Source organism: Streptomyces ruber, from assembly GCF_014648075.1.
GTDB classification, from domain to species: domain Bacteria; phylum Actinomycetota; class Actinomycetes; order Streptomycetales; family Streptomycetaceae; genus Streptomyces; species Streptomyces ruber.
Genome location: NZ_BMQK01000004.1, coordinates 526,617 through 582,536, shown reverse-complemented (window position 1 = coordinate 582,536; position 55,920 = coordinate 526,617). Strand labels below are relative to the sequence as shown.

The 55,920-nt window shown below is 72.1% G+C and carries 53 protein-coding genes (2 of these 53 running past the window's edge); 30 read left to right on the top strand and 23 right to left on the bottom strand.

What is annotated here, in order from left to right:
- Nucleotides 1–367, bottom strand: partial view of an NAD(P)-dependent oxidoreductase gene (locus tag IEZ04_RS13910; protein WP_189217103.1) — the start only. The gene continues 527 nt to the left of window position 1, outside the view; only the first 367 of its 894 coding nucleotides appear in the window; it begins with the start codon at nt 365–367; the stop codon falls past the left edge of the window.
- 361 nt (nt 368–728) lie between these two features.
- Here IEZ04_RS13910 and IEZ04_RS13905 point away from each other — a divergent pair, with 361 nt between their 5' ends.
- The 4 genes from IEZ04_RS13905 (at nt 729) to IEZ04_RS13890 (ending at nt 4,034) form a co-directional block, all read left to right on the top strand.
- Nucleotides 729–1,265 (top strand): hypothetical protein, encoded by a 537-nt coding sequence (locus IEZ04_RS13905; protein ID WP_189217102.1) that lies wholly within the window; start codon nt 729–731, stop codon nt 1,263–1,265.
- Nucleotides 1,266–1,313: 48 nt separating this feature from the next.
- Nucleotides 1,314–2,156, top strand: coding sequence for a DUF4097 family beta strand repeat-containing protein (locus IEZ04_RS13900; protein WP_189217101.1), 843 nt, complete (start codon nt 1,314–1,316; stop codon nt 2,154–2,156).
- 64 nt (nt 2,157–2,220) lie between these two features.
- Nucleotides 2,221–3,219, top strand: a complete 999-nt coding sequence (locus tag IEZ04_RS13895; RefSeq protein WP_189217100.1) for an ATP-binding cassette domain-containing protein — start codon at nt 2,221–2,223, stop codon at nt 3,217–3,219.
- The gene (locus IEZ04_RS13890) at nt 3,216–4,034 is read left to right on the top strand and encodes an ABC transporter permease (RefSeq protein ID WP_189217099.1); all 819 of its coding nucleotides are present in this window, start codon (nt 3,216–3,218) and stop codon (nt 4,032–4,034) included. Before IEZ04_RS13895 ends, IEZ04_RS13890 begins: the two co-directional genes overlap by 4 nt.
- 28 nt (nt 4,035–4,062) lie before the next feature.
- Here the strand turns inward: IEZ04_RS13890 and IEZ04_RS13885 are convergent, their stop codons facing one another.
- Complete coding sequence (locus IEZ04_RS13885; protein WP_189217098.1) at nt 4,063–5,121, bottom strand: LLM class flavin-dependent oxidoreductase; 1,059 nt, start codon at nt 5,119–5,121, stop codon at nt 4,063–4,065.
- A 93-nt stretch (nt 5,122–5,214) separates the two neighbouring features.
- Nucleotides 5,215–5,808, bottom strand: a complete 594-nt coding sequence (locus tag IEZ04_RS13880; protein WP_189217097.1) for an NADPH-dependent FMN reductase — start codon at nt 5,806–5,808, stop codon at nt 5,215–5,217.
- Between the two features lie 300 nt (nt 5,809–6,108).
- Here IEZ04_RS13880 and IEZ04_RS13875 point away from each other — a divergent pair, with 300 nt between their 5' ends.
- Both IEZ04_RS13875 and IEZ04_RS13870 read left to right on the top strand, forming a co-directional pair.
- A complete protein-coding gene (locus IEZ04_RS13875; RefSeq protein ID WP_189217096.1) occupies nt 6,109–6,672 on the top strand; it encodes a hypothetical protein in 564 nt (187 codons plus the stop codon).
- A gap of 125 nt (nt 6,673–6,797) precedes the next feature.
- Nucleotides 6,798–7,442: a class F sortase gene (locus IEZ04_RS13870; RefSeq protein ID WP_189217095.1), complete on the top strand. Its 645-nt coding sequence runs from the start codon at nt 6,798–6,800 to the stop codon at nt 7,440–7,442.
- 16 nt (nt 7,443–7,458) lie between these two features.
- Here IEZ04_RS13870 and IEZ04_RS13865 read toward each other — a convergent pair whose 3' ends face one another.
- On the bottom strand, nt 7,459–8,244 hold the full coding sequence (locus tag IEZ04_RS13865; protein ID WP_189217094.1) for a sulfite exporter TauE/SafE family protein: 786 nt from the start codon (nt 8,242–8,244) through the stop codon (nt 7,459–7,461).
- 143 nt (nt 8,245–8,387) lie between these two features.
- Here IEZ04_RS13865 and IEZ04_RS13860 point away from each other — a divergent pair, with 143 nt between their 5' ends.
- From IEZ04_RS13860 to IEZ04_RS13840, 5 genes are all read left to right on the top strand, one after another.
- Nucleotides 8,388–9,665, top strand: a complete 1,278-nt coding sequence (locus IEZ04_RS13860; protein WP_189217093.1) for an NAD(P)/FAD-dependent oxidoreductase — start codon at nt 8,388–8,390, stop codon at nt 9,663–9,665.
- Nucleotides 9,665–12,289 carry a nitrite reductase large subunit NirB gene (gene nirB, locus IEZ04_RS13855; protein ID WP_189217092.1) on the top strand — a complete coding sequence of 875 codons (2,625 nt, stop codon included), beginning with the start codon at nt 9,665–9,667 and terminating at the stop codon, nt 12,287–12,289. Before IEZ04_RS13860 ends, nirB begins: the two co-directional genes overlap by 1 nt.
- Nucleotides 12,286–12,636 (top strand): nitrite reductase small subunit NirD, encoded by a 351-nt coding sequence (gene nirD / locus IEZ04_RS13850; RefSeq protein WP_189217091.1) that lies wholly within the window; start codon nt 12,286–12,288, stop codon nt 12,634–12,636. Before nirB ends, nirD begins: the two co-directional genes overlap by 4 nt.
- 47 nt (nt 12,637–12,683) lie before the next feature.
- Entirely contained in the window at nt 12,684–13,268 is a 585-nt protein-coding gene (locus IEZ04_RS13845) for a TetR/AcrR family transcriptional regulator (RefSeq protein WP_189217090.1), read from the top strand.
- Nucleotides 13,269–13,369: 101 nt separating this feature from the next.
- The gene (locus IEZ04_RS13840) at nt 13,370–14,137 is read left to right on the top strand and encodes an SDR family NAD(P)-dependent oxidoreductase (protein WP_189217089.1); all 768 of its coding nucleotides are present in this window, start codon (nt 13,370–13,372) and stop codon (nt 14,135–14,137) included.
- A 10-nt stretch (nt 14,138–14,147) separates the two neighbouring features.
- On the opposite strand, the gene IEZ04_RS13835 is transcribed toward IEZ04_RS13840, so the two are convergent.
- Entirely contained in the window at nt 14,148–15,098 is a 951-nt protein-coding gene (locus IEZ04_RS13835) for an oxidoreductase (RefSeq protein ID WP_189217088.1), read from the bottom strand.
- A 183-nt stretch (nt 15,099–15,281) separates the two neighbouring features.
- On the opposite strand from IEZ04_RS13835, the gene IEZ04_RS13830 reads away from it, so the two are divergent.
- Nucleotides 15,282–15,797, top strand: coding sequence for an excalibur calcium-binding domain-containing protein (locus IEZ04_RS13830; protein ID WP_189217087.1), 516 nt, complete (start codon nt 15,282–15,284; stop codon nt 15,795–15,797).
- A 177-nt stretch (nt 15,798–15,974) separates the two neighbouring features.
- On the opposite strand, the gene ppdK is transcribed toward IEZ04_RS13830, so the two are convergent.
- Both ppdK and IEZ04_RS13820 read right to left on the bottom strand, forming a co-directional pair.
- Entirely contained in the window at nt 15,975–18,722 is a 2,748-nt protein-coding gene (gene ppdK / locus IEZ04_RS13825) for a pyruvate, phosphate dikinase (RefSeq protein ID WP_373296299.1), read from the bottom strand.
- 410 nt (nt 18,723–19,132) lie between these two features.
- Nucleotides 19,133–20,353: an ROK family protein gene (locus IEZ04_RS13820; protein ID WP_189217085.1), complete on the bottom strand. Its 1,221-nt coding sequence runs from the start codon at nt 20,351–20,353 to the stop codon at nt 19,133–19,135.
- A 119-nt stretch (nt 20,354–20,472) separates the two neighbouring features.
- Here IEZ04_RS13820 and IEZ04_RS13815 point away from each other — a divergent pair, with 119 nt between their 5' ends.
- On the top strand, nt 20,473–21,987 hold the full coding sequence (locus IEZ04_RS13815) for an MGH1-like glycoside hydrolase domain-containing protein (RefSeq protein WP_229821023.1): 1,515 nt from the start codon (nt 20,473–20,475) through the stop codon (nt 21,985–21,987).
- Entirely contained in the window at nt 21,984–23,924 is a 1,941-nt protein-coding gene (locus IEZ04_RS13810) for an amylo-alpha-1,6-glucosidase (protein ID WP_189217084.1), read from the top strand. Before IEZ04_RS13815 ends, IEZ04_RS13810 begins: the two co-directional genes overlap by 4 nt.
- Nucleotides 23,925–24,317: 393 nt before the next feature.
- Here IEZ04_RS13810 and dusB read toward each other — a convergent pair whose 3' ends face one another.
- Nucleotides 24,318–25,460, bottom strand: a complete 1,143-nt coding sequence (gene dusB / locus IEZ04_RS13805; RefSeq protein WP_189217083.1) for a tRNA dihydrouridine synthase DusB — start codon at nt 25,458–25,460, stop codon at nt 24,318–24,320.
- An 80-nt stretch (nt 25,461–25,540) separates the two neighbouring features.
- Here dusB and IEZ04_RS13800 point away from each other — a divergent pair, with 80 nt between their 5' ends.
- The 3 genes from IEZ04_RS13800 (at nt 25,541) to IEZ04_RS13790 (ending at nt 28,614) form a co-directional block, all read left to right on the top strand.
- Nucleotides 25,541–27,004 carry an MFS transporter gene (locus IEZ04_RS13800; protein ID WP_189217082.1) on the top strand — a complete coding sequence of 488 codons (1,464 nt, stop codon included), beginning with the start codon at nt 25,541–25,543 and terminating at the stop codon, nt 27,002–27,004.
- A gap of 193 nt (nt 27,005–27,197) precedes the next feature.
- Complete coding sequence (locus IEZ04_RS13795; RefSeq protein ID WP_229821035.1) at nt 27,198–28,316, top strand: MalY/PatB family protein; 1,119 nt, start codon at nt 27,198–27,200, stop codon at nt 28,314–28,316.
- 85 nt (nt 28,317–28,401) lie between these two features.
- Nucleotides 28,402–28,614 carry a hypothetical protein gene (locus tag IEZ04_RS13790; protein WP_189217080.1) on the top strand — a complete coding sequence of 71 codons (213 nt, stop codon included), beginning with the start codon at nt 28,402–28,404 and terminating at the stop codon, nt 28,612–28,614.
- Nucleotides 28,615–28,783: 169 nt separating this feature from the next.
- On the opposite strand, the gene IEZ04_RS13785 is transcribed toward IEZ04_RS13790, so the two are convergent.
- Nucleotides 28,784–29,017 carry a hypothetical protein gene (locus IEZ04_RS13785; protein WP_189217079.1) on the bottom strand — a complete coding sequence of 78 codons (234 nt, stop codon included), beginning with the start codon at nt 29,015–29,017 and terminating at the stop codon, nt 28,784–28,786.
- 317 nt (nt 29,018–29,334) lie between these two features.
- On the opposite strand from IEZ04_RS13785, the gene IEZ04_RS13780 reads away from it, so the two are divergent.
- On the top strand, nt 29,335–30,246 hold the full coding sequence (locus tag IEZ04_RS13780; protein ID WP_189217078.1) for a glycoside hydrolase family 16 protein: 912 nt from the start codon (nt 29,335–29,337) through the stop codon (nt 30,244–30,246).
- Between the two features lie 258 nt (nt 30,247–30,504).
- Here IEZ04_RS13780 and IEZ04_RS13775 read toward each other — a convergent pair whose 3' ends face one another.
- The gene (locus tag IEZ04_RS13775) at nt 30,505–30,705 is read right to left on the bottom strand and encodes a hypothetical protein (protein WP_189217077.1); all 201 of its coding nucleotides are present in this window, start codon (nt 30,703–30,705) and stop codon (nt 30,505–30,507) included.
- Nucleotides 30,702–30,869, bottom strand: coding sequence for a hypothetical protein (locus IEZ04_RS13770; RefSeq protein WP_189217076.1), 168 nt, complete (start codon nt 30,867–30,869; stop codon nt 30,702–30,704). The genes IEZ04_RS13775 and IEZ04_RS13770 overlap by 4 nt, the downstream gene beginning before the upstream one ends.
- 387 nt (nt 30,870–31,256) lie before the next feature.
- Between IEZ04_RS13770 and IEZ04_RS13765 the strand changes: the two genes are divergently transcribed.
- A complete protein-coding gene (locus IEZ04_RS13765) occupies nt 31,257–31,919 on the top strand; it encodes an XRE family transcriptional regulator (protein WP_308429801.1) in 663 nt (220 codons plus the stop codon).
- A gap of 154 nt (nt 31,920–32,073) precedes the next feature.
- Here the strand turns inward: IEZ04_RS13765 and IEZ04_RS13760 are convergent, their stop codons facing one another.
- Nucleotides 32,074–32,661 carry a TetR/AcrR family transcriptional regulator gene (locus IEZ04_RS13760; RefSeq protein ID WP_189217074.1) on the bottom strand — a complete coding sequence of 196 codons (588 nt, stop codon included), beginning with the start codon at nt 32,659–32,661 and terminating at the stop codon, nt 32,074–32,076.
- A 38-nt stretch (nt 32,662–32,699) separates the two neighbouring features.
- Nucleotides 32,700–33,704 (bottom strand): aldo/keto reductase, encoded by a 1,005-nt coding sequence (locus IEZ04_RS13755; RefSeq protein WP_189217073.1) that lies wholly within the window; start codon nt 33,702–33,704, stop codon nt 32,700–32,702.
- 193 nt (nt 33,705–33,897) lie between these two features.
- On the opposite strand from IEZ04_RS13755, the gene IEZ04_RS13750 reads away from it, so the two are divergent.
- On the top strand, nt 33,898–34,806 hold the full coding sequence (locus IEZ04_RS13750) for an alpha/beta fold hydrolase (protein WP_189217072.1): 909 nt from the start codon (nt 33,898–33,900) through the stop codon (nt 34,804–34,806).
- Between the two features lie 60 nt (nt 34,807–34,866).
- Here the strand turns inward: IEZ04_RS13750 and IEZ04_RS13745 are convergent, their stop codons facing one another.
- Nucleotides 34,867–36,249, bottom strand: coding sequence for a glycine--tRNA ligase (locus tag IEZ04_RS13745; protein WP_189217071.1), 1,383 nt, complete (start codon nt 36,247–36,249; stop codon nt 34,867–34,869).
- 184 nt (nt 36,250–36,433) lie between these two features.
- On the opposite strand from IEZ04_RS13745, the gene IEZ04_RS13740 reads away from it, so the two are divergent.
- The 4 genes from IEZ04_RS13740 (at nt 36,434) to IEZ04_RS13725 (ending at nt 39,699) form a co-directional block, all read left to right on the top strand.
- Nucleotides 36,434–37,483: a zinc ABC transporter substrate-binding protein gene (locus IEZ04_RS13740; RefSeq protein ID WP_189217070.1), complete on the top strand. Its 1,050-nt coding sequence runs from the start codon at nt 36,434–36,436 to the stop codon at nt 37,481–37,483.
- A gap of 19 nt (nt 37,484–37,502) precedes the next feature.
- Nucleotides 37,503–38,270: a metal ABC transporter ATP-binding protein gene (locus IEZ04_RS13735; protein ID WP_189217069.1), complete on the top strand. Its 768-nt coding sequence runs from the start codon at nt 37,503–37,505 to the stop codon at nt 38,268–38,270.
- 13 nt (nt 38,271–38,283) lie between these two features.
- Nucleotides 38,284–39,216, top strand: a complete 933-nt coding sequence (locus tag IEZ04_RS13730; protein WP_189217068.1) for a metal ABC transporter permease — start codon at nt 38,284–38,286, stop codon at nt 39,214–39,216.
- A 66-nt stretch (nt 39,217–39,282) separates the two neighbouring features.
- Entirely contained in the window at nt 39,283–39,699 is a 417-nt protein-coding gene (locus IEZ04_RS13725) for a Fur family transcriptional regulator (RefSeq protein ID WP_189217067.1), read from the top strand.
- Between the two features lie 28 nt (nt 39,700–39,727).
- Here IEZ04_RS13725 and IEZ04_RS13720 read toward each other — a convergent pair whose 3' ends face one another.
- The 6 genes from IEZ04_RS13720 to IEZ04_RS13695 all read right to left on the bottom strand — a co-directional run bounded on the left by IEZ04_RS13720 (nt 39,728) and on the right by IEZ04_RS13695 (nt 44,367).
- Nucleotides 39,728–40,528: a glycosyltransferase family 2 protein gene (locus IEZ04_RS13720; protein WP_268245667.1), complete on the bottom strand. Its 801-nt coding sequence runs from the start codon at nt 40,526–40,528 to the stop codon at nt 39,728–39,730.
- A gap of 109 nt (nt 40,529–40,637) precedes the next feature.
- On the bottom strand, nt 40,638–41,477 hold the full coding sequence (locus IEZ04_RS13715; protein ID WP_189217065.1) for an isoprenyl transferase: 840 nt from the start codon (nt 41,475–41,477) through the stop codon (nt 40,638–40,640).
- Between the two features lie 66 nt (nt 41,478–41,543).
- Nucleotides 41,544–42,290, bottom strand: a complete 747-nt coding sequence (gene recO / locus IEZ04_RS13710) for a DNA repair protein RecO (protein WP_189217064.1) — start codon at nt 42,288–42,290, stop codon at nt 41,544–41,546.
- A 47-nt stretch (nt 42,291–42,337) separates the two neighbouring features.
- Nucleotides 42,338–42,577 carry a hypothetical protein gene (locus tag IEZ04_RS13705; RefSeq protein ID WP_189217063.1) on the bottom strand — a complete coding sequence of 80 codons (240 nt, stop codon included), beginning with the start codon at nt 42,575–42,577 and terminating at the stop codon, nt 42,338–42,340.
- Nucleotides 42,578–43,091: 514 nt separating this feature from the next.
- Nucleotides 43,092–43,523, bottom strand: a complete 432-nt coding sequence (locus IEZ04_RS13700; protein ID WP_189217062.1) for a protein-tyrosine phosphatase family protein — start codon at nt 43,521–43,523, stop codon at nt 43,092–43,094.
- Between the two features lie 109 nt (nt 43,524–43,632).
- Entirely contained in the window at nt 43,633–44,367 is a 735-nt protein-coding gene (locus IEZ04_RS13695; protein ID WP_189217061.1) for a FadR/GntR family transcriptional regulator, read from the bottom strand.
- A gap of 173 nt (nt 44,368–44,540) precedes the next feature.
- On the opposite strand from IEZ04_RS13695, the gene IEZ04_RS13690 reads away from it, so the two are divergent.
- From IEZ04_RS13690 to IEZ04_RS13670, 5 genes are read left to right on the top strand one after another with little or no spacing between them, the layout of a single operon-like run.
- Nucleotides 44,541–46,172, top strand: coding sequence for an ABC transporter substrate-binding protein (locus IEZ04_RS13690; RefSeq protein ID WP_189217060.1), 1,632 nt, complete (start codon nt 44,541–44,543; stop codon nt 46,170–46,172).
- Between the two features lie 4 nt (nt 46,173–46,176).
- Entirely contained in the window at nt 46,177–47,136 is a 960-nt protein-coding gene (locus IEZ04_RS13685) for an ABC transporter permease (RefSeq protein ID WP_189217059.1), read from the top strand.
- A complete protein-coding gene (locus IEZ04_RS13680; protein WP_189217058.1) occupies nt 47,136–49,151 on the top strand; it encodes a dipeptide/oligopeptide/nickel ABC transporter permease/ATP-binding protein in 2,016 nt (671 codons plus the stop codon). Before IEZ04_RS13685 ends, IEZ04_RS13680 begins: the two co-directional genes overlap by 1 nt.
- On the top strand, nt 49,148–50,194 hold the full coding sequence (locus tag IEZ04_RS13675) for an oligopeptide/dipeptide ABC transporter ATP-binding protein (protein ID WP_189217057.1): 1,047 nt from the start codon (nt 49,148–49,150) through the stop codon (nt 50,192–50,194). Before IEZ04_RS13680 ends, IEZ04_RS13675 begins: the two co-directional genes overlap by 4 nt.
- A 16-nt stretch (nt 50,195–50,210) precedes the next feature.
- The gene (locus IEZ04_RS13670; RefSeq protein WP_189217056.1) at nt 50,211–51,149 is read left to right on the top strand and encodes a dihydrodipicolinate synthase family protein; all 939 of its coding nucleotides are present in this window, start codon (nt 50,211–50,213) and stop codon (nt 51,147–51,149) included.
- 19 nt (nt 51,150–51,168) lie between these two features.
- On the opposite strand, the gene IEZ04_RS13665 is transcribed toward IEZ04_RS13670, so the two are convergent.
- The 3 genes from IEZ04_RS13665 to leuA all read right to left on the bottom strand — a co-directional run bounded on the left by IEZ04_RS13665 (nt 51,169) and on the right by leuA (nt 55,170).
- Nucleotides 51,169–52,374, bottom strand: coding sequence for a sialidase family protein (locus tag IEZ04_RS13665; RefSeq protein ID WP_189217055.1), 1,206 nt, complete (start codon nt 52,372–52,374; stop codon nt 51,169–51,171).
- Nucleotides 52,375–52,502: 128 nt separating this feature from the next.
- Complete coding sequence (locus IEZ04_RS13660; protein ID WP_373296298.1) at nt 52,503–53,255, bottom strand: TerB family tellurite resistance protein; 753 nt, start codon at nt 53,253–53,255, stop codon at nt 52,503–52,505.
- 184 nt (nt 53,256–53,439) lie between these two features.
- Nucleotides 53,440–55,170, bottom strand: coding sequence for a 2-isopropylmalate synthase (gene leuA / locus IEZ04_RS13655; RefSeq protein ID WP_189217053.1), 1,731 nt, complete (start codon nt 55,168–55,170; stop codon nt 53,440–53,442).
- Between the two features lie 355 nt (nt 55,171–55,525).
- Here leuA and IEZ04_RS13650 point away from each other — a divergent pair, with 355 nt between their 5' ends.
- Nucleotides 55,526–55,920, top strand: partial view of a M4 family metallopeptidase gene (locus tag IEZ04_RS13650; RefSeq protein WP_189217052.1) — the beginning only. Its footprint extends 703 nt past the window's final position; only the first 395 of its 1,098 coding nucleotides appear in the window; it begins with the start codon at nt 55,526–55,528; its stop codon lies off the right edge, out of view.

Genomic DNA, 55,920 nt, shown 5'->3' with positions numbered 1-55,920 from the left:
CACCCAGGAAGGAGATGTTCCGTTCGGCCGCCCACTGCGCCATCTCCTCGGCCTCTTCGGGAGACAGGCTCGTGAGCACCGTCAGGCTGCGGCCCGCCAGCTCCGCTTCCACCGGCCCCAGAATGCCCTGAGCCGCTTCCCGGTCCAGCACACAGACCACGACCAGCCCACCGGCCCGGACCGCGTCAGCCGGAGAGTGCGCGAGGACGGCCCCTCGGGCGACCAGGTCCCGCCCCTTGGCGGCCGTGCGGTTCCAGATCGTCGTCGGGTGGCCACCCTTCAGGAAGGCGGCCGCCACGGCCTGCCCCATGGAGCCGAGCCCGATGACCGTGACAGGCGCGGCGGGCCCGGAAGCGTGCTCGTTCATCTCGTTTCTCCAGCTCGTCCAAGGGTGCGCATGGGTACGGATCGACCCGTCCAGGGCACGGGGCGACGGATCGATCGTTGCCGCACCGCGATCGCCTGCCAAGTACGGACATGCAAGTCACCACTCACCGAGTGGTAAGCGGTGCGTGTGGCCGTCTCACGGGTCATCCGGAGTCGCTCGCGGCGCGAGCCGGCACCACATGGCGCCAGTTAGATGCCAGGTGACGCCACTGCGGCACCTCAGCTCGCCATCGCACTGCACTCTCTGCAGCCGCTCGACGAAGAACTGCTGCGACACACTCCGAAGCGTCCTCGACTTCGAGGACTTGCCTATGGCGCCATGGTGGTGCCACTATGGCGTCATGGATCTCACGCCCTACGTCGACACCCTCCGCCGCGAGCTCGCGGTGGCCGCCGAAGCCGGCGGGGACGAAGCCCGCGAGCTGGCCGAGCGGCTCACCGCCCCGCTGGAGTCGGCGACCCGCCTGACCCTGCTCAACGTGCTCTCCGACGCCATGAACGAGATCACCCGCGAGCTCGCCCCCGGCTCCGTCGACGTACGGCTGCGCGGGCTCGACCCCGACTTCGTGGTGACACCGCCGCCAGGCGACGGCGCCACCACCCCCGCTGAGCCGGTCGCGCCCGTCGAGCCGCTCACCGCGTCGTCACCGGCACCGGTGCCCGCCGACGGTGAAGAGGGCGGCACCGCCCGCGTGAACCTGCGGCTGCCGGCCCACCTCAAGACGCGGGTCGAGGAGGCCGCGGGCCGCGAGGGGCTGTCGGTCAACGCGTGGCTCGTACGGGCCGTGTCGGCCGCGGTCGACGGTGGCAGCCGGCCGCCGCGTACGACGGAGAAGACCCGCACCACCGGACAGAGCTTCACCGGCTGGGTGCGCTGACCGCGCCCCACCCGCGTCACCACTTCCACCCAAGAGGACGGGACAGCCATGCCTTCTTTCGACACTCCCGAACCGATCTCGGTCACCGCACGTGTGGAGGCCGGTTCCATCCAGTTCACCGCGGGCGACCGCAACGACACCGTGGTCGAGGTGCGGCCCCGCGACCCGAAGAAGAAGCTGGACGTACGGGCGGCCGAGCAGACCGAGGTGACGTTCGCCAACGGCCTGCTGACCCTCAGGACGCCCAGGTCCAGCCCGTTCGGCCGCGACGGCGTCGTCGACGTGACCGTCGAGCTGCCCACGGACTCGTGCGTGGACACGACCGGCGCCTGGACGCAGGTGCTCGGTGAGGGCCGGCTCGGCGAGGTGTGGGTGAAGACCTCGGTCGGTGACGTCCGTCTCGACACGACGGGACCGCTGCACCTGAAGGTGTCGCACGGCTCGGTCACCGTGGACCGGGTCGACGGCGCGGCCGAGATCACCAGCAGCACCGGTGACGTACGCGTCGGCCTCGTCGACGGCCCCGCCGTCCTGAAGAACTCGCACGGCAGCACGACCGTCGGCGCCGCCACCGGCGACCTGCGCGTCAACGGCGCCAACGGCCCCATCGAGATCCGGCGCGCCGAGAGCTCGGTCACCGCCGTCAACGCCCACGGCGTCCTGCGCGTGGACGACGTCGCCCGCGGCACCGTCCAGCTGGAGACCGACCACGGCTCCATCGAGATCGGCGTCCGCGAGGGCACGGCGGCCTGGCTCGACGTCAGCTCGAAGTCCGGCCAGGTGCGCAGCGCGCTCACCGAGTCCGGGGCCCCGGAGGAGACCGAGGACACCGTCAAGGTCCACGCCCGCACCCGGCACGGCAACATCGACATCCGCCGCGCCAGGGTCTGAGCACCGGCCCACCCCGCAAGCTCCCACTCACCCACCCGCCTCACCTTCCCCACGGGAGGACTCCATGCCTTCGTCTGTCATGCCCACATCCAGGCACAGTGACGTCCCGCACGTCCCCGCCGCCGTCTCCGCCACCGGTCTGCGCAAGTCGTACGGCGACAGGACCGTGCTCGACGGCATCGATCTGCACATCCCCGCCGGGTCCGTGTTCGCGCTGCTCGGGCCCAACGGCGCCGGCAAGACCACCACCGTGCGGATCCTGTCCACGCTCATCGCCGCCGACGGCGGGCAGGCCACGGTCGCGGGCCACGACCTCGCCACCGACCCGCAGGCCGTGCGCGCCGCCATCGGTGTCACCGGGCAGTTCTCCGCCGTCGACGGGCTGATCACCGGCGAGGAGAACATGCTCCTCATGGCGGACCTGCACCACCTGTCCCGGCGCGAGGGGCGGCGCGTCGCCGCCGGACTGCTGGAGCGGTTCGACCTCACCGAGGCCGCGAAGAAGCCCGCCTCCACCTACTCCGGCGGCATGAAGCGCCGCCTGGACATCGCCATGACGCTGGTCGGCGACCCGCGGGTCATCTTCCTCGACGAGCCGACCACCGGACTCGACCCACGCTCGCGCCACAACATGTGGCAGATCATCCGCGAGCTCGTCACCGGCGGTGTGACCGTCTTCCTCACCACCCAGTACCTGGAGGAGGCCGACGAGCTCGCCGACCGCATCGCGGTGCTGAACGACGGCAGGATCGCCGCCGAGGGCACCGCCGAGGAGCTGAAGCGGCTGGTTCCCGGCGGGCACGTGCGGCTGCGCTTCGCCGGGCCTGCCGCGTACCGGAGCGCCGCCGGCGCGCTGCGCGGAGTCGTACGGGACGACGAGTCCCTGACGCTGCAGATCCCCAGCGACGGCAGCCAGCGCGCGCTGCGCTCGGTCCTCGACCGGCTGGACTCCGCCGGCATCGAGGCGGACGAGCTGACCGTGCACACCCCCGACCTCGACGACGTGTTCTTCGCCCTCACCGGCGGCGTCGTCCCCACCCAGTCCGAGGAGACCGTCCGATGAGCACCCCCCTGGCCCCCGCCCGCCCGGCCCGGATCTCCCTCGCCGTGCGCGACTCGTCCACCATGCTGCGCCGCAACCTGCTGCACGCCCGGCGCTACCCCTCCATGACGCTGAACCTGCTGCTCACGCCGGTCATGATGCTGTTGCTCTTCGTCTACATCTTCGGCGACGTGATGAGCGCGGGCATCGGCGGCGGCGGTGCGGACCGCTCCGCCTACATCGCCTACATCGTCCCGGGCCTGTTACTGATGACCATCGGCAGCACCACGATCGGGACCGCGGTCGCCGTGTCCATGGACATGACCGAAGGCATCATCGCCCGCTTCCGCACCATGTCCGTCCACCGCGGTGCGGTGCTCGTCGGGCACGTCGTCGGCAGCGTGCTGCAGTCGGTCGCCAGTGTGGTCCTCGTCGGCGCCGTCGCCGTGGCCATCGGCTTCCGCTCCACCGATGCCACCGTCCTGGAGTGGCTCGCGGCGGCCGGACTGCTCGGGCTCTTCGCCCTCGCGCTCACCTGGATCGCGGTCGGCATGGGCCTGGTCGGCCCGAACCCCGAGGCCGCCAGCAACAACGCCATGCCACTGATCCTGCTGCCGCTGCTGTCCAGCGCCTTCGTCCCCGTCGACGCCATGCCCGGCTGGTTCCGGCCGATCGCCGAGTACCAGCCGTTCACCCCGGCCATCGAGACCCTGCGCGGGCTGCTGCTCGGCACCGAGATCGGCCACAACGGCTGGCTGGCCGTCGCCTGGTGCGTGGGGCTGGCCGTGCTCGGCTACGCCTGGTCCAAGTCGCGGTTCGACCGCGACCCGAAGTAGTGGCCGGCCGGCTCCTGACCGCCCTGGTTCAGGCAGCCGGCCGCCACCCCAGTTCCGGCCCCAGTTTCGTCGCGATGTCCGTCAGGATCTGGACGTAGTCCTCGTGGTCGAAGCTGAAGGGGAGCGCGAAGGCGACCTCGTCGATCTCGCGGAACGCGGCGTGGGCGTACAGCTGCTCCGCGATCTCCGCCGAGGTGCCGACGAGGTCAGGGGCGAAGAGGAGCCGGGCCGGGCCCTGCGGGGTCGTGGTGCGGGGGAGGCGCTCGGCCGCGTACTTCTCGTACTTCGCCCGCTGCTCGGGGGTCGCGCCGTCCGTGGGGATGACCACCAGGCCCTGGGAGACGCGGGCCGCCTCCCCGTCCGGGTGGTGGGCCCGGAACTCCCGTACGTGGGAGAGCTGGATCCCGGCGAAGCCGTGACCGCCCGAGTGCGGTCCGGCTTCCGGCCCCTCCGCCTTCACCACGCTGCTGGTCAGGAAGTTCATGCCGTGCTCGCCCGCCCAGCGGGCCGAGTTCAGGCTGCCGCCGCCGTACCACATGCGGCGCCCCAGGCCCGGGGAGTGCGGCTCGACGCGGTCGGAGAACACCTCGAAGCCCTCGGTGCCGCTGAAGTCCGTGGCCGGCTCGCCGCGGACGAAGCCCAGCAGCCGGCGCACCCGCTCGTACCCGAACTCCTCGTTGCCGGCGGAGTCCGGGTACAGGGCCTCCTTGACCCGGTCGTAGTGCATCGGCGGGCCGACGCTCACGCCCGGGTTCAGCCGGCCCCCGGAGAGGACGTCCACCGTCGCCAGGTCCTCGGCGAGGCGGAGCGGGTTCTCCCAGCCGAGCGGGACGACGGCGGTGCCGAGCTCGATGCGCGTGGTGCGCTGGGAGGCCGCCGCCAGGACCGCGACGGGGGACGAGATGCCGTACTGGAGGTGCCGGTGCCGTACCCAGGCGCTGTCGAAGCCGAGCCGCTCGCCCAGTTCGATGATCTCCAGGGTGGACTCGTGACCCGGCCGCGGGTCGGCCCCGTCGAACAGCCCGATGGTCAAAAAGCCCAGCTTCCGCAGGGGGTGGGAGGGCAGTGGCACGGGTTCTTCCTCCATCCTCCGAGGCAGGCGGCGCAGCTGCCGCTCTCCCGCCTGCCGTACGTACGCCCGTGCGAACCCGGCATGGCCGCCGAATGTTCCCGTCGCGCGTCAGCCCCCGTACGGCCGCTTCTCCCTCGCCTCCCGCAGGGCCCGCGCCCACCACTCCAGCTGGTCCAGCATCACCTTCGCCGCCGCGTCCGGTCCGGTGCGGTCCTTCGGGCGGCCCCTGTCGTCGAAGGCCCCGTGCGCGTTGTGGAAGGACACCGTGTCGCGGACGGTGACCGCGTGCAGCTCGGCGAAGACCTGGCGCAGGTGCTCGACCGCGCGCAGGCCGCCCGCCAGGCCGCCGTAGGAGACGAGGGCCACCGGCTTGGCCCGCCACTCGCCGTAGTGCCAGTCGATCAGGTTCTTCAGGCCCGCCGGATAGGAGTGGTTGTACTCGGGGGTCAGGACGACGAACGCGTCGGCCGCCGCCAGGCGGGGGGTGACGGCGGCGAGCGCCTCGGCCGCCTCGGGGGACGGTGAGAGCGTCGTGGGCAGCGGCGCCTCCGCCACGTCCACGACCTCCGCCTCCATGCCGTCGCGGGCCCGCAGCCGCTCCAGCAGCCAGTCGGCCACCACGGAGCCGAAGCGGCCCTCGCGGTTGCTGCCGACGACGAGGGCCACGCGTACGGGGGTGTCGGTGCTGTCAGTCGTCTTCATGGCCACACACCCTCGTACCTCAACCTTTCTTCAGGTCAAGCCCTTCCCGGCTCGCCTCCCGGAGTCGGCCACCGGTCACCCGTTCACCCCCGCACTCCGCCCACTTCGCAATCTTCGCGGCCACAACCCGTCCGTACGCTCATGACCTGCTGGAACAGCACCGAGCAGGACCGGGAGCCGCACCTGCTGACGTGCGTTCACCTACTTTCTGACGGGTCATCAGCGAGCGGCCGGCGCCCTCTGCCACTTACCTCGGAGGCAGCCCACGGATTCCGGAACCGGCTCGGAGGAGCACGCGCCATGCGACATACCGCCCGGCTGCCCGTCAGCGCCGCGCTCGCCGTCATCGCCACGGGTCTGGCCGCCGCCCCCGCGTACGGTGCGGCGGCCGGCGCCGACCCGGCGGGGAAGGTCACGGTGTACCCGTCCGGCGTCGTCCCCGGCGCCGAGGTCACGGTCGGCACGGCGGCGTGCGGCCCGGACGGCGCCGCCACGGGCGACGCCTCCGCGGTCGGCGCGGGCACCTTCCCCCTGGTGCCGGGCGCCCGCGGCGAGGACGCGGCCGGGCGGTTCAAGGTGCCGCCGAGCGCCCAGCCGGGAACGTACGAGATCGTGGTGCGCTGCTCCGGTCGCGGCCGGAAGGCGGCCAGGGCGACCGGCGATCTCGTGGTCGCGCTGACGCCCCGCGCGCACGACACCCCCGGCCGGACGCAGACACACCCCCGGGGAAGCGTCAAGACGGGGGTCGGCGGCGCGCTCGGCCCCGACCCCGTGCAGACCGCGGCGGGCGTGACGGCCCTCGCCGTCGCCGCCGCGGGCGGTACCTGGCTCCTGCATCGCCGGGCGAGAGGCGACGGGATCTGACGGACGCCCTCCGCTGTCCGTCCGCCGGTACCGCCGCCCCTCCCCTCCGGGCTTCGCGCCCCCCGCCCGGAGGGGAGGACTCCGCCAGGAGGGCGAACAGGACAGTCACCGCACCAGGAGGCCGCGTGCGCTTCACCGACACGGTCATAGCCGGCGCCAGCCTGCTCGCCGCCTGCTGCGGCGTCTGGCTGCTGCACGACGGCACCGCCCCCGGCGTCCCGCCCCAGCCGTCGGCGGCCGAGGCCCACGGCAGCGCCACAGCCACCGCACCGGTCGCCACCACGGCCTCCGCCGAACGCGACGCCCCCGCGCTGCCGGCCGCACGCCCCGACCGGATACGCATCCCCTCCATCGGCGTCGACGCCCCGCTCATGGGCCTCGGCCTCACCCCGTCCGGCAGCCTCGACGTGCCGCCCGCCGCCGCGAGGAACCTCGCCGGCTGGTACGAGGCGGGCACGGCGCCCGGCGAGACGGGCACCGCGGTCGTCGCCGGACACGTCGACAACCGCGAGGGGCCCGCCGTCTTCTACGCCCTGGGCGCGCTGCACAAGGGCGCCCGCGTCGACGTCAGCCGCCGGGACGGCACCGTCGCCCGGTTCTCCGTGGACGCCGTGGAGGTGTACGACGCCCGGGACTTCCCCGACGAGAAGGTGTACGGGGCGGCCCCGCGCCCGGAGCTCAGGGTGATCACCTGCGGGGGCGGCTACTCCGAGCGGACGGGGTACCAGGGGAACGTCGTCGTCTTCGCCCACCTCACGGGCGCCGCCTGAACAGCGGGCCGGTGCCTCACGCCACCCACTGCTCGTACCCCATCTTCGCCACCAGCGAGAACACCACCACCAGCAGCACCACCCGCACGAACCCGCTCCCCCGCTTCAGCGCCGTGCGCGCCCCGACCATCGCGCCGGCCAGGTTGAACACCGCCATCAGCGCGGCCAGCTGCCAGTACACCGTGCCCGCCCAGGCGAACATCGCGAGGGCGCCCGCGTTGGTGCAGCAGTTGACGATCTTGGCGGTGGCGGAGGCGGTGACCAGGTCGAGGTGGAGCAGCGCGGTGAGGGCGAGGACGAGGAAGGTGCCGGTGCCGGGGCCGATCAGGCCGTCGTAGAAGCCGATGCCGACGCCCGCGAGGCCGATCGCGGCGAGGACGCGGCGCGCGGAGACGGGTCCGGCCGAGGGCACCGAGCCGAAGCCGGGACGCAGGATCACGAACGCGCCGACCGCGAGCAGGACGACCATCACGACCGGCTCCAGCACCTCCGTGCTCATGCCGGCCGCCACGAGCGCGCCCGCCGTCGACCCCGCGAGCGCCGCGAGCCCGATCCGTACGGCGGTGCGCACGTCCACCGGTGCCTTGCGCGCGTACGTCACCGCCGCGCCCGTGGTGCCGACGATCGCGACCGCCTTGTTGGTGCCGAGCGCGTACTGGGCCGCCGACGCGCCGCCCGGCAGGCCGAGCAGCAGCGCGGGGAGCAGCAGGAGCCCGCCGCCGCCCACCACGGCGTCGATCCATCCGGCCGCGAGGGCGGCGAGGCACAGGACGACTATCGAGGTCAGCGTTATGTCGGGCATGATCGCGACCTTAGGTCCGAGACGGCCGGACCGTCCAGGTCACGGCCCCTCACAGCCGCCCCCGCGCCGGGCTGAGGGCAGCGTTCCCGACGGGAAACAACCGTGATGCGACCGGGTAACACCGGCACCGCACGCTGCGGTGCATGACCTCGAATACGCGTGTGGTGGTGATCGGCTCCGGGCTCGCGGGCGTACGGCTCGCCCGGCGGCTCGGTGAGCTCGGCACGCCCGCGCTGGTCGTCGGCGAGGAGGAGCACCGCCCGTACAACCGGGTCCTGCTCGCCGAGGTGCTGGCCGGCCGCTACGGCCCCGAGGTGATCGCGCTGCCCGCGCCCGCGGAGCTGGTCCGGGCCCGGGTCACCGGCATCGACCGGGCGGCCCGGGAGGTGCGCTGCGCGGACGGCTCGGTGATCGCGTACGGCACGCTGGTCCTGGCGACCGGCTCCAACCCGGTGCTGCCGCCCCTGCGCGGCCTCTTCGCGACGGCGGCGGACACGCCGGGCCACGCGCTGCCCGAGGGCGCGCACGCCTTCCGCACCATGGACGACTGCCTGGGCCTGTCCAAGGCGGTGCGGCCGGGGGCGCGGGCCGTCGTCGTCGGCGGCGGGCTCCTCGGGGTGTCCGCGGCGCGTGCGCTGGCCGTGCGCGGTGCGCAGGTCGTCCTCGCCCAGCAGGCCGAGCGCGTCATGGAGCGCCAGCTCGACCCGGCCGCCTCGGAGCTGGTCCGCCGGCATCTGGGCGACCTGGGCGTGGAGGTGCACACCGAGTGCCGGGTGCGGGACGTGCGCTGCGTCGGCGGTGCGGTCCGCTCGGTGGAGCTGGCCGACGGGTACGCACTCGACGCCGACCTGGTGGTGCTGGCCTGCGGGGTCCGCCCGCGCGTCGGCCTCGCCCGGGACGCCGGTCTCGACGTGCGCGAGGGCGTCGTCGTCGACGACCGGCTGCGCACCTCGGACCCGCACATCCACGCGATCGGCGACTGCGCCCAGCACGACGGCACGCTGTACGGGCTGGCCGCGCCCGCGCTCGAACAGGCCGACGTGCTGGCCGGACTGCTGGCGGGCGACGCCGGCGCCCGGTACACCGGCACCCGTTCCCTCACCCGGCTCACCCTCACGGGACTCATGGGGAGCGACGGCTCGTACGACGGCCCGTACGGCGGTTCGAACGACGCTCCCTTCGACCTCGCCGCGTTCGGCGAGCCCGACCCCCGCCCCGGCGACGACGTGATCCAGCTCGCCGACGCCACCCGGGGCACCTACCGCAAGGTCGTCGTCCGCGACGACCGCCTGGTCGGCGGGGTGCTCGTCGGCGAACTCGGCACCGTCGGCGCGCTCGCCCGCGCCTGGGAGGGAGCCGAGCCGCTCCCCGCGCCCGGCGCCCCGCTGCTCCACCTGCTCACCAACGACGGAGGCTCCTGATGACCGCCACCCCGGGGGCCACCCCCACGATCGTGCTCGTCGGCCACGGCATGGTCGGCCAGCGTTTCCTGGAGGCGCTCGCCGAGCGCGGCCTGACCGCCACGCACCGTGTGGTCGTGCTGTGCGAGGAGCCGCGCCCGGCGTACGACCGCGTGCAGCTGACCTCGTACTTCTCGGGCCGCACGCCCGAGGACCTCTCCATGACCGACATGGGGTTCATCGAGAAGCACGGCATCGAACTGCACGTCGGCGACCCGGCGGTCGAGGTCGACCGCGCGGCGCGGACGGTGACCTCCCGCTCGGGGCTGGTCGTCGGCTACGACACCCTGGTCCTCGCCACCGGCTCGTACCCCTTCGTGCCGCCGGTGCCCGGCAAGGACGCCGAGGGCTGCTTCGTCTACCGCACGATCGAGGACCTGCTCGCGATCGAGGCGTACGCGAAGTCGCGGGCCACGACCGGCGCGGTGGTCGGCGGCGGGCTGCTCGGCCTGGAGGCGGCGGGCGCGCTGAAGGGCCTCGGACTCGCCACGCACATCGTCGAATTCGCGCCGCGCCTGATGCCGGTGCAGGTGGACGAGGGCGGCGGCGCGGCGCTGCTGCGCACCATCGAGGACATGGGCCTCACGGTGCACACCGGCACCGGTACGCAGGAGATCGTGTCCGGCGCGGACGGCTCCGTCACCGGCATGAAGCTGTCCGACGGCTCCGAACTCGCCACCGACATGGTGGTGTTCAGCGCGGGCGTCCGCCCCCGCGACCAGCTCGCCCGGGACTGCGGGCTGACGGTCGGCGAGCGCGGCGGCATCGCGGTGGACGAGCAGTGCCGTACGGTCTCCGACCCGCACGTGTTCGCGATCGGCGAGTGCGCGCTGGCCTCGGACGGCCGGGTGTACGGGCTGGTGGCGCCCGGCTACGAGATGGCCGAGACGGCGGCCGCGACGATCGCCGCCGACGAGGAGGCCGCCTTCACGGGCGCCGACCTGTCGACCAAGCTGAAACTGCTGGGCGTCGACGTGGCGTCCTTCGGCGACGCGCACGGCACCACCGCCGACTGCCTCGACGTGGTCTACGCCGACTCCCGCTCGGGCACGTACAAGAAGCTCGTCATCGGGCGTGACGGGGAGCTGCTCGGCGGCATCCTGGTCGGCGACGCGGAGGCGTACGGCACGCTGCGGGCGCTCACCGGCTCCGTACCGCCGGTCGCACCGGAGCAGCTGGTCCTCCCGGCCGGCGCGGGCGCCCCGGCGCAGCTCGGCCCGTCCGCGCTGCCCGACGAGGCGGTCATCTGCTCCTGCCACAACGTCACCAAGGGCACCATCCGCGGCGCCGTCACCGAGCACAGCTGCACCACCGTGCCCGAGGTGAAGAAGTGCACCAGGGCCGGTACCGGCTGCGGCAGTTGCGTGAAGGTGCTGGGCCAGCTGGTCACGGCCGAGCTGGAGGCGAGCGGCGTCGAGGTCGACAAGGGCCTGTGCGGCTGCTTCGCGCAGACCCGCGAGGAGCTGTACGAGATCGTCCTCGCCCTGCGCATCACCTCGTACCGGGAGCTGCTGGACCGCCACGGCCGGGAGGCGGCCCGGGGCGGTGACGGCTGCGAGGTCTGCAAGCCCACGGTCGGCTCGATCATCGCCTCGCTCGCGCCCACGATCGGCGCGGACGGCTACGTCCTGGAGGGCGAGCAGGCGGCGCTGCAGGACACCAACGACCACTTCCTCGCCAACCTGCAGAAGAACGGCTCGTACTCGGTCGTGCCGCGCATCCCCGGCGGCGAGATCAGCCCGGAGAAGCTGATCGTCATCGGTGAGGTGGCCCGGGACTTCGGCCTCTACACGAAGATCACGGGCGGTCAGCGCATCGACATGTTCGGCGCGCGCGTCGAGCAGCTGCCCCTGATCTGGGCGCGGCTGGTCGACGCGGGCTTCGAGTCGGGCCACGCGTACGGCAAGTCGCTGCGCACGGTGAAGTCGTGCGTGGGTCAGACCTGGTGCCGGTACGGCGTGCAGGACTCGGTCCGCATGGCCATAGACCTGGAGCTGCGCTACCGGGGTCTGCGGTCCCCGCACAAGCTCAAGTCGGCGGTCTCCGGGTGCGCCCGCGAGTGCGCCGAGGCCCAGTCGAAGGACTTCGGGATCATCGCCACGTCCAACGGCTGGAACCTGTACGTCGGCGGCAACGGCGGCGCCACGCCGCGCCACGCGGACCTGCTGGCCCAGGACCTGTCCGACGCCGAACTGGTGCGGCTGATCGACCGGTTCCTGATGTTCTACATCCGCACGGCGGACCGCCTGGAGCGCACGTCCACCTGGCTGGACCGCATCCCGGGCGGCCTGGACCACGTGCGGGACGTGGTGGTGCACGACTCGCTCGGCATCTGCGAGGAGCTGGAGTCGCTGATGCGGGACCACGTGGCGCACTACCGCGACGAGTGGGCGACGACCATCGAGGACCCCGAGAAGCTGGCCCGGTTCGTGTCCTTCGTGAACGCGCCCGACACCCCCGACCCGGTGGTCGCCTTCGTCCCCGAGCGCGACCAGATCAAGCCCGACCTGCCGCTGCTGTCCATCGGCATGCGCCCCACGACGCCCCTGACGGAAGACGCCCTGGAAGGAAGCGCCACACGATGACCCTGGCACCCGAGACGACGGACCTGATGGTGCAACTGCGCCTGGCGGACGACTGGTTCACGGTCTGCGACCTGGGCCGGCTGCTGCCGGGGCGCGGGGTGGCGGCACTGCTGCCGGACGGGCGGCAGGCGGCCCTGTTCCGCGACCGGACGGGCGCGCTGTACGCGATCGACAACCGCGACCCGTTCAGCGGCGCGGCGGTCCTCTCCCGCGGCCTGACCGGTACCCACCGGGGCCGGCCGTTCGTGGCCTCCCCGCTGCTGAAGCAACGGTTCGACCTGCGGACCGGACAGTGCCTGGACGACGAGTCGGTGCGGGTGGTGACGTACGAGGTGCGAACGACATAGGCACTCCTTCTTGACCGCACGTTCCAGATATCCATAGAGTCCCGCCCATGGCCAGGACCAAGGAGTTCGACCCGGACGCCGCGCTGCAGTCAGCCCTGGAGCTGTTCTGGCGGCGCGGCTACGAGGCGACGTCGATGTCCGACCTCGTCGAGCACCTCGGCATCGGCCGCGCCAGCCTCTACGCGACCTTCGGCAGCAAGCACGAGCTGTACCTGAAGGCGCTGGACCGCTACAGCGAGAACCAGAGCCCCCTCCTGTTGCGCGAACTGTCCCGGCCGGGACCGGCCCTGCCCGCCGTCCGCGCGGTGGTGCGCCGTTTCGCGACCGAGGCCGCGTCGGACGAGGAGCGCCTGAGGGGCTGCCTCGTCGTCAACACGGCCACCGAACTGGCGCCGCACGACGACGCGGCCGCCCTCCGGGTCGTGCGCAGCTGGGACCACCTGGAGACCCTGCTGCACGCGGCGCTGGCCCGCGCGCAGGCACAGGGCGAACTGCCCGAGGACCGCGATCCGCGCGCGCTGGCCCGGATGCTGCTGGTGCTGATGCAGGGGCTCCGGGTCGTCGGCAAGGCGTCCGCGGACCCGGCCCGGCTGCTGGACGCGGCGGACCAGGCCCTGGCACTGCTCGACTGAGCCAGCTCGGATCGAACCATCTCGTCGGCACATCCCGGCACCCCCGGCGGGCACCCTTCACGGCCTCATAATGGAACGCCCAGTCAAGATTAGGGGAGATCATGACAACTGACCGCTTCTCCGGCAGGACCGCCCTCGTCACCGGCGCCGGCACCGGCATCGGACGGGCCGTCGCCCTCGCGTTCGCCGCCGAGGGCGCGAACGTCGTCGTCGCGGGGCGGCGCCCCGGACCGCTGGACGAGACGGTGGCGCTGATCGAGCGGGCGGGCGGCAAGGCGCTGTCCGTCACCGCCGACGTCACCCGCGCCGCAGACATGGAGGCCCTCGTCACCGCCGCCGTGGACCGCTTCGGCTCGCTGGACGTGGCGGTGAACAACGCGGGCGTCTTCGAGGGCGGGCAGCCGGTCGCGGACCTCTCCGAGGACGCGTGGCGCCGGATGCTGGACATCAACGTCACCGGCGTCCTGCTCGCCCTCCGGGCACAGGTGCGCCACATGCGCACGCAGCCGCGGGGCGGAGCCGTCGTGAACATCGCCTCCAACCTCGGCGTGCACCGGCGCGTGGCCGGCGCCGCCGCCTACGCCGCCACCAAGGCGGCGGTGTCGGCCCTCACCCGGGGCGCGGCCCTGGACCACATCGCGGACGGCGTACGGATCAACGTGGTCAGCCCGGGTCCGACCGCCACCGGCATGTCGCTCAGGCCGGGCGAGACGGAGGCCGAGCGGGCAGAGCGCATGCGGACCGAGGCTCCGGTCGGCCGTGTCTCGACCGTCGAGGAGGTGGCGGCCGCGGTGCTGTACCTGGCCTCGGACGACGCGGCGTCGGTCGTGGGTACGGACCTGGTGGTGGACGGGGGCGCCACGGCCTGACGCCCGGCTGTCAGCCCGCCGCTCCTCCCAGCCCTTCGTACGTCACCCCGGTCAGCCGCTCCGACGCCTCCCAGAGCAGTTCCCCCGCCCGGTCGTCGAGCGTCCACGGGGCGCGCCGGCTCCGGGCGGGGGCGCCCCGCCAGCCGAGGAAGGACGGCCCCACGAAGTCGTCGGGCCGGACGTCGGGGGCGGTGGCCGCGTACAGGGCCGGGAGGGCACCGGCCTCCGCGGGCTGCGCGACCACGCGGTTGCCGAACTGCCACACGCGCTCGGACATCCTGCGCCCCCGCAGCCTGGGCGCCGCGGTCTGGAGGTTGGTCCGCGCGTACCCGGGGTGCGCGGCCGCCGCCACGACGCCGGAGCCGGTGGCGGCCAGCCGCCGGGCCAGTTCGTGGGTGAAGAGGAGGTTGGCGGTCTTGGACCGTGCGTAGGCGGTCCAGCGCCCGTACGAACGCCGGCTGTCGAGATCCGTGATGTCGATGTTGGCCAGGGCGTGCATGAAGCTGGAGAGGGTCACGACGCGCGCGCCGGGCTTGTCGAGCAGAGCGGGCAGCAGCAGGCCGGTGAGCGCGAAGTGCCCGAGGTGGTTGACCGCGAAGTGGGTCTCGTGGCCGTCCGCCGTGCGCCCCCTCGGCAGGGCCATCACGCCGGCGTTGTTCACCAGCAGGCCGATCCCCTCGTACCGCTTCCGGCACGCGGCCGCGAACTCCCGTACCGAGTCCAGGTCCCCGAGGTCGAGCCGTACGAACTCCGCCCGCGCGCCCGGCACCTCCCGCGCCAGCCGGTCACCGGCCTCCGTCCCGCGCACCTCGCTGCGGCAGGCCAGCACGACCCGGGCCCCGCGCCGGGCCAGTTCGCGCGCGGTGACGTAACCGATCCCGCTGTTGGCCCCGGTGACGACGGCCGTACGGCCCGTCTGATCGGGGATGTCGCCCGTGCTCCAGCCCGCCGTGCCCGCCATGTCCCGCACTCCTTCCACCGCACACCGACTCCCGCACACCGACTCCGAGGAGTACCCGGAGAGAAGAGAGACCACTCCTGTCACGAAATCGCAGAAAGTAGTCACAGAAGCATCACGAATCTTCCACAACATCGGTCATCGCTTTACGGTCATGTCTTTACGCAGCACCCAGGGGGGACAGACATGACCAACCCGTACATCCAGCCGCCCGCTCCCGGCACCGGCCACGGTTCCCGCCCCGGCCCCGCTCCCAAGTGGGCCCGCAAGCGGTACGTCCTCCCCGCACTCGCCCTGGCGCTGTTCGTCGGTGTCGGCATCGGCGGCAGCGACGGAGACACCACGACGACCGACGCCAAGCCCGCGGCCGCCGTCCCCGGGCCGACGACCACCGTGACGGCCACGGCCACCGAGACGGCGGAGCCGGAACCGGCCGAGACGGTGACGGCGACCGAGACGGTCGAGGTCGAGGTCGAGGTGACGAAGACGGTGACGGCCGAGGCGGCGGTGGACTACGGCTCCGGTTCCGGTGGGAGCGGCTCCGGCTCCGGTGGGAGCGGCAGCGGTTCCGGCGGTGGCGGCAGCGTCTACTACAAGAACTGCACCGCGGCCCGCGCCGCCGGCGCCGCCCCCGTGTACGCGGGCGACCCCGGCTACGGCGCCCACCTGGACCGGGACGGCGACGGGGTCGGCTGCGAGTAGGAACGGACGGCAGCACCTCCGGGCACCCGAAGAGGGCGGCACCCCCCGCACGGGGTGCCGCCCTCCGCGGTGGGCCGGGGCCGCCGTCCTGTCGGCGAGGGTGAGGAATGACGGGCGACGACCCCGGTGGTCGAACCGCGGCCCGGCCGGCGGGCCGACGGCGGTCGCTGCCGGAGGCTAACGGTGGTCGCTGCCCGGTGACCGCGTCGCCGCCCGGCCCGCCTCCAGCCGCGCCACCGGGATGCGGAACGGGGAGCAGGAGACGTAGTCGAGTCCCACCTCGTGGAAGAAGTGGACCGACTCCGGGTCGCCGCCGTGCTCGCCGCAGACGCCGAGTTTGAGGTCGGGGCGGGTGGCGCGGCCCGCCCTGGCCGCGGAGCTCACCAGGGAGCCGACGCCGTCCTTGTCGATCGTCTCGAAGGGGCTGACACCGAAGATGCCCTTCTCCAGGTAGGCCGTGAAGAACGAGGCCTCCACGTCGTCCCGGCTGAAGCCCCAGACCGTCTGGGTCAGGTCGTTCGTGCCGAAGGAGAAGAACTCCGCGGCCTCCGCGATCTGGCCCGCCGTCAGCGCGGCGCGCGGCAGTTCGATCATCGTGCCGATGGCCAGCTTCAGCGCCGTGCCCGTCGCCTCCTGGACCTCCGCGATGACCTGGTCCGCCTCCTCGCGCACGATCTCCAGCTCCTGGACGGTGCCCACGAGCGGGATCATGATCTCGGCGCGCGGGTCGCCCTTCGCGGCCTTCCGCTCGGCCGCCGCCTCCGCGATCGCCCGCACCTGCATGGTGAACAGGCCGGGGATGACGAGGCCCAGGCGCACGCCGCGCAGGCCCAGCATCGGGTTCTGCTCGTGCAGCCGGTGCACCGCCTGGAGCAGGCGCAGCTCGTTCTCGTGCGGTTCCTTGCGGGACTCGGCGAGCGCCACCCGGACCGACAGCTCCGTGATGTCGGGCAGGAACTCGTGCAGCGGCGGGTCGAGGAGGCGGACGGTGACCGGGAGGCCGTCCATCGCCTCGAAGAGCTCCACGAAGTCCCGCTTCTGGAGGGGCAGGAGCTGCTTCAGGGACTCCTCGCGCTCCTTCTCCGTGTCCGCGAGGATCAGACGCTCCACCAGTTCGCGCCGGTCGCCGAGGAACATGTGCTCCGTACGGCAGAGGCCGATGCCCTGGGCGCCGAAGCGGCGGGCCCGCAGCGCGTCCTCGGCGTTGTCGGCGTTGGCCCGGACGCGCAGCCGGCGCTTGCGGTCGGCGAACGCCATGATGCGGTGGACCGCCTCCACCAGCTCGTCGGCGTCGTCGGCGCCCGCGTGCATCCGGCCCTCGAAGTACTCGACCACCGGGGAGGGCACGACCGGGACCTCGCCCAGGTACACCCTGCCCGTCGAGCCGTCGATCGAGATGACGTCGCCCTCCTCGACGACCCGGCCGCCCGGCACCGTCATGCGGCGGCGCTTGGTGTCGACCTCCAGCTCCTCCGCGCCGCACACGCACGTCTTGCCCATGCCGCGGGCCACCACCGCCGCGTGGGAGGTCTTGCCGCCGCGCGAGGTGAGGATGCCCTCGGCCGCGATCATGCCGTCCAGGTCGTCGGGGTTGGTCTCCCGGCGGATCAGGATGACCTTCTCGCCGGAACGGGACCACTTCACGGCCGTGTACGAGTCGAAGACCGCCTTGCCGACCGCCGCGCCCGGCGAGGCCGCGATGCCCCGGCCGACCTGCTCGCTCCTCGCCTGCTCGTCGAAGCGGGGGAACATCAGCTGGGCGAGCTGGGCCCCGTTGACGCGCTGGAGCGCCTCCGTCTCGTCGATCAGCCCCTGGTCCACCAGCTGCAGCGCGATCCGGAAGGCCGCGCCCGCCGTGCGCTTGCCCACCCGCGTCTGGAGCATCCACAGCTGCCCGCGCTCGATGGTGAACTCGATGTCGCAGAGATCCTTGTAGTGGTTCTCCAGGGTCTCCATGATCTGCATGAGCCGGTCGTACGACGTCTTGTCGATGCGCTCCAGGTCGGCGAGCTGGACCGTGTTGCGGATGCCCGCCACGACGTCCTCGCCCTGCGCGTTCTGCAGGTAGTCGCCGTACACGCCCTGGTGGCCGGAGGCGGGGTCGCGGGTGAACGCCACACCCGTGCCGGAGTCCGGGCCCAGGTTGCCGAAGACCATCGAGCAGATGTTGACCGCGGTGCCGAGGTCGTGCGGGATGCGCTCCTGGCGGCGGTAGAGCTTGGCGCGGTCGCCGTTCCACGAGTCGAAGACCGCCTTGATGGCGAGGTCCATCTGCTCGCGCGGGTCCTGCGGGAAGTCACGGCCCGCCTCGGTCTGGACGATCTTCTTGAACCGGGCGACCAGCTTCTTCAGGTCCGCCGCCGCCAGCTCCGTGTCGTCCGTGACCTGCTTGGCCTCCTTGGCCGCCTCCAGCGCGTCCTCGAAGAGGTCGCCGTCGACGCCGAGGACGGTCTTGCCGAACATCTGGATGAGGCGGCGGTAGGAGTCCCACGCGAAGCGGTCGTCGCCGGCCTGCTCGGCCAGCCCCTGGACCGACGCGTCGGAGAGGCCGATGTTCAGGACGGTGTCCATCATGCCCGGCATGGAGAACTTCGCCCCGGAACGGACCGACACGAGGAGGGGGTTGTCGGCCTGGCCGAGCTTCTTCCCCATCCTCTCCTCAAGGGCGGCGAGGTGCCTGCTCACCTCGTCACGGAGTGCCACCGGCTCCGCGCCGCTGTCGAGGTAGACCTTGCAGGCCTCGGTGGTGATGGTGAAGCCGGGAGGGACGGGGAGGCCGAGATTGGTCATCTCGGCGAGGTTCGCTCCCTTGCCGCCGAGCAGGTCCTTGAGGTCCTTGTTGCCCTCGGTGAAGTCATAGACGAACTTCACGCCCTCAACACTCTGAGCCGTCTGGCGCACGTGGGGATCTTTGTTTTCCGACACGGGTCCCAACTCCTCGAGGACGCGGTGGCTGCCCTGACGGCGAGGAACATACCCAGATCAAAGGCGTCTGGGTACGTCCACTCGTGCGTCATGTGCCTGTAACCCGTCGCGCGCCAGCAGATCGAAAGTCAAGGCTTGGCAAGGAAGTGCACTGCCGTGCGTTCAACCCTCGAATGAATCTACTCTCGTAGATCCTCCGCACTGCTCATGTGAGCGGCATTTAACACGATTGAGTTCATTCGGTGAACGATCAAAGTGTGGCACCCAGTGCCACACTTTGAAGCTCCACACTCCCCCGAGATCCGCTCATCTGAGCGTAAGCCCTAACAGGCGTGGCGAGAATCACGCCGTCCGGCGGAGGCGCGTCCCACCATGCGGACCGTGACGCGGGCCGAAACCCTCCCGTCACGTCAGAAGCCCAGCGCCGCCAGCCGCTCCTCGGCCCGCCGCGGTGCGTACAGGTGCTCCACGACCAGCGCTCCCGCCCCGATCAGCCCGGCCCGCTCCCCCAGCCGCGAGGTCACCACGTCGAGGTGCGCGGTGGAGCGGGGCAGCGCCCGCTGGTACAGCAGCTCCCGCACCCCCGTGAGGAACGGCGTTCCGGCCAGATCTCCGGCGATCATCAGAACGCCCGGATTGAGCAGGGTCACCACCGTCGCGAGGACCTCGCCGACCCGGCGCCCCGCCTCCCGCGCGAGCGCCGCCGTCTCCGGGTGACCGGCCGTCAGCAGATCGCGCACGTCCGAGCCCGAGGCCGCGGGCACGCCCGCCGCGGCCAGCCGCCGCGCCACGGCGCCGCCGCTCGCCACGGCGGCCAGACAGCCGTGGGAACCGCACCTGCACAGCGCGTCGGCGCCGTCGGGAACGCGGATGTGGCCTATGTCCCCGGCGCCCCCGTCGATCCCCCGGTAGATCGTGCCGTCGACGACGACTCCCGCGCCGATGCCGGTCGACACCTTGACCAGGGCGAAGGCCGAGCAGTCCGGGTAGCCGGCGCGCTGTTCGCCGTACGCCATGAGGTTGGCGTCGTTGTCGACGAGGACGACCGTGTCCGCCCGCCCGCCCGCGTGCTCGGCGAAGGCGCGGGCCAGACCGCCGCACAGGTCGTGACCGTCCCAGCCGGGCATGATCGGCGGCTGGACGACGCGCCCGGTGTCCGTGTCCACGGGGCCGGGCACGGCCAGCCCGATGCCGCAGACCTCGTCCGCCCGCCGCCCCGCCTTCTCCAGCAGCGCCCCGAACCAGCGGCCGAGCCGGTCCAGGACGGCCCCGGGCCCGTCCTCCACGTCCAGCGCGCCCGAGTGCTCGGCCTGGACCTCACCGGAGAGCGAGAGGACCGCGGCGCGGGCGTGCCGGGTGTCCAGGTCGGCGGCGAGGACGACGGCGTGCTCGTCGTCGAACTCGAGGGTGATCGAGGGACGTCCGCCGAGCGGGGAGTCCACCGGCCCGCCGGCGCCCTCGCGCAGCCAGCCGGCCCGGAAGAGCCGGTCCAGGCGCTGGCCGACCGTGGCCCGGGACAGCCCCGTGGCCTGCTGGAGCGCTCCGCGCGTGGTGGCCCGTCCGCTGCGCACCAGGGCGAGCAGATCCCCGGAACCGGCTCGTCCGCCCGCCTTGGCGACCTGTCCGCTCATATACACCCCCTTGCGTTCCTCAACTCTGCATTACATATTGGGTTTTGCGTGTTAACTAGACGTAACCCTATGGTAGCCACCGCCGAACCGGCCGGATCGAACCCCTCGGGGAGCCCCGCGTGGACCGCACCACCCAGCTGACCGCACGCCGTACGGCCCCCACGGGTCCTGCTCCGACGCCGGACCTGGCCGTATACGACCCGTCATGCGCCCCGCCGTACGACCCGTCAGGACCCTCCGGACCGCTGGGCGCCAGAGCGGCGGCGGTGCTGGACGCCAACTGGACGGGGACCTCCACGGTGCCGTCCCGCGGCCTGTACCCGCACCAGTGGTCCTGGGACTCGGCGTTCATCGCGATCGGGCTGCGCCGTCTGTCGCCGTTACGGGCCCAGACGGAACTGGAGACGCTGCTCGCCGCCCAGTGGGGCGACGGCCGGATCCCGCACATCGTCTTCAACCCCTCCGTGCCCCTCGACGCCTACTTCCCGAGCCCGGACTTCTGGCGCTCCTCGGCCGCGGGGCGCACCGCGGGCGCCCCGCGCACCGTACAGACCTCGGGCATCGTGCAGCCACCGGTGCACGCGCTCGCCGCGTGGCTGGTGCACCGGGCCGATCCCGGTCTGTCCCGGGCCCGCGGCTTCCTGCCCCGGGTGTATCCGCGGCTGGCCGCCTGGCACCGCTACCTGCTGCACCGCCGCGACCTGGGCGGGGGCGGCCTGGCCTCCGTGGTGCACCCGTGGGAGCAGGGCATGGACAACTCCCCCTGCTGGGACGCCCCGCTGTCCCGGGTGGTCCCGGCCCCGGCCCGCTCCTTCCGCCGCGCCGACCTGGCGCACGGCGCGCCCGAGGACCGGCCGACGGACCTGGACTACGGGCGGTACGTGCGGCTGGCGGCGGATTACCGGGAGCGGGGGTACAGCGACCGTCCGGGCGCCCGGCCGGTCGGCTTCGCGGTGGAGGACCCCGCCTTCAACGCCCTGCTGATCGCCTCCGAGCACGCGCTGGCCCGGATCGCCAAGGAGCTCGGCGCGACGGGCACGGCCCGCCACGCGCGCGCGGAGCGGCTCACGACGGCTCTGGTGGACCGGCTGTGGGACCCGGCGGAGGGAATGTTCCTCTGCCGGGACGTGTACGGGGCCGCGCCCGGAGCAAGGCCGTCCGGCGCCCTCGTCCCCGAGCGGAGCGTCTCCGGTCTGATCCCGCTGCTGCTGCCCACCCTGCCGCGCACCGTCGCCCGCGCCCTCGTCCGCACGGCGTGCGGGCCGCACTTCGGCCTCGGCGGCGCGGCCCGGCTCGTCCCCAGCTACGACCTCACCGGCGAGGCCTTCGACCGGCACCGGTACTGGCGCGGCCCGGCCTGGTTCAACACGGCCTGGCTGCTGGAGCGCGGGCTGCGGCTGCACGGCGAGCGCGCGCGGGCCGACGCGCTGCGGGAGGACTTCCTGCGCACGGCCGGCGCGTCCGGGTTCGCGGAGTACGTGGACCCGTACACCGGCGCGGCCTGCGGGACGACCGGCTTCGGCTGGACCGCCGCGCTCACGCTCGACCTGCTCCACGAGGCACCGCAGGACAGCGTGCCCCTCGGACCCGACACGTACGGCGACAGCAGCGAGAAGGAAGAGGAACGGGGATGACGGACCGGCAGCATCTGCTCGTGCGCGGCGATACGTTCCTGGCCGTGGGGGACGGCGGGGACATCAGCGGGGTGCGCGGCGGCGGCTCCGCGCCGGACGGGCTGTTCGTACGGGACGCCCGGCACCTCAGCCGCTGGCAGCTCACCGTGGACGGTGCCGTCCCGGAGGCGCTCACCCCGGTGGGCGACGGCGACACCGCGCGCTGTGTGCTCGTACCGCGCGGCGGCCGTCAGGAGCCGCCCGCGTACACGCTCTTCCGTGAACAGGCCGTCGCCGAGGGCGCGCTGGTGGAGGCGGTGCGGGTGACGAGCAACCGTTCGGTGCCCACGACGGTGCGGATCGCGGTGACCGCGGACGCCGACTTCACGGACCAGTTCGAGCTGCGCTCGGACCACCGTACGTACACCAAGACCGGTGCCGTACGGTCCCGGAAGGTGCTCGACGAGGGGGTCGAGTTCGGCTACCAGCGCGCGGACTGGCGCTCCTCCACCACCGTCACGGCCGAACCCGCGCCGGACGGTGTGGAGGAGACGGGCACGGGCGCCCGGCGCCTGGTCTGGACCCTGCGGCTGGAGCCGCACGGGTCCGCCGAGGTGGCGCTGCGGGTCGCCGCCCGGCCGCACGGCACGGACGGTGCGGCGGACGTGCCGCCGTCCCCGTCCGCGGCGCGCGAGCGGCTGCGGGCGCTGGAGGCGGAGTTCGCGGAGGGCGTGCCCTTCCCGACGGGGTGGCCGGAGCTCGCGGCGGCCTGTGCGCGCGGGCTGTCCGACCTCGCCGCGCTCCAGGTGCCCGCGACCGGCCCGGACGGCGAGGCCCTGCGCGTCCCGGCGGCCGGGGCGCCCTGGTTCCTCACCCTGCTCGGCCGCGACGCGCTGCTGACCTCCCTCTTCGCGCTTCCCTACCGCCCGGACCTCGCCGCCGCCACGCTGCCCGCGCTGGCCGCCACCCAGGCGACCGGGACCGGGGCGGGCGAGGTGGCGCAGCCGGGGAAGATCGTGCACGAGGTGCGGCACGGGGAGCTGGCCCACTTCGGGCAGGTGCCGTACGGGCGCTACTACGGCTCGGTGGACGCGACCCCGCTCTTCCTGGTGCTCCTCGGCGCGTACGTGGAGCACACCGGCGACGCGGCACTGGCCCGCCGCCTGGAATCGCACGCGCGGGCGGCGATCGGCTGGATGCTGGACCACGGCGGGCTCACCTCACGCGGGTACCTGGTGTACCGCGCGGACCGGGGCGGCCTCGCCAACCAGAACTGGAAGGACTCCCCGGGCGCCATCTGCTCGGCGGACGGCGACCGTCCCACCGGCCCGGTGATGGCGGCGGGCGCGCAGGGCTACGCGTACGACGCGCTGCGCCGCACCGCCCAGCTCGCCCGCACGGTGTGGGACGACGAGGTGTACGCGGCGCTGCTCGAACAGGCGGCGGCGGACCTGCGCGACCGTTTCCAGCGGGACTTCTGGATGGCCGAGCTCTCCTTCCCCGCGCTGGCCCTGGACGGCGACGGCCGCCACGTCAACGCGCTCGCCTCCGACGCGGGCCACCTGCTGTGGTCGGGCCTGCTGGACAAGGAGTACGGGGAACTGGTCGGCCGCCGGCTGCTGGAGCCCGACTTCTTCTCCGGCTGGGGCGTGCGCACGCTGGCCGCCGGGCAGGCGGCGTACCACCCGCTGTCGTACCACCGCGGTTCGGTCTGGCCCCACGACAACGCGCTCATCACCCTGGGCCTGGCCCGCTACGGACTGCACGACGAGGCCCGCGCGGTCGCGCACGGCCTGGTGGACGCGGCGACGGCGACGGGCCACCGCCTGCCGGAGGTGCTCGCCGGCTACGACCGCGCCGGCCACGCGGAGCCGGTCCCGTACCCGCACGCCTGCGTACGCGAGTCCCGCTCGGCGGCGGCGCCACTGGCGCTGCTGACGGCGGTCGGGGGCGCCTGACCCGGACACGGGCCGCGCTCGGCCGCCCGGCGCCGGTCCGGTCCCCCCTGCGCCCCCTGCGATGCGCTGCTCGCCCGGCCGCGCCGCCGTCGGCGCTGCTGACGGCGGTCGGGGGCGCCTGACCCGGACACGGGCCGCGCTCGCCCGGGGCCGGTCCGGTCCCCCTGCGCCCCCTGCGATGCGCTGCTCGCCCGGCCGCGCCGCCGTCGGCGCTGCTCACCGCCGTACGGGGTGCCTGACCCGGGCGCGAACCGCGCCCGGCCACCCCGAGCCGGCCCGGTTCCCTCCCCCGGGCATGCGCCTCTCGTTCGGCGGCGCCGCCGCCGACGCCGTTCACCGCCGTGAAGGGTGCGTGAGGGAGCGGGAGCGCGGGACTCCCCTGTTCCCGGGCGCTCAGCCGCCGGACGTGTCCAGTTCCGCGTCCTCGCCGACGCCCGCGCAGTCGTACGGGTCCTTGAGCCAGCCGTCGGGGAGGACGACGCGGTTGTTGCCGGAGGTGCGGCCGCGGGGGCCGTCGGCGCCGGCCGGCCAGGGCTGGTCGAGGTCCAGTTCGTCGAGGCCGGCGCGCAGCTCCTCCAGGGAGGAGGTGATCGCGAGGCGCTTGCGCATCTCGGAGCCGACCGCGAAGCCCTTGAGGTACCAGGCCACGTGCTTGCGGAAGTCGATGACGCCGCGCGCCTCGTCGCCGAGCCACTCGCCGAGGAGCGTGGCGTGGCGCACCATGACGTCGGCCACCTCGCGCAGCGCCGGGCGCGCGATGTCCTCCGTACGGCCCTCGAACGCGGCGACCAGGTCCGCGAACAGCCACGGCCGGCCGAGGCAGCCGCGGCCCACGACCACGCCGTCGCAGCCGGTCTCGCGGACCATGCGCAGCGCGTCCCCGGCCGACCAGATGTCGCCGTTGCCGAGGACGGGAATCTCCGGCACGTGTTCCTTCAGCCGGGCGATGGCGTCCCAGTCGGCGGTGCCGCCGTAGTGCTGGGCGGCCGTGCGGCCGTGCAGCGCGATCGCGGTCACGCCCTCCTCGACGGCGATCCGGCCGGCGTCGAGGTAGGTGATGTGGTCGTCGTCGATGCCCTTGCGCATCTTCATGGTGACGGGCAGGTCACCGGCCCCGGTCACGGCCTCGCGCAGGATCGCGCGGAGCAGGTTCCGCTTGTACGGGAGGGCCGAGCCGCCGCCCTTCCGCGTCACCTTGGGGACCGGGCAGCCGAAGTTCAGGTCGATGTGGTCGGCGAGGCCCTCCTCCGCGATCATGCGGACGGCCTTGCCGACGGTCGCCGGGTCCACGCCGTACAGCTGGATCGAGCGCGGCTTCTCGCTCGCGTCGAACTTGATCAGCTGCATGGTCTTCTCGTTGCGCTCGACCAGCGCCCGGGTCGTGATCATCTCGCTCACGAACAGGCCTTTGCCCCCGCTGAACTCGCGGCACAGCGTGCGGAACGGCGCGTTCGTGATGCCGGCCATGGGTGCGAGCACGACGGGCGGCCGGACGGTGTGCGGGCCGATGCTGAGGGGGGAGAAGGACGTGGACATTCCCCCATTGTCGCGCACGCAGACCAGCTGTACCAGTCATTAGTTAGGCGCACTACTTAAATTGTTCTACGATGGACCTCATGCCCGAGCTCAGCCACCGCCGGCGTCTGCTGGTGCTCGCGATCTGCTGCATGAGCCTGCTGATCGTGAGCCTCGACAACACCGTCCTCAACGTCGCCCTGCCGTCCCTGCAACGCGACCTGGACGCGAGCGTCTCGGGCCTGCAGTGGACGATCGACGCGTACACGCTCGTCCTCGCCTCACTGCTGATGCTCGCGGGCTCGACCGCCGACCGGATCGGCCGCAAGCGCGTCTTCATGGCGGGCCTCGTCGTCTTCACCGCCGGCTCGGTGCTCTGTTCGCTCGCCCCCGACCTGAACTGGCTGATCGCCTTCCGCATGGTGCAGGCGGTCGGCGGCTCGATGCTGAACCCGGTCGCCATGTCGATCATCACCAACACCTTCACGGACCCGCGCGAACGCGCCCGTGCAATCGGTGTCTGGGGCGCGGTCGTCGGTATATCCATGGCGGCGGGGCCGCTGGTCGGCGGGCTGCTCGTGGAGTCGGTCGGCTGGCGCTCGATCTTCTGGATCAATCTGCCGGTGGGGCTCGCCGCGCTCCTGCTCACCTTCCGCTTCGTCCCCGAGTCGCGCGCGCCGAAGGCCCGCCGCTCCGATCCCCCGGGCCAGGTCCTGGTGATCGTTCTGTTCGGCTCCCTGACGTACGCGATCATCGAGGCGCCGCACGCGGGGCCCGGCACCGTCCTGCCCTTCGCCGGACTCGCCCTCGCCGCCCTCCTCGGCCTCCTCAGCCACGAGCCGCGCCGTGCCGAACCCCTCATCGACCTGCGCTTCTTCCGCTCGGCGCCGTTCAGCGGGGCGACGGTGATCGCGGTGTGCGCGTTCGCGGCGCTCGGCGGCTTCCTCTTCCTCTCCACGCTCTACCTGCAGAACGTGCGCGGCCTGAGCGCCCTGGAAGCGGGACTGTGGATGCTCCCGATGGCGGGCCTCACCTTCGTCTGCGCACCCCTGTCGGGCCGGCTGGTGGGCAGCCGGGGGCCGCGGCTGCCACTGCTGATCGCCGGGTGCGCGATGACCGTGAGCGGGCTGCTCTTCGCGCTCTTCGAGGCCGAGACGCGGAACGTCACCCTCGTCATCGGCTTCGTCCTCTTCGGCATCGGCTTCGGCTTCGTGAACTCCCCCATTACCAACACCGCCGTCTCCGGCATGCCCCGCGACCGGGCCGGGGTCGCCGCCGCGGTCGCCTCCACCAGCCGCCAGCTCGGCCAGACGCTGGGCGTCGCGGTGATCGGCGCCGTGCTGGCGGCCGGCATCCCCACGTCCTTCTTCGGGACGCGCGAGACGTACGCGGACTCCTTCGTGTCCGCCGCCCGCCCCGGCTGGTGGATCCTCACCGCCTGCGGCCTCGCCGTCCTGGCCGTGGGCGCGCTCACGACCGGCCCCTGGGCGCACCGGACGGCCGAGCGCACGGCGGAGCGGCTGCGGCACGCGGAAATCAGGGAGGCGGCGGGCGGCCGAAGGTGAGCACCCGTCCGGTTCGCAGTAGTCCGTCGTAAGTAGGAAAAGCGGTACCGATGCATCTGGCGTGCCACAAGGGACCTGCGTCACGCTGTGGCATATGACTGAGGCATCTGAAGGCTTGACCTCATCCACCGACACCGACGACGCGAATCCCCTGCAGCGACTCTCCCTCGGCCGGCTGCGGCAGCGTACGAGCATGAAGTGGCGGACCTACCCGGAAGACGTCCTGCCTCTGTGGGTCGCCGAGATGGACGTACCCCTGGCCGAACCGGTCGCACGGGCGGTCACCGACGCGATCGCGCTCGGCGACACCGGCTACCCGGCCGGAACGGAGTACGCCGAGGCCCTGGCCGAGTTCGCCCGCAAGCGGTGGGACTGGGACGGCCTGGCCGTACGGCGCACGGCGATCGTGCCCGACGTGATGCTGGGCGTCGTCGAGATGCTCAAGCTGGTCTCCGGGCCGGGTGATCCGGTCGTCGTCAACTCGCCCGTGTACCCGCCCTTCTACCAGTTCGTCCGCCACATGGGACGCCCCGTGCTCGAGGCTCCGCTGGGCCCGGACGGGCGGATCGACTTCATCTCGCTGGAGGGCGCGTTCGGGCGGGCCGCCCGGGGCGCGAGCCGGAACACCGGCAGACCGGCGTACCTGCTGTGCAGCCCGCACAACCCGACCGGCACCGTGCACACCGCCGAGGAGCTGACCCGGGCCGCGCGGCTGGCGCGGGCGTACGGGCTGCGCGTCGTGGCGGACGAGATCCACGCCCCGCTGGTGTCGGGCGACACCACCTTCGTGCCGTACCTGAGCGTGCCCGGCGGGGAGAACGGGCTGTCCCTGATGTCCGCGTCCAAGGGCTGGAACCTGGCCGGACTGAAGGCGGCCCTCGCGATCGCCGGCCCCGCCGCGGCCGACGATCTCGCCCGCCTCCCGGAGGAGGTGAGCCACGGCCCCAGCCACCTGGGCGTCATCGCCCACACGGCGGCCCTGCGCGACGGCGGTGACTGGCTGGACGCCGTACTGTCCGGCCTGGACGACAACCGCCGGCTGCTGGCCCGCCTCCTCGCCGAGTACCTGCCCGCCGTCCGCTACGCCCCCGCACCGGGCACCTACCTGGCGTGGCTGGACTGCCGGGAACTGGGCATCGGCGACGACCCGGCGGACGTCTTCCTCCGGCGCGGCCGGGTCGCCCTGAGCTCGGGGCGCCACTTCGGCTCGGGCGGCGCGGGCTTCGTCCGGCTGAACCTGGCGACGTCTCCCGACCTGATCACCGAGGCGGTCCTGCGGATGACGGCGGCGGTCGCCGACACCGCGCACTGAGCGACCGGTCACCCGCCCCGACAACCGGCCTCCCGCGCGATTAGGGTCGTCGGACCGCCAGGTCGTCGGGAGGTCGGGGGACGTCGTGCCGAGGAGGAACACGAACACCGGCGAGGTGAGCCGCTGGGACCAGCACGGGCGCAGGCACACCGTCCGGGTGGGGCGCACGGGCGTGCGGCGCACGCTGACATGCGACACGTGCGGCTGGCACGCGGGCGCGCGCTTCCTCCCGTGGCCGAAGGCGGAGGAGCACCTCGCCCGGGCGCACCAGGCGACGGTGGACCCGACGGCGGCATGAGGCGCGGCCGGCCCGGCTCCGCTCTCCGCCGCCCGCGTCCCGGTCGCCGGCCGTCTTCCGCCACCTGGCGCCCTGAACGCACAACGGGGTTCCCGAACCGCACCGTTCGGGAACCCCTTCAAGGTTGCTACTGCGAGACCTGAGCGGTCCTCACGGTGCAAGCGCGGATCTACCAGGGGTACATGACGACCCACTGGCCCTGCTGTACGCAGTTGAAGCCGGACAGCTCGCCCGACTGAGCCAGTTTGTTGCCCAGCGTCTGGCACTCGAGGTAGGAGCTGGTGTAGTGAGGCAGCAGGTTGGTGTCCGCGGAAGCCGTACCGGCCGTAGCCAGCGGAAGGGCGAATCCGGCCGCGACCACAGCAGCGGCCGCGAGCGCCTTGCCGCGCTTGATCATGCGCATGCCACATCTCCAATTCATTTGCAATCAACTCTTCGTGCAGCCCGAGTGGATGGACCGGGGCACGCGAGAACAGTATTGCCCGGGATCATGTCCCGCCACCCTCGCTATCTTCATCCAACGGGACATTAAGGATGCGATCACGCTCCCTTCCCAAATTCTTCACCGACCACTCGGTCACGAAATGTCCGCCTCACCTCTGAGTCATTTCGTTCCGGGACAGGTGCATCGGACACCGTTCGGACAGTAGCGTTGTCGACCCAGGGCACGCGATGGCCTGGTGTGTCATTGCGTACCGTTTTTCCTTGACGGGAGGCTTGATGAGCACAAAAGGCGGGAATTGGTCCGGAATCTCCTGGCGTCGCGGGATCATCGGGCTGACGGCGGGGGTGTCGGCCACGGCGCTGTGCGTCTCGCCGGCACTGGCGGCCCCGACGACCGAGGAGTGGGCCGGGACGTCGCCCTACTTCCACATCTCCAACGCAGCGGGCGGAACGGCCGCCGTCACCTCGGTCGACGGCGCGAACGACGGCAGGGCGATGGAACTGCGGCTCAACGGACGCCCCGCGGCGGGACCGGGCGGCGGTGTCGAGATAGCGAGCAACACGACATACCAGTACGGAACGTTCGGTACCCGTATCAAAACGGCCGACTGTTCCGGCCAGGGCCGCGTGGGCGTGGTCACCGGTACGTTCACGTACTCCACCGACCACTCCGACGCCAACGGCAACGGACTGCCCGACAACGACGAGATCGACATCGAGGTGCTGTGCGCGCAGCCCAACGTGCTGTGGCTGACCATCTACACCGACTACGACGACGCCACCGGCCGGACCAGAAAAATTTCACGGGCCATCGACATGCCCACCGGTAAGGTCCTCTACAACTGCTTCACCACGCAACTCGGCGGCGAGTGCGAACCGCTGCTGCCGAACGAGAACACTCCGGCATCGGTGACGCCGGTCCCGAACTTCAATTCCTCGAAGCAGTTCCATACGTTCATGTTCGACTGGCAGCCCAATTCCGTGACGTTCTGGACCGAGGGTGCCAACGGGGAGAAGAACGTGCTCTGGGACTACCGCGGCCCTTCCGACCGCATCCCCAAGAAGCCGTCCCTCTTCCTGCAGAACGTATGGCACACCGACGCCTGGGACCCGCTGGACGGCCCGGCCCACGCCCAGCCGCAGTCCAACGTCTCGGCCTTCGTCGACTCCACCACCCTGCCCCGCTGACCGGTCCTCGTGGAGGGCGGCGCCCGCGGCCCTCCACGAGGCGGGAGTGACACTCGGCTCAGGCTTTCCAGGCTTCCGCCCGGTCGTACGGGTGGCACGGGCAGGTGCAGCGCGGTACGAGCACGATGCCGATGGCGTTCGGCAGGGGAATGTCGACGGTGCGGCGGCAGTCACGGTGCAAGCCGTCGTACCCGGGTCGCCGGGCGACCGCGCACTCGGCTGACATGGTCGACGTGTCCGCCCGGCCGGCCGATCCGGTCACAAGGCGCCCCGGCTGCGCGCGTTGACCTCTGCGAGCTTCGTACGCAGCGTGATACCGCTGCCGACACAACGGGAGCAGGAACACGGCGGGAGCACCGAGGTCGCGTCGGGCACCTCAGCCGGCTTCACGGTGTGCTTCTCACGGACCTGAGTGCGCGTGCCGGTCACCGGATCGATCCGGTACACCGCGATGGTCATCCCCACCGGGCGGCTCCCCACGGATCGACGTGGGCGCCTGCGCGGGCGGTCCGCAGTTCGGCGTCCAGTCGGGCGACGTAGGGCCGGACCAGGGCGCCCGGCGAGTCGTACGGCTCGGACGGCTGCGCCGTGGGGCCGGGGCGCAGGCCGCACGCTCCGGCCAATGGCGCTCCACACGGAATGTACGGGTGAAGCGCCGCATGAGCGCGCTTTCCGGGCGTTCGTCGGCCGAGCAGAACCGCTGCGCCCCATTCGAGAACCGTTCGGATAAGGTTCGTCACGTCATCGTTCCTTCGAAGCGGTGGCCAGCCCCCGGCCGGTCGCACGGTGCGGGGGCACTCGCGTCTCGCCATGGTGACGCCCCCTATAGGAGGTTTCGACGCAGAAGCGGCGACACCTGGAACTTCTCTTCGGTAGCGTGAGAGAACGCCCAAACGTCCCCGGGGGAAGTCTTGAACAGCGCACTGAGATCGGCTATGAGGTCGGCCAACCTGTCACCCAGGCAGCTAGCGGCACGGGTGGGCGTCTCCGGTAAAACCGTGGAACGGTGGGTGGCGGACGCCGAACTGATCCCGCACGCCAGAAATCGGGAAGACGTCTGCAAGGCGTTGGGAGTTGACGACGAGATGCTGTGGCCGAAGGCAGCGAAGGACCGGATCAAAACCGGTGGTGACCGCGAGATCATCCGCTCCTACCCCTACCGATCCTCCTGCCCATCGACGCTCTGGGCCGGACTCATCGGAAACGCCAGGACAGACGTACTGTTCGCCGGATACACGAATTACTTTCTCTGGATCGACCAGCCGGCATTCGTCTCGACGCTCCGCGAGAAGCTTGACAGCGGGTGCCGTGTGCGTTTCCTGCTGGGCGATCCCGACGGTGAGGTGACACGCAACCGCGAGCAGGTCGAAGATGTGGCACTCACCGTGTCCACGCGCATCCGGGTCACGCTTGAGCACCTGGGCAGACTCGGTGCACACGAGAACCTGGAGGCGCGTTTCTCCGCAGCGAGCGACGCGACCAACCACGTATCGCTGTCAGTCTTTCGCTTCGACGACGAGGCGCTGGTGACGCCCCACCTGGCGCGCCTGGTCGGGCATGACTCGCCGCTGCTGCACCTGCGGAAGTTCGGCGATTGTGGCATGTTCGCTCGTTTCGCCGACCATGCTGAGGAATTGTGGTCGAGGAGCGCTCCAATGACTTCTGCGGCCTAGGAAAACAGAAGAGATACGCCCATCCCATCGTTTCGCGTCCGGGACCGCGGCCACAGCAGACCGCCTCGCGGTCAAACACCCGAGCAAGGCGATGCTCGACGTCAACGGCACCGAAGGCCGAACGGCTTCGATGGACGGCGGGCCGATGCCGGGCTCATACCCGCAACCCCCGCAACACCAGCCCCACCACCGCCTCGAACTCATCATCGATCCCCGGCTGCTCCCAGTCGCGGACGTAGCACGGGTCGTGGAAGCGGCCCGTGGCGTCGAAGACGGCGCGCGCCGTGACGGCGGGGGACGCGGAGGCGAAGACGCCGCGCCGGACGCCGTCCTCCACGATCGTCGTGAGCTGGCCCGTCAGGTCGGCGATGTGCCGGTCGACCACCGCGCTGTGCTCACCGATCAGCACCATGTAGGTGGCGAAGAGCTCGGGGTCGTCGCCCGCCTTGTGGCGCTTGGCCTCGAACAGGGTCGTGAACCAGGTGCGCAGCCGCGCCTCCGGGTCGCCGTCCTCCGCGACGATGCCGGACAGGGACGCCGACGTACGGTCCAGCCACCGCTCGGTGACCGCCTCCCGCAGCGCCGCCTTGGTACGGAAGTGCCGGTAGACGCTGCCGTGGCTGACCCCGAGCGCGCGCGCCACGTCCACGACGGTGGCCTTCGCCGGGCCGTGGCGGCGCAGCACCTCCTCGGTCGCTTCGAGGATGCGGGCGGCGGTTAGGGGCTCGGACGTCGGTGCCATGTCACAGACGGTACCCGGCGGGTTCGGGCCGCCCGACGTCAGCGTTCGCTGTCCAGGTGGCCCATCTGGGCCTCCGGGTAGCGCTCGCCCGCCGCGGCACCCTCCGGCACCGCCTCCTCGATGGCCGCGAGGTCGGCCTCGTCCAGCGTGACGTCGAGCGCACCGAGCGCCTCCGTCAGCCGGTCCCGGCGGCGGGCGCCCACCAGCGGCACGATGTCCTCGCCGCGCGACACGACCCAGGCGATCGCGATCTGGGCCACGGTCACGCCCTTCTCCTCGGCGATCTTCCGCAGCGCCTCGACCAGGCTCAGGTTGTGCCGGAGGTTCTCGCCCTGGAAACGGGGCGAGTGGGCGCGGAAGTCGTTCGCGGCCAGCTGCCGGTCGGCCGTGAAGTGGCCCGAGATCAGGCCGCGCGACAGCACGCCGTACGCCGTGACGGCGATGCCCAGCTCACGCGTGGCCGGCAGGATGTCCCGCTCGATGCCGCGCGAGATGAGCGAGTACTCGATCTGGAGGTCGGAGATCGGCGCGGTGGCGGCGGCGCGGCGGACGGTCTCCGCGCCGGCCTCGCTCAGGCCGATGTGCCGTACGTACCCCTGCTCCACCAGCTCCGCGACGGCGCCGACCGTCTCCTCGATCGGCACGTCGGGGTCGACCCGCGCGATGCGGTAGACGTCGATGTGGTCGACGCCGAGGCGCTGGAGCGAGTACGCGGCGAAGTTCTTCACCGCGGCCGGGCGGCCGTCGTACCCCGACCAGCCGCCGTCCGGGTCGCGCAGGGCGCCGAACTTCACGCTGAGCAGCGCCTGCTCGCGCCGTGCCGCCGGGGCGGCGCGCAGCGCCTCGCCGATCAGCATCTCGTTGTGGCCCATGCCGTAGAAGTCACCGGTGTCGAGCAGGGTGATGCCCGCTTCGAGCGCGGCGTGGATGGTGGCGACGGACTCGGCCCGGTCCGCCTCGCCGTACAGCGCGGACATGCCCATGCAGCCGAGGCCGAGACGGGAGACCTGGGGGCCGGTGTTGCCGAGGGGAACGGTGCGCATGCGAGCTCCTTGGAATAGCCGTGGCGTGCGACGCGGGGGCGCCCCGCCGGATGACGTGTACCCACTGTCGCATGACAGGTGACAGATTTCAATATTTGTCAGCTGTAACGCGCTGGGTGGGCTCGCGCTTTGGTCATACGATACGTATCGTCTCGCAGTACCCCCACGATCCCGTCCGTCCCGGGAGGACCGTATGGAACGTTTCGTCGATGCAGCACCCGATGTACGCCTCTGGACCGAGAGCCTCGGGCCCGCCGACGCGCCCCCACTGCTGTTGATCATGGGCGCCCAGGCGTCCGGCCTGGGCTGGCCGGACGAACTGGTGGACCTGCTCACCGCGCGGCACCACGTGATCCGTTACGACCACCGCGACACCGGCCGCTCCACGTGGTCGTTCGCCGAGCGGCCCTACCGCATCACCGACCTGGCACAGGACGCGATCGCGGTCCTGGACGGCCTGGGTGTCGCGCGCGCCCACATCGTGGGCATGTCACTGGGCGGCATGCTCACCCAACTGCTCGTCGCGGACCACCCGGACCGGCTGCTCAGCGCCACCCTCATCGGCACCCACGCGCTCAGCACCGTCCCGTACACCCGCGCCGACGGCACCCGCGTACCGCCCGAGGAACTGCCCGGGATCGACGCCCGGCTGCTGGAGCTGTGGGCACGCCCGGTGGAGGAGCTGGACCTGGAGGCCGAGCTGGACCGGCGGGTGGCGCACTGGCGGCTGCTGAACGGCGACCGGCTGCCCTTCGACGCCGCGTACTTCCGCGAACTGGAGCGGAGGGTCGTCCGGCACACCGGGCATCACTCCGTGAACGACGCGCACGCCCGCGCCGATCCCTCGGGCATGGACCGGACCGAGCGGCTGGCGCGCACCGACGTGCCCACCCTCGTCGTATCGGCCCCGGCCGAGCCGGTCGCCCCGCCGCCGCACGACCGGCATCTCGCCCAGGCGGTCCGGGGCGCACGCGTCGTCGAGATCCCCGGCATGGGGCACGCGCTCCCGCGCGAGGTACACGGGCCGCTCGCCGCCGCGATCCTGGAGCACACGGAGCCCATCGGGCACACGCGCCGTCCGCTGAACGGAAACACCGGCTGAACGGAAACACCGGGCGGGCCGGAGACTCCGGCCCGCCCGGTGCACACGGGACCTACTGGATCAGCAGCCGATCAGCCGGCTCGCCAGGTACCCCTCGATCTGGTCCAGCGACACGCGCTCCTGCTTCATCGTGTCGCGCTCGCGGACGGTGACCGCGTTGTCGTCCAGGGTGTCGAAGTCGACGGTGACGCAGAACGGCGTGCCGATCTCGTCCTGGCGGCGGTAGCGGCGGCCGATGGCGCCGGCGTCGTCGAACTCGATGTTCCAGTGCTGGCGCAGCGCCTGGGCGAGGCCCTTGGCCTTCGGGGACAGCTCCGGGTTGCGGGAGAGCGGCAGGACGGCAACCTTCACCGGGGACAGGCGCGGGTCGAGACGCAGGACCGTGCGCTTCTCCATCTTGCCCTTGGCGTTGGGCGCCTCGTCCTCGACGTAGGCGTCGAGGAGGAAGGCCAGCATGGCGCGGCCGACACCGGCCGCGGGCTCGATGACGTAGGGGGTCCAGCGCTCGCCGGCCTCCTGGTCGAAGTAGGACAGGTCCTGGCCGGAGGCCTTGCTGTGGGCGCCGAGGTCGTAGTCGGTGCGGTTGGCGACACCCTCGAGCTCGCCCCACTCGCTGCCGCCGAACTGGAAGCGGTACTCGATGTCGGCGGTGCGCTTGGAGTAGTGGGAGAGCTTCTCCTTCGGGTGCTCGTACCAGCGCATGTTCTCCTCACGGAGACCGAGGCCGGTGTACCAGTTCCAGCGCTGCTCCATCCAGTACTCCTGCCACTTCTCGTCCTCGCCCGGCTTGACGAAGAACTCCATCTCCATCTGCTCGAACTCGCGGGTGCGGAAGATGAAGTTGCCGGGCGTGATCTCGTTGCGGAAGGACTTGCCCATCTGCGCGATGCCGAACGGCGGCTTGCGGCGCGAAGTGGTCTGCACCTGGGCGAAGTTGGTGAAGATGCCCTGGGCGGTCTCGGGGCGCAGGTAGGCGACCGAGCCGGAGTCCTGGGTCGGGCCGAGGTGGGTGGAGAGCAGACCCGAGAACTGCTTGGGCTCGGTGAAGGTGCCCTTGTTGCCGCAGTTGGGGCAGGCGAGGTCGGCGAGGCCGTTCTCCGGGGCGCGGCCCTTCTTCTCCTCGTACGCCTCCTCCAGGTGGTCCGCGCGGAACCGCTTGTGGCAGGAGGTGCACTCGGTCAGCGGGTCGGTGAAGGTGGCGACGTGGCCGGAGGCGACCCAGACCTCGGGGGCCAGGATCACGGACGAGTCGATACCGACGACGTCCTCACGAGACGTCACCATGTAGCGCCACCACTGGCGCTTGAGGTTCTCCTTGAGCTCGACACCCAGGGGGCCGTAGTCCCAGGCGGCGCGCTGGCCACCGTAGATCTCGCTGCAAGGGAATACAAAGCCACGGCGCTTGCTCAGGCTGACGATGGTGTCGATCTTGTCGGCGGCCACGGTGCTCTCTTCATTACGACGACGGAACCAACGGACGGCGTGAAGCGCCTCCACCAGGGTGGTGACCGGGTGACGGGCGGGCGCTCCAGAGCGAATGCTTCAGGGTACCGGCGGGGCCTCCCCCTCAACCAAATCGGTGCCCCGTCGCATCCTTTGTTGACAACGGTTTCCATATTTGTTGAAAATGGGTGTCATGAACGGCATACGACGCCCCCGACGACCCCTGATGTCCGGCACCGCGGTCGCGGCGGTCACCGCCCTCGGTATCGGCGCCCTCTCGGCCTGCGGCTCCTCCGGCTCCGGCGGCACCGCGCAGGGCGGCTCGGACAAGTTCGACGTGGTCGCGTCGTTCTACCCGATGCAGTTCCTCGCCGAGCAGATCGGCGGGGAGCACGTGAACGTCACCTCCCTCACCCAGCCGGGCCAGGAGCCGCACGACCTGGAGCTCAGCACCAAGCAGACCGCCGAGCTCGGCGAGGCCGACGCGGTGCTCTACCTCAAGAGCCTCCAGCCCGCCGTCGACGAGGCCGTCGCGCAGTCCGGCGTGAAGACCCAGGTCGACGCCGCCACCCTCACCGAGCTGGAGGACCACGGCGACGTCTCGCACGACCACGGTCACGAGCACGAGGGTGAGGAGGGCCACTCCGCGGAGGAGCACGCCGACGAGCACTCCGCGGACGAGCACGCCGACGAGCACGCGGAGGACGAGCACGCCCTCGACCCGCACGTCTGGCTCGACCCGGTGAAGTACGCCCAGATCGCCGAGGGCGTCGCCCAGGCCTTCGAGAAGGCCGACCCGGACAACGCGGCGGACTACAGGAAGAACGCCGAGGCCCTGGCCGGGAAGCTCGACGAGCTGAACACCCGGTTCGAGGACGGTCTGAAGAACACCGCCTCCAGGACGTTCTTCACCAACCACGCCGCCTTCGGCTACCTCGCCGAGCGCTACGGCCTGACCCAGGAGGCCATCTCCGGCGTCGACCCGGACAGCGAGCCGAGCCCCGCCCGGATCAAGGAACTCCAGGAGGAGGCCAAGGCGGACGGCGTGACCACGGTGTTCTACGAGACACTGGTGTCAGACAAGACCGCGAAGACCCTCGCCAAGGACGCGGGCCTCAGGACGGACGTGCTCGATCCGCTCGAGGGCATCACCGACAGGTCCAAGGGCGACGACTACTTCGAGGTCATGGAGTCCAACCTCAAGGCGCTGCAGACGGCCCTCGGCGCCAAGTGATCGTTACGGAGGCCCCCTCGTGAGCGAGCCCGTCATATCCCTGCGCGGCGTACGCGCCGAGCTGGGCTCGCGGCCCGTCCTGCGCGGCATCGACCTCACCGTCCACGGCGGTGAGGTCGTCGCGCTGCTCGGCGCCAACGGTTCCGGCAAGTCCACCGCCGTGCGCACCGTCATCGGCCAGGTGCCCGTCGCCGCCGGGGAGGTCGAGCTCTTCGGCACCCCGCGGGCCCGCTTCCGCGACTGGAGACGCGTCGGGTACGTCCCGCAGCGCACCACGGCCGCGGGCGGCGTGCCCGCCTCGGTGACGGAGGTCGTCTCCTCCGGGCGGCTCTCCCGCGCCCGCTTCGGGCTGCTGCGCAAGGCCGACCACGAGGCCGTACGGCAGGCCCTCACGCTGGTCGGCATGGCGGACCGCGCCAAGGACTCGGTGAACGCCCTCTCCGGCGGCCAGCACCAGCGCGTCCTGATCGCCCGCGCCCTCGCCTCCGAACCCGACCTGCTGATCATGGACGAGCCGATGGCGGGCGTCGACCTGGCCAGCCAGGAGGTCCTCGCCGGCACCCTGCGCGAGCAGGTCGGCAAGGGCACGACCGTGCTGCTCGTCCTGCACGAGCTCGGCCCGCTGGAGCCGCTGATCGACCGCGCGGTGGTGCTCCGGGACGGCTGCGTCGTGCACGACGGGCCGCCGCCGAAGGCCGTGGGCCAGCACGCGCTGCCCGGCCACGACCACGTCCACCCGCACGAGGCCGCCGACGCCGCCCCGATCCGCACCGGCCTGCTGAGCTGAGAAGGCACGCATCATGGAAATCCTGGACTACGCCTTCATGCAGCGGGCCCTGCTCGCCGCCGTCCTCGTCGGCGTCACCGCTCCCGCGATCGGCATCTACCTCGTCCAGCGCCGCCAGGCCCTGATGGGCGACGGCATCGGCCACGTCGCGATGACCGGCGTCGGCCTCGGCTTCCTGCTGTCGTGGTCCCCGGTGTGGATGGCGACGCTCGTCTCCGTGCTCGGCGCGGTGCTGATGGAGCTGATCCGCTGGTACGGCCGCACCCGCGGCGACATCGCGCTGGCCATGCTCTTCTACGGCGGCATGGCGGGCGGCGTGATGTTCATCAACCTCGCGCCGGGCGGCTCCAACGCCAACCTCACCTCGTACCTCTTCGGCTCGCTGTCCACGGTCTCCCAGGAGGACGTGACGGCGATCTGCCTGCTGGCGGCCTTCGTGGTGCTGGTCACCCTGGGCCTGCGCCGGCAGCTCTTCGCGGTGAGCCAGGACGAGGAGTTCGCCCGGGTCACGGGGCTGCCGGTGCGCGCGCTGAACCTGCTCACCGCGGTGACGGCCGCCGTGACGGTGACCGTCGCGATGCGCGTCGTCGGTCTGCTGCTGGTCTCCGCCCTGATGGTGGTGCCCGTGGCGGCGGCCCAGCAGCTCAGCCGGAGCTTCGCGGCCACGTTCGTCATCTCGGTGGCCGTCGGGGTCGCCGTGACCATCGGCGGCACGGTCACCTCGTACTACCAGGACGTACCGCCCGGCGCGACCATCGTGCTGCTCACCATCGCCGCGTTCGTCCTGCTCACGGCGCTGGCGACACCGCTGGCCAGACGACGGGCGAAGGCCGCGGGCCGGCCGGTGGCGGATCCGGCCGAGTGCGAGATCGCCGGCACCGGCGAACCGGACGGACGTACGCTTCCGGCCGGGCAGCGTCCCCCGGACGGGGCCGCCGTCCGCTGACGTCTGACCGGGCCCCCTCCGTCCTGGCACAATGGCCCGGCAAGGCGCGAACGTGAGGAGGAAACGGTGACGACCGCTGGATCCGTACGGGGCCGTTCCACCCGGCAGCGTGCCGCCGTGGCCGCGGCACTGGACGAGGTGGACGAGTTCCGCAGCGCCCAGGAACTGCACGACATGCTCAAGCACAAGGGCGACTCGGTCGGGCTCACCACGGTCTACCGCACCCTGCAGTCCCTCGCCGACGCCGGCGAGGTCGACGTCCTGCGCACCTCCGACGGCGAGTCCGTGTACCGGCGCTGCTCCACCGGGGACCACCACCACCACCTCGTCTGCCGCGTCTGCGGGAAGGCCGTGGAGGTCGAGGGCCCGGCGGTGGAGAAGTGGGCCGAGGCCATCGCCGCCGAGCACGGCTACGTGAACGTGGCGCACACGGTGGAGATCTTCGGCACCTGTGCGGAGTGCGCTTCGGCGGCGGACGACTGAAGCCCTCCGGGCGTACGCGGTACGCCTGCTACACCTCGTCGGCGACCGCTGCCGGCATCGGCCGCCGCACCGCCGTGAACAGCCGCGACAGCACCGCCGAGCGGCCACTGTCCGCCCCGGTGGGCGCGATCGCCGCCACCCCGTCCGCGAGCCAGCGGTCCCACGCGGGCCGCTGCGCCGGGTCCAGCCGGCCGTGCTCCTGCGCCATGTCCAGGATGCGGGTGCCGATCTCGGTCGCCATCGAGCCGCCGTGGGGACGGTAACGGCTGCTTATCTCGCCGAGGTGGCAGACGCTCGACCTACCGCCGGCCAGCGCGACGGAGATGTTGAGATACGCCTCGACCCCGAAGTCCGTCGGCAGCGGCGTGCGGACGAGACGGGTGCGGACCGCCCGGTACCCCGTGAGGGCGTTCGCCCCGACATGGCCGACCTCGGGGAAGAACCGGGCCGTCAACGGCTCCCAGATGGTGAAGGTCGTCGCCAGTATCGTCCCCGGGTAGTCGTACTCGAAGTCCCCGAACACCTGGTCCGCGGTGCCCCGCTCGGCGGCGTCACGGAGCAGGGCGGCGAGGTTGTGCTCCGACCTGACGAGGTCCGAGTCGAGGAAGCAGGTCCACTCGGTCGTCACGCCGGCGAGCGCCGCGTTCATCGCGGCGCCCTTGCCGAGCGGGCCGCGCAGCACCTCCGCCCCCGCCTCACGGGCCCGCCGCGCGGTGCCGTCGGTCGAGCCGCTGTCGACGACCAGGACGCGGTCGCCGGGACGGGCCGCCTCGCGTGCCTGGCCGACGATCGTGGCCACGGTGGGCTCTTCGTTGTGGGCGGGAATCACAAAGGTGAACAACGCGAACCTCGGTGCGAACTCGATCGCCAGGTATGGCAAGTACGACAGTTAACGAGTCCACAGCATTACATGACCGGTCAAACCCGATCACGTTCGCTCACGAGGTGGTCTGGTTCCCCTCCATGGCCAGCAGCTCCTCGTTCGGGATCGCCCCGCCGAACCGCCGGTCGCGGGAGGCGAACTCCACGCACGCACGCCACAGGTCACGCCGGTCGAAGTCCGGCCACAGCACGTCCTGGTACACCATCTCGGCGTAGCTCGACTGCCAGAGCAGGAAGTTGGACGTCCGCTGCTCGCCGCTGGGGCGCAGGAACAGGTCCACGTCCGGCATGTCCGGGTAGTACAGGTACTTCTGGATGGTCTTCTCGCCGACCTTGGACGGGTCGAGCCGGCCCGCGGCCACGTCCTCCGCCATCGCCCTGGCGGCGTCGGCGAGCTCGGCGCGCCCGCCGTAGTTGACGCAGAAGTACAGCGTCATCGCGTCGTTGCCCGTGGTCTGCTCCTGGGCGATCTGGAGCTCCTGCACGACGGACTTCCACAGCTTGGGCATGCGGCCCACCCAGCGGATGCGGATGCCCAGCTCGTCCATCTCGTCGCGGCGCCGCCGGATGACGTCCCGGTTGAAGTTCATCAGGAAGCGGACCTCCTCGGGCGACCGCTTCCAGTTCTCCGTGGAGAAGGCGTACAGCGAGAGGTTCTTGACGCCCATCTCGATGCAGCCCTTGAGCACGTCCATCACGACGCCCTCGCCGACCTTGTGGCCCTCGGTGCGCGGCAGCCCGCGCTCCTTGGCCCAGCGGCCGTTCCCGTCCATGACGATCGCCACGTGGTTCGGGACCAGCTCGCCGGGGAGCCTGGGCGCGCGGGCACCGGACGGGTGCGGCTCCGGCGTCTTGTACTCACGGCGCTGGCGCCCCAGGAACCCGCGTACGGCCATGTGCTTCACGTCTCCTAGCGATGATTCGATTCGTCGTGGTGCTCCGGGCCGCCGCCCCGCTCGGCGCTACTTCTCCACGTAGCGCAGCGACCGCAGCCCGCGTTCCAGATGCCAGTGCAGGTACGCGGAGACCAGTCCGCTGCCCTCCCGCACGTACCGCGCCTCGCACGCGTCGGCCGTCGCCCAGTCTCCCGTGAGCAGCGCCGCGAGGAGCGCGAGGGCCTGGGGAGACGGTACGACACTGCCGGGCACCCGGCAGTCCACGCAGACGGAGCCGCCGGAGGCCACCGAGAAGAACCGGTTCGGACCGGGCATTCCGCACCGGGCGCAGTCGCCGAAGCTGGGCGCGTAGCCGTTCACGGCGAGGGAGCGCAGCAGGAACGCGTCCAGCACGAGGTGCGGGGCGTGCTCGCCGCGGGAGAGGGTGCGCAGTCCGCCCACGAGCAGCAGGTACTGCTGGACGGCCGGCTCACCCTCGTGGTCCGTGAACCGCTCCGCCGTCTCCAGCATGGCCGTCCCGGCGGTGTAGCGGGCGTAGTCGGTGACGATCCCGCTGCCGTAGGCCGCGATCGTCTCGCTCTGCGTACACAGCGGCAGCCCGCGCCCGACCAGCTCGCTGTTCCGTGCGAAGAACTGCACGTCCACGTGGGAGAACGGCTCCAGCCGGGCCCCGAACTTCGACTTGGTCCGCCGCACCCCCCGGGCCACGGCCCGTACCCTGCCGTGACCCCGCGTGAGCAGCGTGATGATCCGGTCCGCCTCACCCAGCTTCTGGGTGCGCAGCACGATGCCGTCGTCGCGGAACAGACTCATGCCGTCCATTCTCGCCCACGGCGCCCGTGCTCCGGTCCGGGCGGGTGCTACAGCACCTCGCCCCGGCTGCGGGCGTTCTCGTACGACGTCACCGCGCCCAGCCGCTCGTGGGTGGTCGCGGCCCGCACGGCCTCGGGTTCGCAGTCCCACTCCCGCCCGCCGCCGACCGGCCGGAGCTGGACGTACGGACCCTCGTGGCCCATGACCCGGCCCACCTGACCGGTGCTGGTGTCGACGGCGTACGAGCCGACCGGCAGCCTCTTCCCGCCTCCCCGCCCGGTACTCATCGCGGCGCCGCCGCGAGGCGCGCCGCGCCGTCCGGGCGGCGGCCGCAAGTCGCCCGTCCGATCGCTGGTGCAGGCAACACAATTCCGGCGTCCCCGAGTTCCTGCCGCAATTCCTTCACCGTTTCCTCCACCTCTTCGGCGCATCGCGCCGCGTCTCGTCCCCCGGGTGCTCCGCGTACTTCCTTCACGGGTGCTCCCCTGTGTAATTGAGTTTCACTCATCACACTTCCAGGATGCCGCCCCGCCCATACACTCGGCGACGACGCGCGGGCCGTTGGCCTTGGCCAACGGTCCTCGCGGGGGTCGGCCGGGCGACCGGTGCCCCGTCGTATCAGGCGCTTATATCGGGCAGTCACGGCAGTCAGAGCAAACGTTTCGGAAGCCGCCACCGGAAATCCTCCGGCGTCTCCATCAGAACGGTAAACCGACGGCAAGGCCGGTAAACCGAAGGTAATGAAGAGAGACTGTGGCGAAAGCTGATCGACGTCAGACGATATGCGGAGAATTTTGTGCTTCACCCACGGAAGCGCCGTACATAGCGGCGTTGCCACGGCGTCTCCACCGCGCGCGGGGACCAGCGCTCGCGCACGTACGCCACCGCCTCGTCCGGGGGGACGCCGTCGAGGACGGCGAGACAGGCCAGGGCGGTGCCCGTGCGGCCGCGTCCGCCGCCGCAGGCGACCTCGACGCGCTCGGTGAGCGCCCGGGACCAGACGTCCCGCAGGACGCGCGCCGCCTCGTCCCGGTCGCCGGGCAGCCGGAAGTCGGGCCATCGGAGCAGGCGGGACTCCCAGGGCACCTCGGGAGGCCGGCCACCGAGGAGATACACCGCGTACGTGGGCTCCGGGCCCGGCGGCAGCGGATGGCGCAGACCACGACCGCGGACGAGGCGGCCGGAGCGGAGGCGCAGTACGCCGGGGGCGGCCGGGTTCCAGGGTTCCGTCACCGGCTCAGGGTAGGCAACGCTCCCGGGTCCACGAGAGCCGAACCGGACCCGCGAGGGACGGACCGGGCCCCGAGACACAGACCGGCCCCCGAAGGACCGACCGCACCCGTCAGCCGGCTTCGTCGGGTTTCCTGGTGGCGCGGGACTCGATGCCGCGGAAGTGGTCGGTCATGGCCCGTTGCGCCGCCGTGACGTCGCGGGCGCGCAGGGCCGTGACGATGGCGCGGTGGCGGCGGACGGTGAGCTCGGCCGGGTCGTCCGTCCAGCCGCGGGCGCCCGCGACCCGGCTGAACACCGTCCAGAAGGCCCCCAGCAACTGCGGCACGAAGGCGTTGCCGAGGGGCGCGTACAGCAGCTCGTGGAACTCGCGGTCCAGTTCGGGAAGGGGCTCGCCCGCCCGGCCGGCCGCCTCCATGCGGTCCACCACCGCCGCCAGCAGGTCCAGCTCCGCCTCGGTGGACACCGCCGCCACCCGGCGGATCAGGCCCTCCTCCAGCACCTCGCGCACCTGGAGGATCTCGGCGAGGGCACCCGTCCCGGTGTCGTCGGAGCGGGCGAGCGTGCGGAAGGTCAGGCCATCGGCCAGCGGGTCCAGGGACGCCTGGCCGACGTACGTGCCGTAACCGTGCCGGATGTCGACTATGTCGAGGGCCTGGAGCGCCTTGAGCGCCTCGCGGACCGAGTTGCGGCTCACGCCGAGGTCCGCCATCAGTTCCGTCTCGGTGGGCAGCGGCGCGCCCGGGCCGAGCCCGCGGTCGAGGATCAGCTGCATCACGTCGTGCTGGACCCGGCCGCTCCCCCGCCGCTCGGGCCGGCGCCGCCGGTCCCCGGTCGCTTGAGACATGCGCCGCATCGTACGCCCGGGGCGGACACGCCATTCCTGTGCGATGCCTTGACCCTCTCCGGGCCCCCTCCTATGGTCACGTAGCCCCCTATGACGTAGGACGTCGTACCTCCTCCCCCGCCTGCCGTACCTCCTCCCCCGCCTCTCGCTGCCCCGCCCTCCCTGGAGGAACCGTGCGCGACGTGACCGACGACGTACCGGCGCCGCGCCGCCGGGCGTTCCTGAAGTACTCCGGTGCCCTGGGCGCGGCCACCGTCCTCCCCGCGTCGCTGTCGGCGTGCTCCTGGGGGCCGGAGTCCACCATCTCCACGGGCGGCGGGGGCGGGAGCGGCACGCTGACCGCCGTGATCGGCTACGGCAACGACGGCAGCTGGGACCCCACGCAGACCGCGTCCGCCTTCAACATGGCGGCCAACAACCACATCTACGAGGGCCTGCTCGACACCGACCCGATCTCGCGCGAGCCGTACGCGGCACTGGCCACCGAGGTGCCGGACGAGGGCGCCCTGCGGGGCACGCGCTGGCGGTTCACGCTGCGCTCCGGCGCCACCTTCCACGACGGGAAGCCCGTCACCGCCGACGACGTGCTCTTCGTCTACGACCGCATCCTCGACCCGGACACGCAGACCCTCGCCAAGAACTTCTTCGCGAGCTGGCTCCAGGAGGTGCGGAAGACCGGTGAGCGGAGCGTCGAGTTCGTACTGAAGTTCCCCTTCCCGGACGGGCTCGCCCGGCTCACCCTCGCGAAGATCATGCCGAAGCACGTGTACGGACGGCCCGGCGGCTGGGACGACGCCACCGCGGGCAAGGCGATCGGCTCGGGGCCGTACCGGCAGGCCTCGCACCACCCGAAGTCCAACACCACCTTCGAGGCCTTCGACGCGTACAACGGCCCGCGCCCGCCCGCGTTCAGGACCATGAACTGGCTGACCATCGTGGACGCCGCCCCACGCGTCGCCAAGATCTCGGGCGGCAGCGCGGGCGCGCAGATCGCCGACAACATCCCGTACGCCAACATCGAACGGCTGGAGCGCGGCGGCCTGACCGTGGCGAGCGGCTTCGGGATCAACAACTGCTTCCTGATGTTCAACACGAAGCGCAGGCCGTTCGACGACGTACGGGTGCGGCAGGCCCTGCACTACGCCATCGACACGGAGAAGATGGTGGAGGTCGCCCTCAAAGGGCACGGGAAGCCCGCGAGTTCGTTCCTGAACGAGGCGAACCCCGCCTACCGGCGCGCCAGGACCGTCTACGACCACGACCCCGACCGGGCGCGGGCGCTGCTGAGGGAGGCCGGGGTCGGCGGACTGAAGGTGGACCTCCTGTCCGTCAACGTGAGCTGGCTCGTGGACTGCCTGCCGACCATCAAGGCGTCCTGGGACGCGGTCGGCGTCGAGACGACCCTGTCGCCGCAGGAGACCTCGGCCGTCTTCACCAAGATGGACCAGAAGCAGGACTACCAGGTGGTGGCGGCGGTCTCGAACCCGAACCAGTTCGGCCTCGACGCGGACCTGATCATGCACTACAACTACGGCCCCGAGAACCTCTGGATGGGGTACACCCGCTGGGCCGACGACCCCGTCGCGAGGCAGCTGTTCCGGGACATGGAGCAGGCGACGCGCGAGTCCGACCCGGACCGGAGGCGAGCCATGATCCAGGACTACATCGACGTCGTCGCCGAGCAGGCCGTGCTCTATCCGGTCGTCCACAACGAGCTGATGACGGCGTGGGACCCGACCCGGCTCGCGGGGGTCAGAGCGCAGCCCTACCCGGGGATCAACCTGCTCCAGGCCAAGTGGGCGTGATCGCGTGACCGCCGTCCTGAGGATCCTGCTGCGCCGGATCGCCCTGCTGGTCCCGCTGATGCTCGGCATCGTGCTGTTCGTCTTCCTCGTCATGCGGTTCTCGGACGTGGACCCGGCGTCGGCGTTCTTCCAGGGCGCCAATCCGACACCGGAGCAGCTGCACGACTTCCGCGAGGAGAACGGCCTGCTCGACCCCCTGCCGGTGCGGTACGCGGCGTTCGTCGGCGACCTGCTGCAGGGGGACATGGGCATCAGCGCGCTGACCCGGGCGCCGGTGGTCGACCAGGTGTTCACGGCCCTGCCGCTCACCCTCCAGCTCACCTTCCTGGGGCTGGGCGTCGCGGTGGTGCTCGCCCTGCTCGGCGGGGTGACGGCCGCGATCTACCGGGACCGGCTGCCCGACCAGATCATCCGCGTGCTGTCGCTGACCGGGGTGGCGGCGCCCGGGTTCTGGCTGGCGCTGCTGATGATCCAGTACCTGGCGGTGGACCACGGCTGGTTCCCGTCGGGCGGATACATCAACCCGGGCGACTCCGTCACCGGCTGGCTGAGGACGATGACGCTGCCCGCGCTCGCGCTGTCGCTGCCGGTGGCGGCCCAGCTCACCCGGATCGTGCGCACGGCGGTCGTGGAGGAGCTGGACAAGGACTACGTGCGCACCGCGATCGGCAGCGGGCTGCCGCCGGCGGTCGTGGTCGGGCGGAACGTCCTGCGCAACGCCCTCGTCAACCCGCTCACCGTGCTGGGCCTGCGCGTCGGCTACCTGCTGGGCGGCGCGGTGGTGATCGAGACGATCTTCTCGCTGCCGGGCATGGGCAAGCTGATGATCGACGCGGTGAAGAACGGCGACCCGGCGGTCGTCCAGGGCGTGGTGCTGACCACGGCGACCGGCTTCGTGGTCGTCAACCTCGTCATCGACATCCTCTATCTGCTGGTCAATCCGCGGCTGCGGGAGGCGACCTGATGGGCGGCCCGACGACACGCACGAGAAGGCCCCTCACGCGCGGGGGCCTCACGGACTCGCTGTCCCGGCCGGGCATCCGGCTGCGCGGCTGGCGGCGGCTGCCGCTGCTGTCCCGCATCGCGGTCTGCTTCCTCGCGGTCGTGGTGCTGACGGCCCTCCTCGCGCCCCTGCTCGCCCCGCACGACCCGCTCGACCAGCTGCCGCTCGCCGACGGCACCGGCGCCCCGTCCGCCGAGCACTGGATGGGCCAGGACAGCCTCGGCCGGGACATCCTCAGCCGGCTGATGTACGGGGCGCGCTGGTCCCTCGCGATCGGGCTGGGCGCCACCGCGCTCGCCCTGGTCGTGGGCGCGCTGATCGGCGCGGTCGCCGCGACCTCGCGCCGGGCGGTGGACGAGACGCTGATGCGGTGCCTGGACGTGGTGATGGCGTTCCCGGGCATCGCGCTGGCGGCGGTCCTGGTCGCGGTGTTCGGCGGCGGGATCACCGTACTGATCTGCGCGATCGCGTTCCTGTTCACCCCGCCCGTCGCCCGTGTCGTACGGGCGAACGTCCTCGACCAGTACGGCGAGGACTACGTGACCGCCGAGCGGGTGATCGGCGCGCGCACCCCGCACATCGTCCTCAAGCACGTGGCCGTCAACTGCGCCGCCCCGGTCCTGGTCTTCTGCACGGTGCAGGTCGCGGAGGCCATCGTGTTCGAGGCGTCGCTGTCGTTCATCGGGGCGGGGGTGCGGCCGCCGGACCCGTCGTGGGGCAGCGTGATAGCGGACGGCAAGAACATGGTGCTCACCGGCGGCTGGTGGGCGACCGTGTTCCCCGGGCTGCTGATGCTGGTCACCGTGCTGTGCCTGAACATCCTCTCCGAGGGCGTCTCGGACGCGTGGGCGGCGCCCGCGCCCCGCGAGGTCGAACCGGAGGCCGGCGAGCGCGACCGGCTGGAGACGCCCGAGCCGGGCACCGGCCGGGTGCTGGAGCTGCCGGGGCTGACGGAGGCGGCGCGGCGGCTGCGGACCAGGGCCCGGCCGCTGCCGGGCACGGCCGGCGAACAGCCCGTGCTCGCCGTCGAGAACCTCTCCATCGGCTTCCCCGACCGGCACGGGGGCGTGGACATCGTGGACGGCATCGGCTTCGAGGTGTACCCCGGCGAGGTGGTCGGGCTGGTCGGCGAGTCGGGCTGCGGCAAGTCGCTGACCTCGCTGGCCGTGATGGGGCTGGAACCGAAGGGCGCCCGGGTGCGCGGCCGGGTCCGGTTCGCGCAGCGGCAGCTGGTCGGCGAGCCGATGCGCCTGCGGCGCCGGCTGCTCGGCCACGAGATGGCGATGATCTACCAGGACGCGCTGTCCTCCCTGAACCCGGCGATGACGATCCGCGCCCAGCTGGGGCAGGTCGTCCGGCGGGGCGGCCGGCGCACCCCCGCCGAGCTCCTGGAACTCGTCGGGCTCGACCCGGACCGCACCCTGCGCGCCTACCCGCACGAGCTGTCCGGCGGCCAGCGCCAGCGCGTCCTGATCGCGATGTCCCTGTCCCGCGAGCCGCGGCTGATCGTCGCCGACGAGCCGACGACGGCCCTGGACGTGACCGTGCAGGCCCAGATCATCGAGCTGCTGCTGCGGCTGCGCGACGAGCTGGACTTCGCGCTGATCCTGGTCAGCCACGACCTGGCGCTCGTCTCGGCCGTCACCGACCGGGTGATCGTGATGTACGGCGGCCGGATCGTGGAGACGGGCGTGACCGCCGACCTGGTGGAGTCCCCGGCCCACCACTACACGCGCGGTCTGCTCGGCAGCGTGCTGTCCCTGGAGTCGGCGGCGGAGCGGATGACGCAGATCAGGGGCACGGTCCCGGCACCCGCCGGCTTCCCCGCGGGCTGCCGCTTCGCCGACCGCTGCCCGATGGCGTCCGAGGTCTGCGTGACCACGCGGCCCGGCCTGGCGGGCGGCCCGCGGCACCTGGCGGCCTGCCACCACCCCGCGGTCGAGATGGCGACGACGGAGAGCGAGGCCGTGACGTGACACCTGCCCCCGAGACCCCGCTCGTCGCCCTGTCCGACGCGCACGTCGTCCACCGGGCGCGCAGCGGCGGCCTGTTCAGCCGCGACCGCGTGTACGCCCTGACCGGCGCCGACTTCACCGTCGCGCCCGGTGAGACGGTCGGTGTGGTCGGCGAGTCCGGCTGCGGCAAGTCGACGCTGGCCAGGGTGCTGGTGGGCGCGCAGCGGCCGACGTCCGGCACCGTGCTCCTGCGGGGCCGCGACCTGTGGGCCATGAAGCCGGACGAGCGGCGCGCGACGGTCGGCCGCGGCACCGGCATGGTCTTCCAGGACCCGTCCACGGCGCTCAACCGCCGCCTGCCCGTCCGGCGGATCCTGCGCGACCCCCTGGACGTCCACCGGCGCGGCACACCCGCGGAACGCGAGGCGCGGGTGCGGGAGCTGATGTCCCTGGTCGGTCTCCCCGGGGCGCTCGCCGACGCGCTCCCCGGCCAGCTGTCGGGCGGCCAGCGGCAGCGCGTCGCGGTCGCCCGGGCGCTGGCGCTCGACCCGGACCTGGTGGTGGCGGACGAGCCGACGAGCGCGCTGGACGTCTCGGTCCGCGCCCAGATCCTCAATCTGCTGCTGGACCTGAAGGAGCGTCTCGGGCTGGCCCTGGTGTTCGTGTCGCACGACATCCAGACGGTGCGGCGCATGAGCGACCGCGTGGTCACCATGTACCTCGGCCGGATCGTCGAGGAGGCCCCGGCCGCCGAGGTCACCGACCGCGCCCGCCACCCGTACACACGGGCGCTGTTCTCCGCCACGCCCGGTCTGCTGGACCCCATCGACCCGATCCCCCTGGCGGGCCCGGTGCCGTCGGCGACGCGGCCGCCCAGCGGCTGCCCGTTCCGCACCCGCTGCTGGAGGGCGACCGACGTGTGCGCCGCAACACTTCCGGACAATTCACCCGGAACCACCCCGGGACATCGTTTCCGGTGCCACCATCCGGTGGAGGAAGGCCGGCCCACGCGGGAACTCGTCGCGCAGGCCACCGCCGTGGCCGGCCGACAGGAGCCGACGTAGCCCAAGGGAGTCCCCCATGCCCTTCCCCGCCCCCCTCACCGGTGTCGTCCCGCCCGTCTGCACCCCCCTGACACCGGAGCGCGAGGTGGACGTGGACTCGCTCGTCCGGCTGGTCGACCACCTGGTGGACGCGGGGGTGCACGGCCTGTTCGTCCTCGGTTCGTCGTCCGAGGCGGCCTACCTGACGGACCGGCAGCGCCGGCTGGTCGTGGAGACCGTCGCCGGGCACCTGGGCGGCCGGCTGCCCGTCCTCGCCGGGGCGATCGACATGACGACGCCCCGCGTGCTGGACCACGTGGCGGCCGTCACCGCGGCGGGCGCGGACGCCGTCGTCGTCACCGCGCCGTTCTACGCCCGCCCCCACCCGGCGGAGACCGCCCGCCACTTCCGGCGCGTCGCGGAGCGCTCCCCGGTGCCGGTCCTCGCGTACGACATCCCGGCGTGTGTGCACACGAAGCTGGGCGCGGACCTGGTCCTCGGGCTCGCGGCGGACGGTGTGCTGGCCGGGCTGAAGGACTCCAGCGGCGACCAGGCCGGCTTCCGCGCGGTGGTGACGGGCGCCCGCACCCGGCCGGACATCACCGGCTTCAGCGTGCTGACCGGTTCCGAGCTGCTCGTCGACACCTCGCTGGCGATGGGCGCGGACGGCGCGGTACCGGGTCTGTCGAACGTGGACCCGGCCGCCTACGTACGCCTGTACGACCTCTGCCGGGCGGGCGACCGGGACCGGGCCCGCGCCGAACAGGAGCGCCTGTGCGCCCTGTTCGGCATGGTGCGGGCGGGAGAGGCGGGCGGCCGGATGAGCGGCGGTTCGTCGGCCATCGGCGCCTTCAAGGCGGCGCTCCACCTGCGCGGCGTCATCGACTGCCCCGTCACGGCGGAACCGCAGACCCCCCTGTCCGCGGACGAGACGGAGCTGGTCGGCAAGTACCTCGCGGCGGCCGGCCTGCTCTGAGAGCCTGTGCCGGCGGGGCCTACAGGTCCCCGACCGCCAGCCGCCGGAACTCGATCCGCTCGTACGGCCGCGCGGCCCCGGTCTCGAACAGGATGCCCACCCGGCCGCTGCCCAGCGCGACCAGGTCGGAGTAGGCGGCCGGCTGCGTGGACAGGGTCGTGGCCTTCGTGTAGGTCCGCCCCGCGTCGTCGCTGCGCCAGACGGCCATGGACCGGCGGGCGGCCGGGTCGGACGGGCCGGAGTGGAGCAGCGGCCCGCCCGGCACCTGGAGGACGCTGCCCTGGACGACCGGCATGTCGTTCAGGCCGGTCTGGACGGTGTACGGGCGGTCCAGGCTCTCGCCGCCGTCGCTGGAGTAGGAGTCGAGGCGGTTGCCCGCGCTCGTGCCGTTCTGGTCGCGGGCGCTGAAGTACAGCCGCCCGTCGGACAGTTCGGCCGCCGTGCTCTCGTTGCTGTTGTCCACGCCGTCGTACGAGTCGTCGACGAAGCCGATGTCCCAGGTCCGGCCGCCGTCGTCGGAGTAGAGGGAGTGGGCGCCGTAGTACTTGGCCTCCTGGCCGGTGTCCGCCGAGCCGGCCGGGGGCGCGGCGGAGTGGTTCGCGGGGACGACCAGGCGGCCGGCGTGCGGGCCCTCGGTGACCGCGACGGCGTGGCCGGGGCCGGTCGCGTACCAGCGCCAGTCGTCCTGCTTCGCCCGGTGCGTGATCTCGCGCGGGGCGCCGAAGCTGCGGCCGTCGTCACGGCTCGTCTGTACGAACACGCGGCGGCTCTGCTCGGGCGTGACCTCGCCGCGCATGATCTCCGCCTCGGTCACCTCACCGCTGTTGTAGCTGGTGAGCAGCACGACCCGGCCGGTCTCCGGGTCCACCACGGGTGCCGGGTTGCCCCGGGTGTCGCCCTCGCCCGCCGTCACCACCTGCTGCCGCCCCCAGGTGCAGCCGCCGTCGGTGGACCGCCGGAGCACCACGTCGATGTTCCCGGTGTCCCCCGCGCTGTCGCGCCGGCCCTCGGCGAAGGCGAGCACCGTGCCCTTTCCGGTCCTGACCACGGCCGGGACGCGGTACGAGGCGTAGCCGGACTCACCCGCCGTGTACGGCACGGAGGACGTGCACTTGCGCGCGGACGCCGGCTCGGCCTGGTCCGCTCCGGCCTTGACCTGGACGGCGACGGCGGTGAGCACTCCCGCGGCGACGACCGCCACGACCGTACGGCTCCTGGTGGACAAGGCTGCTCCCCTGCGAGTGGGACATCGGATGCCCAGGGAACCTAATGCCTCCTCCCGAGACACGGCAATTCCTCACGTCACAGCAAACGCTGCGAATTTCCGCCGAACCGTGCCGAGGTGACGGAGCGTCAGGAAGGCGTCCGCGCCGCCCGGAGCAGCCGGTCCACGTCGTCCCCGCCGATGGTGAGGGCGGCGCCCACGGTGGCCAGCACGTCGCGCTCGGCCGGGGTGTACGGGCCGTCGGCCAGGGCGATGCGGGCGCCCTGGAGGAGGATGGACTCACGGCCCACGGCGGCGAGGTGCGGGGCCAGCGGGTCCAGCGCCTCGTGCAGCTCTATGGCGAGGCCCGCCCCGCAGGGCTCGCCGAGGACGCGGCCGGTGTCGGCGGCGAGGGCCGCGACGAGCGCGCCGAGCTGGTCCTCGGTGCAGTCGTCGAAGCCGGCGGAGCGCACCGCGCCCGCGGCGGTCGTGAGGGAGGCGGGGGCACAGGGGCTGCCTGCCGCGAGGACGGCCAGCGCGACCGTGTGCACGGCGTCGCGCAGCATGGCCGAGAAGCGGGTCGTGGTGGGGTGGTCCAGGGCGTCGGTGCCGTAGTGGCGGCGGCAGGCCGCGCACTCCACCACCGGGCCGGTCTCCCCGCGCCGGACGAGGGGGACCCCCGCGACGGCGAAGCGGCGCCGGCCCAGGAGGCGCTCGTAGTTGCGGTCACCCCCGCAGCCGGGGCAGAAGAACTCGCCGTCGCCGACGGCCGACCACGCGGTGCGGGTGCCGGCGACGCGCCTCAGGCGGAGCATCGCGCGGCTCCTCGTACCGAAACCCGGTGCGCGCGGCGTACGGCCCTCGCGGTCGTCCCGGCCGTACCGTCCCCGTCCTGGCAGCACGTCGCACCTCCGTCGCGGCCGCGGCTCCGTCGCCGCGCCTGGTGATGTTAGCCACATTGTTGAGGCGGAGTCAGCATTCCGGAAGAGACCCGTTCGTGATGTGGCGAACACTTGGCCGGTATCGGCCGGTCGACGACGTGGTCCCGCCCGCCGTCCAGGGCGGGCGGGACCGTGAAGAGCCCGGTCAGGCGGCCCGGCGGCCGGCGCGGTTGACCGCGGAGACGGCGGCCTTCAGCGACGCGCGTGTCGTGTTCGCGTCTATGCCGACGCCCCACAGGACCGTTCCGTCGATCGCGAGCTCGATGTACGAGGCGGCCGACGCGGACGCGCCCTCGCTCATCGTGTGCTCCTGGTAGTCCAGCAGGCGGGCGTCGATGCCGATGCCCTGCAGGGCATGGAAGAACGCCGAGATGGGGCCGTTGCCGGAGCCGACCAGCGTGGTCTCCACGCCGTCCACCTCGGCCTCGACGGTGAGGGTGTCCACGCCGTCCGTGTCGGTGGTGGTCTGGCCCTTCCGTACCTGGATACGGCCCCAGGGGTTGTCCGGGTTCGGCAGGTACTCGTCCTGGAAGACCGCCCAGATGTCCTTCGGCGTGACCTCGCCGCCCTCCGCGTCCGTCTTCGCCTGGATGATCTTCGAGAACTCGATCTGCATCCGGCGCGGCAGGTCCAGCTTGTGGTCGTTCTTCAGGACGTACGCGATACCGCCCTTGCCGGACTGGGAGTTGACGCGGATGACGGCCTCGTAGGAGCGGCCCACGTCCTTGGGGTCGATGGGCAGGTACGGCACGGCCCACTCGATGTCGTCGACCGTGACGCCGCGCTCCTTCGCGTCGGCCTGCATGGCGTCGAAGCCCTTCTTGATGGCGTCCTGGTGGGAGCCGGAGAAGGACGTGTAGACCAGGTCGCCCACGTACGGGTGGCGCGGGTGGACCTCCATCTGGTTGCAGTACTCGGCGGTGCGGCGGATCTCGTCGATGTCGGAGAAGTCGATCTGCGGGTCGACGCCCTGGGAGAACAGGTTCATGCCCAGGGTGACCAGGTCGACGTTGCCGGTGCGCTCGCCCTGCCCGAACAGGCAGCCCTCGACGCGGTCGGCGCCGGCCATCACGGCCAGCTCGGCGGCGGCGACGGCGGTGCCGCGGTCGTTGTGCGGATGGGCCGACAGACAGACGAACTCGCGGCGGGAGAGGTTGCGGCTCATCCACTCGAAGCGGTCCGCGTGCGTGGACGGCGTCGAGCGCTCCACGGTGGCCGGCAGGTTGAGGATGATCTCGCGGTCCGGACCGGGCTGCCAGACGTCCATCACCGACTCGCAGACCTCCAGCGCGAAGTCCAGCTCGGTGTCGGTGAAGATCTCGGGGCTGTACTGGTAGCCGAAGTGCGTCTCGGGGCCCAGCAGCTTCTCCGCGTACTCGACCACCAGGCGGGTGCCGTCCACGGCGATCTGCCTGATGTCGTCCCTGGAGCCGCGGAAGACCACCCGGCGGAAGACCGGGGCCGTGGCGTTGTAGAGGTGGACGGTGGCGCGGCGGGCGCCCTTCAGCGACTCCACGGTCCGCTCGATCAGGTCCTCGCGGGCCTGCGTCAGCACGGAGATCGTGACGTCCTCGGGGATGGCGCCGGGCTCCTCGATGATCGACCGTACGAAGTCGTGGTCGGTCTGGCCGGAGGCGGGGAAGCCGACCTCGATCTCCTTGTAGCCCATCTTGACCAGCAGGTCGAACATCTCGCGCTTGCGCGCGGGCGACATGGGGTCGATCAGGGCCTGGTTGCCGTCGCGCAGATCGGTGGAGAGCCAGCGCGGGGCCTTGGTGATCCTCTTGTCCGGCCAGGTGCGGTCGGGGATCTCGACCTGGTCGTACGGGCGGTACTTGTGGATCGGCATCGAGGTGGGCTGCTGGCGGTTCGCCATGGTGCGTGGGCTCCTCAGAGTGTCCGGTAGGACGGCCGACGGCGCAACGCCAGACTCCGCGGGGAGGGGGTCGGCCTTCGACTACAGGCCCTCGCCGCGGCAGCTAAGGAGAAGCAGCCCGAAACACATGGTGCTCCGCAGCCTAGCCGAGCCTCGCTCCGCAGGATGGCCCGTTTCAGTATGCGGGACGCCGGTGACATACGGGGTCAAGGGCACACCAAGCGACAGACGGTGTATACGCGACGCCGCATTCCTTACCACAGGAACCGAAGGACGGACCTTCAGTTTCCCGGCATTTCACCAATCAAGGTTGCACGTAGTGACATTGTCGTCACTCAGTGCAAATCTACGGGGCATGACCGGAAATCGAGGCCATGAGCCCGTCTTCTGCACCATCGTGCCGCCCCACGTCCTCGACGCCCTGGCCGGCGCCGAGGACCCCGCGCTCGCCAGAGCCGCCCGCCGCACCCTGGAGCGCGACGCGTACGAGCGGACCCGTCGCCGGCTGACCACGGTCCTCGGCGCCCCCGCCCTCGCCCGCGCCGCGGACCTCCCCGAGGACCAGCCGAACCGCACCGTGTACGACGCCGGGCACCAGCAGGAACTCCCCGGCGAGAAGGTGCGCGGCGAGGGCTCCGAGCCGGGCCGGGACGCCACCGTGAACCGTGCCTACGCCGGGCTCGGCGCCACCTTCGAGCTGTTCCTGAAGGCGTACGCGCGCAACTCGATCAACGGCGAGGGCCTCCCCCT

Bases quoted from the DNA above. Each gene is read 5' to 3' on its own strand.
- IEZ04_RS13780 (WP_189217078.1), top strand. From the start codon at position 29,335: ATGAGCACAAAAGGCGGGAATTGGTCCGGAATCTCCTGGCGTCGCGGG.
- IEZ04_RS13905 (WP_189217102.1), top strand. From the start codon at position 729: ATGGATCTCACGCCCTACGTCGACACCCTCCGCCGCGAGCTCGCGGTG.
- IEZ04_RS13695 (WP_189217061.1), bottom strand. From the start codon at position 44,367: ATGTCTCAAGCGACCGGGGACCGGCGGCGCCGGCCCGAGCGGCGGGGG.
- IEZ04_RS13895 (WP_189217100.1), top strand. From the start codon at position 2,221: ATGCCTTCGTCTGTCATGCCCACATCCAGGCACAGTGACGTCCCGCAC.
- IEZ04_RS13795 (WP_229821035.1), top strand. From the start codon at position 27,198: ATGAAGTGGCGGACCTACCCGGAAGACGTCCTGCCTCTGTGGGTCGCC.
- IEZ04_RS13835 (WP_189217088.1), bottom strand. From the start codon at position 15,098: ATGGCGGGCACGGCGGGCTGGAGCACGGGCGACATCCCCGATCAGACG.
- IEZ04_RS13840 (WP_189217089.1), top strand. From the start codon at position 13,370: ATGACAACTGACCGCTTCTCCGGCAGGACCGCCCTCGTCACCGGCGCC.
- IEZ04_RS13785 (WP_189217079.1), bottom strand. From the start codon at position 29,017: ATGCGCATGATCAAGCGCGGCAAGGCGCTCGCGGCCGCTGCTGTGGTC.
- IEZ04_RS13900 (WP_189217101.1), top strand. From the start codon at position 1,314: ATGCCTTCTTTCGACACTCCCGAACCGATCTCGGTCACCGCACGTGTG.
- IEZ04_RS13705 (WP_189217063.1), bottom strand. From the start codon at position 42,577: ATGAGTACCGGGCGGGGAGGCGGGAAGAGGCTGCCGGTCGGCTCGTAC.
- IEZ04_RS13885 (WP_189217098.1), bottom strand. From the start codon at position 5,121: ATGGAGGAAGAACCCGTGCCACTGCCCTCCCACCCCCTGCGGAAGCTG.
- IEZ04_RS13670 (WP_189217056.1), top strand. From the start codon at position 50,211: ATGCCCTTCCCCGCCCCCCTCACCGGTGTCGTCCCGCCCGTCTGCACC.
- nirD (WP_189217091.1), top strand. From the start codon at position 12,286: ATGACCCTGGCACCCGAGACGACGGACCTGATGGTGCAACTGCGCCTG.
- leuA (WP_189217053.1), bottom strand. From the start codon at position 55,170: ATGGCGAACCGCCAGCAGCCCACCTCGATGCCGATCCACAAGTACCGC.
- IEZ04_RS13760 (WP_189217074.1), bottom strand. From the start codon at position 32,661: ATGGCACCGACGTCCGAGCCCCTAACCGCCGCCCGCATCCTCGAAGCG.
- IEZ04_RS13860 (WP_189217093.1), top strand. From the start codon at position 8,388: ATGACCTCGAATACGCGTGTGGTGGTGATCGGCTCCGGGCTCGCGGGC.
- IEZ04_RS13865 (WP_189217094.1), bottom strand. From the start codon at position 8,244: ATGCCCGACATAACGCTGACCTCGATAGTCGTCCTGTGCCTCGCCGCC.
- IEZ04_RS13845 (WP_189217090.1), top strand. From the start codon at position 12,684: ATGGCCAGGACCAAGGAGTTCGACCCGGACGCCGCGCTGCAGTCAGCC.
- IEZ04_RS13830 (WP_189217087.1), top strand. From the start codon at position 15,282: ATGACCAACCCGTACATCCAGCCGCCCGCTCCCGGCACCGGCCACGGT.
- IEZ04_RS13680 (WP_189217058.1), top strand. From the start codon at position 47,136: ATGGGCGGCCCGACGACACGCACGAGAAGGCCCCTCACGCGCGGGGGC.
- IEZ04_RS13890 (WP_189217099.1), top strand. From the start codon at position 3,216: ATGAGCACCCCCCTGGCCCCCGCCCGCCCGGCCCGGATCTCCCTCGCC.
- IEZ04_RS13880 (WP_189217097.1), bottom strand. From the start codon at position 5,808: ATGAAGACGACTGACAGCACCGACACCCCCGTACGCGTGGCCCTCGTC.
- IEZ04_RS13750 (WP_189217072.1), top strand. From the start codon at position 33,898: ATGGAACGTTTCGTCGATGCAGCACCCGATGTACGCCTCTGGACCGAG.
- IEZ04_RS13775 (WP_189217077.1), bottom strand. From the start codon at position 30,705: ATGACCATCGCGGTGTACCGGATCGATCCGGTGACCGGCACGCGCACT.
- IEZ04_RS13730 (WP_189217068.1), top strand. From the start codon at position 38,284: ATGGAAATCCTGGACTACGCCTTCATGCAGCGGGCCCTGCTCGCCGCC.
- IEZ04_RS13755 (WP_189217073.1), bottom strand. From the start codon at position 33,704: ATGCGCACCGTTCCCCTCGGCAACACCGGCCCCCAGGTCTCCCGTCTC.
- IEZ04_RS13875 (WP_189217096.1), top strand. From the start codon at position 6,109: ATGCGACATACCGCCCGGCTGCCCGTCAGCGCCGCGCTCGCCGTCATC.
- dusB (WP_189217083.1), bottom strand. From the start codon at position 25,460: ATGTCCACGTCCTTCTCCCCCCTCAGCATCGGCCCGCACACCGTCCGG.
- nirB (WP_189217092.1), top strand. From the start codon at position 9,665: ATGACCGCCACCCCGGGGGCCACCCCCACGATCGTGCTCGTCGGCCAC.
- IEZ04_RS13740 (WP_189217070.1), top strand. From the start codon at position 36,434: ATGGGTGTCATGAACGGCATACGACGCCCCCGACGACCCCTGATGTCC.
- IEZ04_RS13715 (WP_189217065.1), bottom strand. From the start codon at position 41,477: ATGGCCGTACGCGGGTTCCTGGGGCGCCAGCGCCGTGAGTACAAGACG.
- IEZ04_RS13820 (WP_189217085.1), bottom strand. From the start codon at position 20,353: ATGAGCGGACAGGTCGCCAAGGCGGGCGGACGAGCCGGTTCCGGGGAT.
- recO (WP_189217064.1), bottom strand. From the start codon at position 42,290: ATGAGTCTGTTCCGCGACGACGGCATCGTGCTGCGCACCCAGAAGCTG.
- IEZ04_RS13800 (WP_189217082.1), top strand. From the start codon at position 25,541: ATGCCCGAGCTCAGCCACCGCCGGCGTCTGCTGGTGCTCGCGATCTGC.
- IEZ04_RS13810 (WP_189217084.1), top strand. From the start codon at position 21,984: ATGACGGACCGGCAGCATCTGCTCGTGCGCGGCGATACGTTCCTGGCC.